This window comes from Nostoc sp. GT001 (assembly GCF_030382115.1).
Classification (GTDB): Bacteria; Cyanobacteriota; Cyanobacteriia; order Cyanobacteriales; family Nostocaceae; genus Nostoc.
The window spans coordinates 4710278-4767948 of the sequence record NZ_JAUDRJ010000003.1 but is presented as its reverse complement, the minus strand read 5'-3'; the positions used below and the strand labels follow the sequence as shown (position 1 = coordinate 4767948).

Annotated in this window: 56 protein-coding genes and 2 pseudogenes (2 of these 58 running past the window's edge); 26 read left to right on the top strand and 32 right to left on the bottom strand. The window is 41.2% G+C overall.

Annotation, left to right across the window (positions count from 1 at the left end):
• The 11 genes and pseudogenes from QUD05_RS23175 to QUD05_RS23135 all read right to left on the bottom strand — a co-directional run.
• Positions 1–75 carry the 5' portion of an AtzE family amidohydrolase gene (locus QUD05_RS23175; protein ID WP_289798152.1) on the bottom strand. It extends 1329 nt beyond the left edge of the window, so only the first 75 of its 1404 coding nucleotides appear in the window; the start codon lies at positions 73–75; its stop codon lies beyond the left edge, outside the window.
• Positions 76–331: 256 nt separating this feature from the next.
• Positions 332–520, bottom strand: coding sequence for a DUF4089 domain-containing protein (locus tag QUD05_RS23170; RefSeq protein WP_289798151.1), 189 nt, complete (start codon positions 518–520; stop codon positions 332–334).
• 127 nt (positions 521–647) lie between these two features.
• Positions 648–908: a beta propeller repeat protein gene (locus QUD05_RS23165; protein ID WP_289798150.1), complete on the bottom strand. Its 261-nt coding sequence runs from the start codon at positions 906–908 to the stop codon at positions 648–650.
• A gap of 5 nt (positions 909–913) precedes the next feature.
• Positions 914–2773, bottom strand: coding sequence for a hypothetical protein (locus QUD05_RS23160; RefSeq protein ID WP_289798149.1), 1860 nt, complete (start codon positions 2771–2773; stop codon positions 914–916).
• An 821-nt stretch (positions 2774–3594) separates the two neighbouring features.
• Entirely contained in the window at positions 3595–4230 is a 636-nt protein-coding gene (locus tag QUD05_RS23155) for a nucleotidyltransferase family protein (protein ID WP_289798148.1), read from the bottom strand.
• A 5-nt stretch (positions 4231–4235) separates the two neighbouring features.
• Positions 4236–5393, bottom strand: coding sequence for an XdhC family protein (locus QUD05_RS23150; protein ID WP_289798147.1), 1158 nt, complete (start codon positions 5391–5393; stop codon positions 4236–4238).
• Between the two features lie 404 nt (positions 5394–5797).
• On the bottom strand, positions 5798–6187 hold the full coding sequence (locus tag QUD05_RS23145) for a hypothetical protein (protein ID WP_289798146.1): 390 nt from the start codon (positions 6185–6187) through the stop codon (positions 5798–5800).
• Between the two features lie 20 nt (positions 6188–6207).
• Positions 6208–6437 (bottom strand): annotated as a pseudogene (locus tag QUD05_RS34155) (hypothetical protein).
• A gap of 300 nt (positions 6438–6737) precedes the next feature.
• A complete protein-coding gene (locus QUD05_RS23140; RefSeq protein ID WP_289798145.1) occupies positions 6738–7556 on the bottom strand; it encodes a peptidase associated/transthyretin-like domain-containing protein in 819 nt (272 codons plus the stop codon).
• 82 nt (positions 7557–7638) lie between these two features.
• Positions 7639–8121, bottom strand: coding sequence for a membrane protein insertion efficiency factor YidD (gene yidD, locus QUD05_RS34150; RefSeq protein WP_354666150.1), 483 nt, complete (start codon positions 8119–8121; stop codon positions 7639–7641).
• Positions 8122–8647: 526 nt separating this feature from the next.
• Complete coding sequence (locus QUD05_RS23135) at positions 8648–9406, bottom strand: hypothetical protein (RefSeq protein WP_289798144.1); 759 nt, start codon at positions 9404–9406, stop codon at positions 8648–8650.
• Positions 9407–10424: 1018 nt separating this feature from the next.
• Here QUD05_RS23135 and QUD05_RS23130 point away from each other — a divergent pair.
• From QUD05_RS23130 to QUD05_RS23105, 6 genes are all read left to right on the top strand, one after another.
• Positions 10425–10724, top strand: coding sequence for an ArsR/SmtB family transcription factor (locus QUD05_RS23130; protein WP_289798143.1), 300 nt, complete (start codon positions 10425–10427; stop codon positions 10722–10724).
• Positions 10725–10753: 29 nt separating this feature from the next.
• Entirely contained in the window at positions 10754–11605 is an 852-nt protein-coding gene (locus QUD05_RS23125; RefSeq protein WP_289798142.1) for a phosphate ABC transporter substrate-binding protein, read from the top strand.
• 74 nt (positions 11606–11679) lie between these two features.
• Positions 11680–12441 (top strand): phosphate ABC transporter permease subunit PstC, encoded by a 762-nt coding sequence (gene pstC / locus QUD05_RS23120; RefSeq protein ID WP_289798141.1) that lies wholly within the window; start codon positions 11680–11682, stop codon positions 12439–12441.
• Positions 12434–13288 (top strand): phosphate ABC transporter permease PstA, encoded by an 855-nt coding sequence (pstA, locus tag QUD05_RS23115; protein WP_289798140.1) that lies wholly within the window; start codon positions 12434–12436, stop codon positions 13286–13288. The genes pstC and pstA overlap by 8 nt, the downstream gene beginning before the upstream one ends.
• Entirely contained in the window at positions 13285–14079 is a 795-nt protein-coding gene (locus QUD05_RS23110; RefSeq protein WP_289798139.1) for a phosphate ABC transporter ATP-binding protein, read from the top strand. The genes pstA and QUD05_RS23110 overlap by 4 nt, the downstream gene beginning before the upstream one ends.
• A 973-nt stretch (positions 14080–15052) precedes the next feature.
• The gene (locus tag QUD05_RS23105; RefSeq protein ID WP_289798138.1) at positions 15053–15424 is read left to right on the top strand and encodes a hypothetical protein; all 372 of its coding nucleotides are present in this window, start codon (positions 15053–15055) and stop codon (positions 15422–15424) included.
• Between the two features lie 71 nt (positions 15425–15495).
• Here QUD05_RS23105 and QUD05_RS23100 read toward each other — a convergent pair whose 3' ends face one another.
• The 9 genes from QUD05_RS23100 to QUD05_RS23060 all read right to left on the bottom strand — a co-directional run bounded on the left by QUD05_RS23100 (position 15496) and on the right by QUD05_RS23060 (position 24359).
• A complete protein-coding gene (locus QUD05_RS23100) occupies positions 15496–17709 on the bottom strand; it encodes a xanthine dehydrogenase family protein molybdopterin-binding subunit (RefSeq protein ID WP_289798137.1) in 2214 nt (737 codons plus the stop codon).
• Complete coding sequence (locus QUD05_RS23095; RefSeq protein ID WP_289798136.1) at positions 17706–18689, bottom strand: FAD binding domain-containing protein; 984 nt, start codon at positions 18687–18689, stop codon at positions 17706–17708. Before QUD05_RS23095 ends, QUD05_RS23100 begins: the two co-directional genes overlap by 4 nt.
• Entirely contained in the window at positions 18676–19299 is a 624-nt protein-coding gene (locus QUD05_RS23090) for a (2Fe-2S)-binding protein (RefSeq protein ID WP_289798135.1), read from the bottom strand. The genes QUD05_RS23095 and QUD05_RS23090 overlap by 14 nt, the downstream gene beginning before the upstream one ends.
• A 468-nt stretch (positions 19300–19767) precedes the next feature.
• The gene (locus QUD05_RS23085) at positions 19768–20109 is read right to left on the bottom strand and encodes a cupin domain-containing protein (RefSeq protein WP_289798134.1); all 342 of its coding nucleotides are present in this window, start codon (positions 20107–20109) and stop codon (positions 19768–19770) included.
• A 212-nt stretch (positions 20110–20321) separates the two neighbouring features.
• The gene (locus tag QUD05_RS23080) at positions 20322–21491 is read right to left on the bottom strand and encodes a zinc-dependent alcohol dehydrogenase (RefSeq protein WP_289798133.1); all 1170 of its coding nucleotides are present in this window, start codon (positions 21489–21491) and stop codon (positions 20322–20324) included.
• A gap of 182 nt (positions 21492–21673) precedes the next feature.
• Entirely contained in the window at positions 21674–22063 is a 390-nt protein-coding gene (locus tag QUD05_RS23075; RefSeq protein ID WP_289798132.1) for a hypothetical protein, read from the bottom strand.
• Between the two features lie 55 nt (positions 22064–22118).
• Positions 22119–22247 (bottom strand): hypothetical protein, encoded by a 129-nt coding sequence (locus tag QUD05_RS23070; RefSeq protein ID WP_289798127.1) that lies wholly within the window; start codon positions 22245–22247, stop codon positions 22119–22121.
• A gap of 120 nt (positions 22248–22367) precedes the next feature.
• Entirely contained in the window at positions 22368–23066 is a 699-nt protein-coding gene (locus QUD05_RS23065) for an SRPBCC family protein (RefSeq protein WP_289798126.1), read from the bottom strand.
• 195 nt (positions 23067–23261) lie between these two features.
• Positions 23262–24359: a DJ-1/PfpI/YhbO family deglycase/protease gene (locus QUD05_RS23060; RefSeq protein WP_289798125.1), complete on the bottom strand. Its 1098-nt coding sequence runs from the start codon at positions 24357–24359 to the stop codon at positions 23262–23264.
• 485 nt (positions 24360–24844) lie between these two features.
• Here QUD05_RS23060 and QUD05_RS23055 point away from each other — a divergent pair, with 485 nt between their 5' ends.
• Complete coding sequence (locus QUD05_RS23055) at positions 24845–25237, top strand: DUF6335 family protein (protein ID WP_289798123.1); 393 nt, start codon at positions 24845–24847, stop codon at positions 25235–25237.
• 6 nt (positions 25238–25243) lie between these two features.
• Here the strand turns inward: QUD05_RS23055 and QUD05_RS23050 are convergent, their stop codons facing one another.
• Positions 25244–25660, bottom strand: coding sequence for a response regulator (locus tag QUD05_RS23050; RefSeq protein WP_289798122.1), 417 nt, complete (start codon positions 25658–25660; stop codon positions 25244–25246).
• A gap of 776 nt (positions 25661–26436) precedes the next feature.
• Positions 26437–27234, bottom strand: a complete 798-nt coding sequence (locus tag QUD05_RS23045; RefSeq protein WP_289798120.1) for a peroxiredoxin-like family protein — start codon at positions 27232–27234, stop codon at positions 26437–26439.
• 264 nt (positions 27235–27498) lie between these two features.
• On the opposite strand from QUD05_RS23045, the gene QUD05_RS23040 reads away from it, so the two are divergent.
• From QUD05_RS23040 to QUD05_RS22985, 12 genes and pseudogenes are all read left to right on the top strand, one after another.
• A complete protein-coding gene (locus QUD05_RS23040) occupies positions 27499–27696 on the top strand; it encodes an NblA/ycf18 family protein (RefSeq protein ID WP_194041722.1) in 198 nt (65 codons plus the stop codon).
• Between the two features lie 640 nt (positions 27697–28336).
• Positions 28337–28765, top strand: coding sequence for a hypothetical protein (locus QUD05_RS23035; protein WP_289798118.1), 429 nt, complete (start codon positions 28337–28339; stop codon positions 28763–28765).
• A gap of 599 nt (positions 28766–29364) precedes the next feature.
• A complete protein-coding gene (locus tag QUD05_RS23030) occupies positions 29365–30723 on the top strand; it encodes an APC family permease (protein ID WP_289798117.1) in 1359 nt (452 codons plus the stop codon).
• 100 nt (positions 30724–30823) lie between these two features.
• Positions 30824–31478, top strand: a pseudogene (locus QUD05_RS23025) (class I SAM-dependent methyltransferase).
• 249 nt (positions 31479–31727) lie between these two features.
• A complete protein-coding gene (locus QUD05_RS23020; RefSeq protein ID WP_289798115.1) occupies positions 31728–32537 on the top strand; it encodes a glucose 1-dehydrogenase in 810 nt (269 codons plus the stop codon).
• A gap of 351 nt (positions 32538–32888) precedes the next feature.
• Positions 32889–34292 (top strand): glycoside hydrolase 100 family protein, encoded by a 1404-nt coding sequence (locus tag QUD05_RS23015; RefSeq protein WP_289798113.1) that lies wholly within the window; start codon positions 32889–32891, stop codon positions 34290–34292.
• Positions 34293–34808: 516 nt separating this feature from the next.
• Positions 34809–35111, top strand: coding sequence for a hypothetical protein (locus QUD05_RS23010; protein WP_099102090.1), 303 nt, complete (start codon positions 34809–34811; stop codon positions 35109–35111).
• 103 nt (positions 35112–35214) lie between these two features.
• Positions 35215–35682: a hypothetical protein gene (locus tag QUD05_RS23005; RefSeq protein ID WP_289798111.1), complete on the top strand. Its 468-nt coding sequence runs from the start codon at positions 35215–35217 to the stop codon at positions 35680–35682.
• A 508-nt stretch (positions 35683–36190) separates the two neighbouring features.
• Positions 36191–36832, top strand: coding sequence for a DUF938 domain-containing protein (locus tag QUD05_RS23000; protein ID WP_289798110.1), 642 nt, complete (start codon positions 36191–36193; stop codon positions 36830–36832).
• Between the two features lie 207 nt (positions 36833–37039).
• Positions 37040–37447, top strand: a complete 408-nt coding sequence (locus QUD05_RS22995) for a transposase family protein (RefSeq protein WP_289795575.1) — start codon at positions 37040–37042, stop codon at positions 37445–37447.
• 129 nt (positions 37448–37576) lie between these two features.
• The gene (locus QUD05_RS22990) at positions 37577–37849 is read left to right on the top strand and encodes a hypothetical protein (protein ID WP_289794483.1); all 273 of its coding nucleotides are present in this window, start codon (positions 37577–37579) and stop codon (positions 37847–37849) included.
• A 195-nt stretch (positions 37850–38044) separates the two neighbouring features.
• Positions 38045–38206: a hypothetical protein gene (locus QUD05_RS22985; protein WP_289794484.1), complete on the top strand. Its 162-nt coding sequence runs from the start codon at positions 38045–38047 to the stop codon at positions 38204–38206.
• A gap of 256 nt (positions 38207–38462) precedes the next feature.
• Here QUD05_RS22985 and QUD05_RS22980 read toward each other — a convergent pair whose 3' ends face one another.
• Positions 38463–40718, bottom strand: a complete 2256-nt coding sequence (locus tag QUD05_RS22980; protein ID WP_289798109.1) for a family 10 glycosylhydrolase — start codon at positions 40716–40718, stop codon at positions 38463–38465.
• Positions 40719–40924: 206 nt separating this feature from the next.
• Here QUD05_RS22980 and QUD05_RS22975 point away from each other — a divergent pair, with 206 nt between their 5' ends.
• Entirely contained in the window at positions 40925–41386 is a 462-nt protein-coding gene (locus QUD05_RS22975) for a DUF3592 domain-containing protein (RefSeq protein ID WP_289798107.1), read from the top strand.
• Positions 41387–41392: 6 nt separating this feature from the next.
• Here QUD05_RS22975 and QUD05_RS22970 read toward each other — a convergent pair whose 3' ends face one another.
• Together QUD05_RS22970 and QUD05_RS22965 are read right to left on the bottom strand one after the other, a co-directional pair.
• Positions 41393–41665 (bottom strand): Precorrin-3B methylase, encoded by a 273-nt coding sequence (locus tag QUD05_RS22970; RefSeq protein ID WP_289798106.1) that lies wholly within the window; start codon positions 41663–41665, stop codon positions 41393–41395.
• Positions 41666–42030: 365 nt separating this feature from the next.
• Positions 42031–43314, bottom strand: a complete 1284-nt coding sequence (locus QUD05_RS22965) for an MFS transporter (RefSeq protein WP_289798105.1) — start codon at positions 43312–43314, stop codon at positions 42031–42033.
• 788 nt (positions 43315–44102) lie between these two features.
• Here QUD05_RS22965 and QUD05_RS22960 point away from each other — a divergent pair.
• A complete protein-coding gene (locus tag QUD05_RS22960) occupies positions 44103–44684 on the top strand; it encodes an NADPH-dependent FMN reductase (RefSeq protein ID WP_289798104.1) in 582 nt (193 codons plus the stop codon).
• 174 nt (positions 44685–44858) lie between these two features.
• A complete protein-coding gene (locus tag QUD05_RS22955; protein WP_289798103.1) occupies positions 44859–45047 on the top strand; it encodes a hypothetical protein in 189 nt (62 codons plus the stop codon).
• Between the two features lie 84 nt (positions 45048–45131).
• On the opposite strand, the gene QUD05_RS22950 is transcribed toward QUD05_RS22955, so the two are convergent.
• Positions 45132–45314: a hypothetical protein gene (locus QUD05_RS22950; RefSeq protein ID WP_289798102.1), complete on the bottom strand. Its 183-nt coding sequence runs from the start codon at positions 45312–45314 to the stop codon at positions 45132–45134.
• Between the two features lie 589 nt (positions 45315–45903).
• On the opposite strand from QUD05_RS22950, the gene QUD05_RS22945 reads away from it, so the two are divergent.
• Positions 45904–46863: an aldo/keto reductase gene (locus QUD05_RS22945; protein WP_354666149.1), complete on the top strand. Its 960-nt coding sequence runs from the start codon at positions 45904–45906 to the stop codon at positions 46861–46863.
• A 195-nt stretch (positions 46864–47058) separates the two neighbouring features.
• Here the strand turns inward: QUD05_RS22945 and QUD05_RS22940 are convergent, their stop codons facing one another.
• On the bottom strand, positions 47059–47256 hold the full coding sequence (locus QUD05_RS22940) for a hypothetical protein (RefSeq protein WP_289798100.1): 198 nt from the start codon (positions 47254–47256) through the stop codon (positions 47059–47061).
• A 55-nt stretch (positions 47257–47311) separates the two neighbouring features.
• Between QUD05_RS22940 and QUD05_RS22935 the strand changes: the two genes are divergently transcribed.
• The 3 genes from QUD05_RS22935 (at position 47312) to QUD05_RS22925 (ending at position 50484) form a co-directional block, all read left to right on the top strand.
• The gene (locus tag QUD05_RS22935; RefSeq protein WP_289798099.1) at positions 47312–47791 is read left to right on the top strand and encodes a DUF4174 domain-containing protein; all 480 of its coding nucleotides are present in this window, start codon (positions 47312–47314) and stop codon (positions 47789–47791) included.
• A 555-nt stretch (positions 47792–48346) separates the two neighbouring features.
• Complete coding sequence (locus tag QUD05_RS22930; RefSeq protein ID WP_289798098.1) at positions 48347–48619, top strand: GlsB/YeaQ/YmgE family stress response membrane protein; 273 nt, start codon at positions 48347–48349, stop codon at positions 48617–48619.
• A 1166-nt stretch (positions 48620–49785) separates the two neighbouring features.
• Complete coding sequence (locus tag QUD05_RS22925; RefSeq protein WP_289798097.1) at positions 49786–50484, top strand: hypothetical protein; 699 nt, start codon at positions 49786–49788, stop codon at positions 50482–50484.
• Between the two features lie 1835 nt (positions 50485–52319).
• Here QUD05_RS22925 and QUD05_RS22915 read toward each other — a convergent pair.
• The 5 genes from QUD05_RS22915 to QUD05_RS22895 all read right to left on the bottom strand — a co-directional run.
• Positions 52320–53129, bottom strand: coding sequence for a superoxide dismutase (locus QUD05_RS22915; protein ID WP_289798095.1), 810 nt, complete (start codon positions 53127–53129; stop codon positions 52320–52322).
• A gap of 338 nt (positions 53130–53467) precedes the next feature.
• Positions 53468–54031: a 3'-5' exonuclease gene (locus tag QUD05_RS22910; protein ID WP_289798093.1), complete on the bottom strand. Its 564-nt coding sequence runs from the start codon at positions 54029–54031 to the stop codon at positions 53468–53470.
• A 189-nt stretch (positions 54032–54220) separates the two neighbouring features.
• Positions 54221–54655 (bottom strand): hypothetical protein, encoded by a 435-nt coding sequence (locus QUD05_RS22905; RefSeq protein WP_289798092.1) that lies wholly within the window; start codon positions 54653–54655, stop codon positions 54221–54223.
• 149 nt (positions 54656–54804) lie between these two features.
• Positions 54805–56067, bottom strand: a complete 1263-nt coding sequence (locus tag QUD05_RS22900) for a sensor histidine kinase (protein ID WP_289798091.1) — start codon at positions 56065–56067, stop codon at positions 54805–54807.
• 281 nt (positions 56068–56348) lie between these two features.
• Positions 56349–57671: the 3' portion of an ATP-binding protein gene (locus QUD05_RS22895; RefSeq protein WP_289798090.1), read on the bottom strand. 588 nt of this gene lie beyond the right edge of the window; 1323 of the gene's 1911 nt are visible here — the last part of the coding sequence; the start codon falls outside the window, past its right edge; its stop codon occupies positions 56349–56351.

Genomic DNA, 57671 nt, shown 5'->3' with positions numbered 1-57671 from the left:
AACCTCCACTGCGCTAACTTTACCTTCGCGTACAGCAGTTGATATTGTTATGGCATCGGCTGAATCAAAGTTCATGCTGAAATATTAAAAGATAGCGCGTTTAGCTTTTTGAGTAATAGCAGTCAGCAATAGTTTTTGCTTCACTAAAACATCAAGATAGCTATTCTGAGTTTTCACGGGATCTGGAAAAGCCAACGGAAAACCTAACCCCCCAGCCCCCTTCCCTTGTAGGGAAGGGGAAGAAATCAAAGCCTCTCTCCTTGTAGGGGAGAGGTTTGGAGAGGGGTTTTCCAGATCCCGTGAAAAGTCAGGATAGCTATTCTTGAAACAATTATGGTTCAAAAACTGGTGCAACTTCGATTTCCTCTGGTAAAGGGAAAGAATTTACCAGATTAGCGATCGTCATAATTCTCTCAAAATTTGCCACCACACCATCTCGATACTCATCTGTTAACTGCAAATCCAACAACAACCCCATCAGATCGACATACTCACCCACATCAAACCCTTCTCTTCTCATCTTTCTTCCTTTGCGGTAGCTTGCGGCAAGCCGTTTGCGTAGCGTCTCGTAGAGAAGCGTCTACGTTATCTTAAACTTTAGCGAACCACAGAGGAGCGGAGGATGCAGAGAGGAGTGAGAAATTATATTAATTTGGTTTTCCATAGTAGACTCCTTTGCCGTCGGTGCCAATGAAGACTAGCCCAAATTGCTGTTTGCTAGCTTCCATCACGTTCGGGACATTGCCAATGGGATTTAGAGGATTAGAGATATTTGTCCATGTTTGCCCTCGATCCAAAGAACGGAAAATTCCTTTTCCCATACCAATGACTTTGCCATATAAATATAGTGCTGGAATTTTACTTCCTGTTTGTGGCTTGCCAAAAGCAAATAAATTAGCTTTCTCCACATTAGCTATTTTGGCAAACTTCGCACCACCGTTTGTTGAACGATAAGCCCATTAGAATCAAGACTTATCCAAACTTCGTTACTCACTCCCGGAACTGTTTTGAGCATAGACCAATCTTCGCTAGGAAGTGTTGAGTTGACAACACTGAAGTATGCGGCTCCATCCTTACTGCGGTAGACTTTGCCATCGTTATAGTAGTAAAAAATATTGCCATTTACTTTGTCTGATGCCAATGGTTGACCCCAGTACCACGGCCCTTTAGAACCATTGGGTAAACCTAATACTCCACTCCAAGAAGCTCCACCGTTAGTTGTACGTATAGGTTGTTTCTCGCTGGCGATCGCTACAAACAAACTTGGATTAGTTGCAGACATAGCTACCCGGAGTGGCATAATGTTCTGTGGAAATGAGGAAAAGTTCTTCCAGGTATGTCCGCCATCTGTGGAAGTTCCTCCTGTAAAGGTATTGAACCCTCGATGTCCGCCAACGCGTACCATACGTAAAGGATCTTTTTCACTGTACGCAATGCTGTATGTTTCTTGATACCAAGGGCCGTTACTACCGCCTAATTGAGTAGATGGGTAAGTATTTAATTTCTGGCCATGGTTAAAGCCTTCTACATCAGCCACACCGCTTAACAATAGTGAGCCTTTTGGAGGTGAGATCAGTTCAAAAGCAACTGTTTCCTCATGTCCTTTTTCATAGTTAGACCAGGTAGGCTTGTTAGCATTGATATTGTCTGCCTGCCAGGTTCCGAACCAGTCTGTTAACCAAATTTTGCCCGCAATATTTGGGTCAAATTCAATCGCTGAGGCCGCAGAAGCAAAATACCAGTTTGGCCACCAAGGTACTTGAGGATTCAATGAATGGGTTTTCTGTTGCCATGTACTTCCACCATCGGTAGATTGAAAGACTCTAGAGTAATTAGTACTTTCATGGTATTGGTCATAAGTAACTAAAACGTGATTAGAGTTCTTGGGATCTACAGAAAGCCCATTAAATGAAATAGTTTTGATGTTAGTCGGCGTAATATTCCTCCAAGCCCCATTGGCATATTTGCTAACTCCTGAAGTGTGCGTTACATACAGTACTCCATTGCTATTAAGCGCCATTCGATTTGCTTTTGATGGGCTTCCGGCTATTCTGCTCCAGGTAACACCTGTATCGGTAGACTGATATATCCCGTCTCCATAGGCATTTGCATAAACCAAGCCAGAATTCTTTTTGCTAAACAAAATTCCTGTAATACCAATGTATGCATTGGGTTTTCCAGAAAAAGAACTTACTTTTTTCCATGTTTGACCAGCATTTACCGACTTCCATAGCCCATCCAAACGTGAACCAAAGAAGATGATATTAGTATTAAATGGATTAACTCCCAGCCTTTCCCCCGTCCATCGCTTAGTTTCGTTGCCACCCATTGGCAAATCTATGTTCAGTTTGTTCCAGGTTTGACCTTTATTGGTCGATTTGAAGATTGTTCCTAAGCCAGCCTTAGTATATTTGCCTGCTGCAATATAGACAACATTTGGATTGTTAGGGTCAAGCGCTAATCCTTCTCCGCCGTAGTAGTTACTTTTATCAGAACCAAAGTGATCTGTTAATGGAATCCATCTCTTCTCTAGCGAATTCCAACGATAGAAGCCACCGATATCGGTTCTAATGTAGGCTAAATTCTTCTCTAAAGGATGCAGATAAATATTGGTAACATAGCCTCCTCCCCCGATGGAGACATGATTCCATTGATACCCAGATGTTGTGCTGCGACTAGGTTCAACGGTTGTAAGTGCTACGGTCGTAGCTAGAGTGAGCATAGAAAAGCGGATTATTTTCCTTAAAGGAATATGGAACAAGCGAATGCTCATAATAGTCTCATTTGTAAAGGAATGAAGACAGAGATAATACTTAGCAAATAAGACTAAGCAGTATAAAATTAAGTGAAAATGCGGTATGCATTCTCCCCTAAGTTGAAAGGTGACGTAATGTTTTCCAATAGATGATAGTTGATATAAATGTTTTGGCAAAATAAAAATACTTTGTCAATATTTTTTATAAAGTTTATGTATAATTTGTTATAACTACTTAAAAAAGCGTGCAACCAATTACAAGTAGTTTTATGGTTACTTATTAACAGATATTGTTACTAAAAGTTATATTTTTATACTGAGAGCGCAAGAAGAAGTTTCCTTGCTTGTTGCAGCACCGACATTGATTTGGGATGAAAATGGAGCTAGACGACTTGCATAAAAATATTTAGAAGTTTGTGTAAAACGGAGACGCTACGCAAACAGTACTGGACTCAATATAGTTCAGTTAAGCAAAGCGCAACCCAACAAAGTTCTGCAAATGTTGGGTTTCGTTAACCCAAGCGTATTGATATAGCAATCCTAAACGAGTTGTGAAAAATATAGATAAGGAAACGAACCGCGAAGAACGCATTTGCGTAGCGTCTCGTAAGAGTTGGACGCAAAGGGAAGAAAAAAGAAAGAGATATGTAATTTTCACAAATGATTTAGGACTGCTATAAATAATGTATGTTTCAGCATCCAAAAATTAAAGCATCAAATGAATAAGCACCAGGGTCAATTTTAATGATTAGATAATATCGGTAGGCAGAAAACTTCTGCGATTGCTTTGATTACCACACAGGATCTCCCACTAATTGATTATGAATTCTGTATCTTCTTCAAGATACTCCAGAAACTCTTCTATTAATTGATAGTAATTGTTCGTAATTCTTTGGTGTATCAATATCGATATCTCCTCGTGGAAACGGAATAGAAAAGACTTCATTGAGGTTATTAGTAATAACTTTCTTTGCTCCTGAAGTTTCTTTTAAAGCGGCAAGTTCTGAAAAAAATGTCTGATTAAATAGAGCAGGTACACCTAATGTATCGCCATATTCACAAGCAATAATCGATTTTTTTGTCGAATAATATGCATCAACAAGTTGATTGATAATTTCGGGAGAAACAAATGGCTGGTCGCAAAGTGTAATAACTACTGCTTCTATTTTTTGCGGAAGATTATTTAACAATTCAATACCACTCTTGATTGAAGTACTCATTCCACAAGCCCAATCCAAGTTTTTAACTACTTTAACGGGAAGTTGTTTAATTTGGGGATGGATCTGTTCTGCATTGGCTCCAAGTACTACTACCACAGGTTGACAAACTGAAGCGATCGCAATTTCTGTAATATATTGTAAAAAACTACGCCCTTGGTAAAGCAATAGTTGTTTCGGTGTACCCATGCGTGTAGATGCACCAGCAGCAAGAATCATAATGGCTATGGTTGATTTATCGTTGTCTATAGCAGTCATAAGAACTATGTGGTAAGTAGCAAGTTTGAATTGCTTTCATAACATTGGTGAATTGGTTGATTGCGATTTCTCAAAAAATTACCATTGCGGTTTGTTAGCACTGCTTGAATTTCTGCAATAATAGCGATCGCTATTTCTTCAGGTGTATCTGCTCCAATGTCAATCCCAACAGGGCCATGCAATCTTTTTAATTGTTCAGTAGTATACCTTATTCCTTGCAGAGATAAATCTTCAAGTAATTTTTCAGTACGAGCTTTGAGCCCTAAAACCCCTATGTAGGGTGCAGGAGATGGCAGCAGCATTTTCAAAATTTCCAAGTCGTCAAGGTAATTATGCGTCATGACCACAGCAACTGTGTGGGCATCTATAAATACCTGTTTTTGTACAATTTCTCGCCGAGTCAAAATCACATCACAAGCTATTGGAAATCGCGCTTTAGTTGCCTCATTAGCTCGACAATCGACCACAGTAACGTCCCAACCTAATGCTTGAGCAAACTGTGCTACGGGTATAGCGTCATAACCTGCACCAAATATTACTAAAGGCGTGGGTGGTTGGATGACTTCAATAAAAACTTCTGCACTGCCTAAAGGTAACTGATAGTTTTTTACACTAGACTTTTGATTAGTAAAAGCTGTTTGAGTATCTAATTGCAGAGATTGAATTAAATTTGGATCTTTGATGTCAGCGATCATTTTACCATCAGGATACAGCAGTAAGCGCGACCCAAGTTTCACATCTACTTCGCCTTCAAAGGCAAAGACTGTAGCAATAATACCCAAATGTTTTTTATGAAAGCACTCTTGCATAAAAGCGATCGCATTTGGTGAACTTTCTTTTTCAAGACGTTCGATGAGAACTTGCACTGTCCCATTGCACCCCAAACCAAAGCCCCAAAGAATATCTTCTGAGGCGGTGTTATCGTAAGTAATAACAATTGGTTCGCCGTCCGACATTCGTTGTTGAGTATGCTCAAATACGTCATTTTCCAAGCAACCAGCGCTGATTGTTCCAATCATCCGACCTGTATCTGTCATCAACATTTTGGCACCCGGTCGGCGATAGGTTGAACCTTGAGTTTTGACTACAGTAGCAAGAAAAGTAATTTCACCATTTTTTTGACTTGATTGGAAGCCTTCTAAAATTGCTTGTAACTCGTTCATTTGATTGCTGATTTTTCTGTTTCTAGCAGTTTATAAACTTGAGTAGGCAGTGACTGTGCCATTGTCCATCGCTGCTAGTGTCAAACACTCCTTAGATTTGCTGCCCTTTAACGATTACAGTATATACGTTAGATTGAGGTGCGCTCGCGGTGTTCTGCTATCCAAGATAAGCGAAAATACCACTAAAATCATGCCCCACAGGATAGTTGTCAACTTTCGTCATTTATCTATCACAAGAGTTAGCACGGAATACTGATTTTCCCCATATCACAGTTTTGGCAGAGTACTTTAAACTTATTCCAAAAGTTTTAATTTGAGACTCTTTATTTTTATAAAAAGTCTATTGTGTTGGCAGTACTCACAACGATGGTTGGCACGCCCAGCGATCTCAGTATAGTACGGATTCATGAATTCTCTGGCTGCATCAACGCAGCAGTGCGGGCCGTCGCCGCTCTCAATTCAGCCTCAACCAAGTCATCCAGCTGTGCCTGTTGTTCTGGTAGCAATTCTTGTCCCCCATCCCGTGCCGATCGCCATAATCTCATCAACTCTGATAACCGTTCTTGTTGCTGGGCACTAAAGAATGCGTCAGGACGAAAGCTTTGAATGACTAGTAGCCCACTAAACTCAGTCTCACCCAACTGGGCAGTTAACGCATCTAAAGCTTGCCCCGCAGTTTTGCCAATCGAATGTTTATCTCCTGCGTAGACGCAAAGCGGCTTGTCGTCAGACATCGCACGATAGGATTTCTCACCGCTAGCGTCTCTTGTTGGTAAAATTGCTACAGTAGTCATACTTCTAGCCTATTGAATTTTTATTGCCCTCTTCCTGGCTTGCAATCTGCAAAACCCAATGCCTCTGTATCAAGGAAACTAGCGATTCTCTTTCAGACACACTACGTGAAGCCATTTCAATTACCGCTTCAACTGGATACTCAATTTCAGTAGCACGAGCAATCAAAGCTTCTCAAGTTCGCTCAGGTAAACGCCCTAAGATGACTTCACCATCAGCACTCGTAAATTGCTCTTGAAGTTTAGCTTGCATAGGTTCACCTCTCGGATGGAATTTGGACGTTGTAGGAGGTTCGGTAGCTCTTAGAATAATTGCTTGTAATTCCAATAGTAGCGCAGCGTTTTACCAGTAATAAATTGGCTGCATCGCAATAGAAACGTCTTCATAGCTATATTTATCAAGCCACGCCCATAAAAAAGCCTTGTGTCCAATACTGAAGCGACCCTGCAAACTCTTAGTTTTACTGGTATAAAGCAACCCATAAGTTATTCAGAATACACTGATCCCGTCGAAAGTGTCATCCGTCTTGGAACTAAGCCCAATAGATATGTCTTAGCTGTGCTTTCTACTTAGATTAATAGTCTTGCAACTATAGTGATCCATTGTCCCGGAAAACTTTTCTAAGTTTTCATTGAATTCGCCGTGAAACCCGAAGGCTTTCCAGGAAGAACCAGGTCTATTTATCCATGTTCCTTCTGGGAAAATCATAACCCGAGAGGTAGAGTTGAAACCTCCCACATATCGTGACATCCCACGCGGAACGTTCGGATTTTCTGGAATAGGATAGAGAGAAAAGTCAGCAATAACTTGATCTCCAGTTTGATCTATAGCGACAGTCACACCAGTAATTCCTAGTGAGCAGGTATACGTACCAACCCACTGCCCTGAAATCATGCTAGATTCCTTTAGTGTCGGTGTCGGCGTTGATGTCAAAGGCTTTTCTGTTTCTATGGGTTGCTTTGGAATAGAGCTAACTTTAGCTTGACCTGATTTAGTAAGCCGAATAATCCTAACTTGATTTCGATCTATCGACAAGTTAATTTTAAAGCTCTGAGTTGGATAACCTAACTTGCTTAAGGTAACAAGAACATCTTCTTGACCAAGGATCTTAATTTTGGCGTAACCATTGATATCAGTGAATTCAGGCTCAGGCGGTCCTTTTTTCGCAATAACCTCAACTTTAACACCCTCTAGGGCTTCTCCTGTTTCTGTTTTTGTAATAAGTTCAACGTCTTGCTGTGGTAGGACGCAATTATCTGATGGTAGCCCTATCCTACATCTAATGTCTGGTACAGTAAGGACTGTACCAATAGAGCCAACCAAAGTTGCAATAAAACCCCACTTAACATAGTTAAATTTTTTAGCACTCATAAAAATGGCTGAAACATCAATTCTACCGTCACACTCACTGATTTTTCTGTTCTAAATTGTCCTATTTCGCAGCCTCTTCAGATTAGGATCTTCTTTCACTACAGATTTGAAAAATACCAAGAAGAGCGCAGCATGCACCAACCATTTGTGGATCGCAGTCAAATGTCGGTCCAATAACTGGGACTTTAGACCCAACAACTCGGTTTTTAGAAGATATGTATGCAATGTTACATTCTCTAAATCTTTGCCTAGCAAGAAGAGTAGACTCAAACAGACTCTTGTCTGCAAGAACATTCTTTACGTACTCCGAACAAGAGTCACCGCCATGTACAATTCGATGCGCGCAGGAATAGCCTTTCCTTGGTGAGAGATGGCGTTGATAAACACCGATAATCCTTATCGCAACTGAACGTAGTGAACTGTCAAGAAGTGATAGCAATCTAAAAGGCAAACCTTTTTTGATAAAGCCAAAGCCAGTCTTTGTTGGTCTAAAACGCAGAATACTTTTACCGCGTCTCTTTGTAGCGTAGTGTGAATTATCAATAAATCGCGTTACATCTCTCATACTTTAAATCAATACTCCGGCCATTTTTTGTAAAGAAAAAAGAATCGCTATCACAAATGTCTCTGGGCAACCAATGCTGAACTCCGATATGTAACTTTCCAATGTATTCATCGACGACTAAGCAGCAAAACGGTACTAGTCACTGGCATGAACAGAAGCTAAAAAAGAAAGCACTAGCAGTGTTTGCCGAGCCTCCGGTACACTGAGTAGTTAGACACAAAACGACAAACGATGAAGACTTTCGCTGTAGCTAAAGTTAGTTCGCAGAGACTACAACTTCAGATTGCAGATTTGTAGGACTTGTATGCTAGATACCAGAATAAAGGGAGAGTAATGGGCTAGAAAGGTAGTATCACACCCAATATCATAAATACAAGGGTTCTAAACTTTACCGTATCTCTCCTATCCTTCGCCATAAGCTAATTTCTGCTCCAAGAAATTAAGTGAAATTTAAGCAAAATCGAGTCTATATCAAAGCTTTTAGCTAAAATATGTTGAGCTAATATTATTAGGAATCTAGGAAAGCTCAGAGTGAATTAAACCAGTTCCAGCCTTTCTTTACTACATTTCCAATATCTTCAGCGACACTCTTGATATCATCGGCAGTGCCCTTTAAGTTAGTCTCAACACCATCACCCACTTCTTCAGCAGTACTCTTTAGTGTGTACTCAACTGAATCCTTAAAATCAATAGCTTTCTCCGCCTGTGTTTTCTCGCGCCTCAAGATTACATAATCGTATGCATTTCTTACTAACCTAAAGTTAGCCTTAAACATCAAATCGCACTCTGAAGCAAAAGGCAAAGCTTTGTATTCGTTTTCTCCATGATCGGACAAAGTTGCAACGTCTGCTGCTAGAGTTGTAGTCGCAGTAAACAAAGGTGCGTTGTCTTGTATATTCTTAGTCCATTGAGGTAGCTTTACCCCATTCTGTCGAGGCAATGCCTTATTAGCAACTACTGTAGCCAACCCAACTGCTGCGGCTTTGGAGATTGCAACTGCGCCTTTTGAAACTTGACTTTTCCATTTGCCTGCCAGCTTGGCTCTTGCATTAAAGGCCTTGCTGACTTGCTGACTTAGATCCCCCTCAATCAATGCATAGGTGTACAAGGGAGCATCTTTTGCTTTCTTAGCGTAAACATATAAATCTTTATTTGATCTAATAACCCACACTTGATCACTCTTCTCAAGTTTCTCATCCGTAAAGTTCTTTTCCCAGCAACTAGTACAAAATGGTGGATCGTCCCATAAGAGTCGTTCACATACCTTACAATTTTTTTGCGACATGATCTCAAGTGTTGATACAAGATGAGCTAATTACAAATAGCTGTATTAAACACGAGCCATACAACTATTTAAAAATATACTGAGTGATGTAAGCCAGTCTAACGTTATGGTTGAGCGGCTGCAAATAACTTTTATTACAGCACCGAACAATCCTGTCAGTTTGCTCTAACCAGTTTGTTAGACAGCGATCACTACTGGAACACTCAAAATAATACCAGAAATAATATAATAGACTTCATAAATACTTCGTAAAGAATACTGACAAAATTTTTCCCAACTTCACGATTATTTAAACCTGATACTTTACTAGATTTTTGAAGTTAGGCTGTAAACGTGTCAAACATTTCCTATTTCTGTTAGTATCTGTACGTCATAGCAATTGTAATACTTTAATTATCAGTACGGAAATCTTAACTGTAGGTTGGGTTGAATGCAGTAAAACCCAACAGAAGCAGAAATGTTGGGTTTTGTTCCTCAACCCAACCTACAACTGAAAGCTATACTATACAATGATTTCAAACCTCTGCCTCCTGCCTCACCCCAACAAAAAGCTTTTCTTAGTGCCATTCAACGAGGAACCTTAGATCCCCGACTTTTTTAAAAAGTCGGGGATTGTGAACACCGAGGTAAAAACTATTTTAGTCAAGTTGTTGAGCTGATAAGCAATGCATTATTCAGTATAAATTGATTTATTACAAATATATTGAATGCCTTTATGTAAATTCTTGGTAGTTGCCCAAATTCAATCAACGACTGCCCGAACTCAATCAACGGTCGAAATTATACCCAAATACTAAGTTTATACCAATGAAAACTCAGTAAATCTCAGCAAGAAAGGTTAAAAATTTAATTTTAATTGTAGAGCTTGACACTTTCTACTTTAAAATATGAATCAAATTTCATATGAATTGCTATTTATTTGCGATCGCAGCAGTTGTTAATCTTCGCTAAACACGAGATCGTTCGCTGCAAAGTAACTTCGGAAACAAGAAAAATCTATTCCTTTAAAGGCAATGAAATGAAAAATAGCAGCAAGAAGCAGGTTGACTGCGTAGAAAAGCTGAAGGTACTGGCAGATGAAACTCGTCTAGCAGTATTAGAACTTCTGATCGACAGTCCCAAACACGTCGGAGAAATGAATGCAATTTTGGGCTTGGAACAAAGCTTGCTCTCCCATCATTTACAAGTTCTGCGTCGCTCCCAGTTGGTTGTGCAATCGCGTAATGGCAAAGCAATTCTCTACCGCCTGGCTCCAGAGGTGGAAGTAACTACTGGCAAAGCTTTGAACCTTGGCTGTTGTGTCCTCTGTTTTAACTAAAAACCCAATTTCGGGTTGAAAAGTAACTAATGAAAAATTCTCAAATTTTACCTCTGGCGATTGGGTTGGCTACCTGTATTTGGTTACAAGGCTGTTCATCAGCGAATCGAGATGCAAATAATCCAAATCAGCTTCAGGGAAAACTAGTACTTACTGGCTCCAGTACAATTGCACCGTTAGCGGCTGAAATTGGCAAGCGTTTTGAATCTCAGCATCCAGGTGCGCGAGTTGATGTGCAATCAGGAGGGTCTTCGCGTGGGGTTTCTGATGCTCGTCAAGGTGTCGCTAATGTTGGCATGGTTTCCCGTGCCTTGTTGAAGCCAGAAGAAAACGATTTAAAAGCATTTTCTATCGCTCGTGATGGAGTGACGGTAATTCTTTACAAAGACAATCCAGTAAAATCGCTCAACGACAAGCAAGTTGTAGATATTTACACAGGCAAGGTGACGAACTGGAAACAAGTGGGAGGTACAGATGGAGCGATTACAGTTGTTAACAAAGCCGAAGGACGTTCCACTTTAGAATTATTTACCCATTATTTCAAACTGAAAAATACAGATATCAAAGCCCAAGTAGTAATTGGTGACAATCAGCAGGGAATTAAGACAGTTGCAGGAAACCCCAATGCCATTGGTTATGTATCTATCGGGTCAGCAGAAAATAGTGCAGCCAATGGAGTAGCTATTAAGCTGCTACCTGTAAATGAGATAGCTGCAACAACAGCCAACGTCCAGAATGGGACTTTTCCGATTTCTCGTCCACTTAACTTAGTAACCAAAACCCAACCTCAAGGATTGACAAAAGCATTTCTTGATTTCGCGCAATCACAACAGGTAAATGACATTGTTCAAAAGCAAAACTTTGTCGTCGTCTCTAAATGACTTTTGGTTAATTTGGATACTGCGTTTTTTAGCGGCGATCGCCGGAGCGATCGCGACTTTTAATTATCGGCTTTTTGATTCTGGAGTCTCTACCAGTCCTCAATCATGTTGGAATAACACGTTTTTTTACAGACTCTTCCTGGAACCCAACCGCCGGATTATATAATCTCTTACCGATGTTATTGGGTACATTTTTGGCAATGGTTGGCTCAGTAGCGATCGCGACACCTGTAGGAATTCTATCTGCGGTTTTTTGTCAATTCTACGCCCCACCAGTAATGGCGCGGTTATACCGTCGCTTAATTGAACTATTAGCAGGAATTCCTTCTGTAGTTTATGGTTTTTGGGGATTGGTGGTGCTGGTTCCCATGATTGGTAGGATACATCCACCTGGGCCAAGTTTACTCGCGGGTATTGCCATTCTCACGGTGATGATTTTGCCAACAATAGCCCTTGTAGCCGATGCTAGTTTCGCGAAAGTCCCAACTTCTTACCTTCAAGGAGCAGCAGCTTTAGGATTATCCCGTTGGGCAACTATCTCTAGAGTCGTGCTTCCTGCTGCCAAATCTGGATTATTCACAGGCTTAATTTTAGAAACAGGTCGAGCAGTTGGCGAAACAATGGCTATTTTGATGGTGTGTGGCAATGTAGTCCAAATGCCAAAAAGTATATTTGACCCCATCCGCACGTTGACGGCTAATATTGCTCTGGAAATGGCTTATGCCACAGGAGATCACCGTTCGGCGTTGTTTGTTAGCGGTTTAGTCTTGATGGGAATGATTGTGCTGTTAGTTGCGGTTGCGGAAGTCATCAGCCAAGGAAAAATATATGGGTGAACCTGTTGTAAGTCCTAAAGATTGGTTGCTAACAATCATTGTTTGGACAACTGCTGCCCTAGTTACTGGTATCTTCCTTTGGATACTCAGTGATATCCTTTGGCATGGGATAGGACACTTGACGTGGAAATTTCTGACAACTGAGCCAGAAAATGCTGGCAGAGAAGGGGGAATTACCAGCATTCTTGTTTCCACTTTTCTGATTATGGCAGTGTGTATGGCAGTTTCTATCCCCATTGGTGTTGGTACAGCCGTTTTACTGGCAGAATTCACCCCCGTGGATAGTTGGTTTGCTGGGTTGGTGCGGCGTAGTTTAGATGTACTGGCAGGAGTTCCCTCTATAGTCTTTGGGTTGTTTGGCAACGTTTTCTTTTGTCAAGTTTTGGGGCTGGGATTTTCTATTTTGTCGGGAGGATTGACTTTGGGGTGTATGGTGCTACCAATTTTAATTCGCTCTACAGAAGAAGGATTTCGCGCTGTTCCCAATGAGTATAGATTAGGAGCCGCAGCCCTTGGTTTTTCCCGTACGACAACGTTATTTCAACTGTTGTTACCTGCTGCTGTCCCTGGTTTGGTTGTGGGATTGGTGCTGGGTATTGGTCGAGCGATCGCAGAGACGGCAGCTTTAATTTTTACTAGTGGTTACGTAGATAGAATGCCAGAATCACTGCTAGATTCCGGGCGTGCCCTCTCGATTCATATTTTTGATTTATCAATGAACGTCTCTGGCGGAGATGCCAATGCTTACGCCTCAGCATTAGTCTTGCTGGTATCACTGCTGGTGATTAATGGTACAGCAGCATGGATTGCAGATAATTGGTTGCACAGGAGAATTTTTTCTGGATGAAATCAGCAAATATCGCTACTGGAATTGTTGCACCGTTGATTGAAACGGAGAACTTAACTCTGCAATACGGTCAAAAAACCGCATTTGCTAATGTCAATTTGAGTGTGAATCTGGGGGAAATTTTAGCATTGGTGGGGCCTTCTGGTTGTGGAAAAACTAGCTTTTTGAGTTGCTTAAATCGGTTGACAGACATGATTCCTCAGTGTCGAGTCAAAGGGCGAATTCGCATAGGTAGTTTAGAAGTGCTAAATGCCAAAACGAATGCGAACGCGCTGCGGCGGCAAGTTGGGATGATTTTCCAAAAGCCTAATCCTTTTCCTTTATCAATTTGGAAAAATCTGGAATTACCTTTGCGAGAACATGGTATCCGTAAAGAACAAATCGATGCGATCGTCGAGACAAGCCTGAAAGATGTTGGACTTTGGGATGAAGTCAAAGACCGATTGCAAACCTCTGCCTTAGCACTTTCTGGCGGACAACAGCAAAGGTTGTGCATAGCTAGAGCCTTGGCTTTGCAACCAGAAATCCTGTTATTGGATGAACCTTGTAGCGCCCTCGATCCAATTGCCAGTGGAATAGTTGAAGACTTAATTACTAGTTTGCGTCAGCGTTATACCTTGCTGATTGTGACGCATAACTTAGCGCAAGCCAAGCGCATCGCGGATCGAGTTGCTCTGTTTTGGGTGCAGTCAGGTGTTGGGCAATTGATTGAGTCAGGTTCAGTAGAGCAAATTTTTGAGTACCCCCAACATCCCTTAACAGCAGCTTATGTCACGGGTGCAAGGGGTTGATTTGAAAAATATAGAAATAGACAAACGAATGAAATCATTGCCCCTCCGCTTCTTGGTGAGAGAAGTTATGAACCAAGCTATCTCTGTTGTAAGGGACTTGCGTGAAAATAAAGTACCAATAAACCGAGTTTCGACACTATTAACCCGCATATCCCTAACTTCAAATGGCGATCGCAATTGCGCTACTTGCTAATTAGTATCGTCTTACGGTTTTGTAATTGCATCGGTCTGTTATGTTAATACATCTGTCTGTTATGCCAATACATTGACCTGTTATGTTAATACATCGGTCTGTTATGTTAATACATCTGTCTGTTATGCCAATACATCGGTCTGTTATGCCAATACATTGACCTGTTATGTTAATACATCTGTCTGTTATGCCAATACATCGGTCTGTTATGGGACTCCCAAATAAAAAAATATACAACTATTTATTGTGGGGTGGGCGTCTTTCCATTGGTGTCAACTTAACGCGAAACATCACGTCCGCCAGGGATTGTAAATCCCTGTCTCATAGCTAAAGTCCTCTGAAGAGGACTAAAGAGCGCGAAAACTTTCAGTCTACTTGAGTAGACTTGAGCAATTAGTCTCTTAATTAGGGACTTCCAGAAAATAAATTATCCAATTTACTCAGATAATATTTTTCTTTCTCCCCCTGCCCCCTGCCCCCTGCTCCCCTGCCTAGACAGCGATGGGATTTTTTTATTTGGAAGTCCCTTATATTCCCTGGCGGGTGAACAACACCTAATCAGTACGCTATTTTTGGCTTAAGTTGACACCAATGGCGACACGATAGCCCATAGTTCAAGGCGCTCATGTTGCCCACTCCACAAGATTAGATAATTTATTTCTTGGAAGTCCCTATCTTAAACTATCCTTTTTAACCTTGCCCGATCTAAAAATTTTATCTTACTGATATTTTTTTGTTGTAATGGGTACATTAAATATACAACTTACTAAGTATGCATGTATGCCTCCCCAAAATACAACAAACCGTTTGCGCCCTCAACTGATTAGTCAAGATATTGACTCATTCCACGGTTTACAAACCGTCAGCACCTACAACACAACTCGTGCTGATGCCTCAACTGCTAATTTACAGGAAGCTTATCAGGCAATGTTGATTTTTCAGCAAACTGAAACCGAGAAACTAGCTTTATACCGTGCGGCTGCTGATGCTGCCCGATTAGCAGAGTGGGAATTTCATAATGCTGTATTAGCGATGAAAGAAGTTGTGCGCGGGCAATATGGCTCAGATAGCGATCAAGCCCAAGCTGTGGGATTNGAAAAAAAATCAGACCGCAAGCGTCCTTCGCGGAAAAAGACAGTTGCGATGGCGTAACCGCCCGCTGGAAGCGATCGCAAGTTAATCAACTTGTTTAAGTTTAAAAATTAGCGATCGCCTCGCCATATCTACAGCAGTTTGTCTAAAGTAATTGGCAAATCGCGGACGCGCTTACCGGTGGCATGATAGACTGCATTAGCGATCGCTGCCGCAGCGCCGGTAATGCCAATTTCACCAATTCCTTTGACACCAAGCGGGTTGATATGTGGATCGTCTTCATCCACAAACAACACCTCAATATCAGGAACGTCTGCATTCACTGGTACGTGATATTCACCTAAATCATGGTTGACAACGCGTCCTCGGTTCGGGTCTGTTAGCGTGTGTTCCATTAACGCCATGCCGATGCCATAAATAATCCCACCGATCATTTGACTGTTGGCTGTTTTAGCGTTGAGGATGCGTCCCACGCCAAAAGTTCCTACCCACCGGGTTACTCGCACTTCACCCAAATCAGGCTCAACGCGCACTTCGGCAAACTGCGCTCCAAATGAGTGCATTGAGAACTTCTTTTGTTCCTCTCCAGGCTTGGCATCTGCACGCGCTTCGAGCATTTTCTTTCCATGTCGTGCCAAGATTGCCTGATATGTTTCGCTTGCAGACGATTTATTTTTTAAGAAAAAGCTGCCATCTCGCGCAATCACATCCTCAGCCTTTGAACCATAAAGCGGCGATTTTTGATCGGCAAGTGCTAGTTGTAAAAGCTGACTGCGTGCTTGATTTCCCGCTAAATGTACGGCTGAACTCACACTGGCGGCGGTTTGGGAACCACCAGAAATAGGGGTTTGTGGCATCTTGGTATCGCCTAGTTCAAACCGGACTTTGTTAACTGGTAGACCGAGTGCATCAGCTGCGACTTGAGTCATGACAGTATAAGTTCCCGTACCAATATCTTGCGAACCGCTCAGGACAACGGCTGTACCATCTGCCATAATTTGAGCGATCGCTGATGCTGGGGAACGGTTGGTAGGATAAGTAGCTGTCGCCATACCCCAACCAATTAAATAATTACCATCTCGCATTGAGCGAGGCTGAGGATTGCGCTTTTGCCAGCCAAATTTTTCTGATCCCAATTTGTAACACTCTCTCAATGACTTGCTCGACCAAGGGAGTTTTTTACTAGGATCGACTTCAGCATAGTTACGCAGACGCAGTTCCACCGGATCGATATTCAGCGCATAAGCCAGTTCGTCCATTGCCGATTCTAAGGCAAACGACCCAGAAGCTTCGCCTGGGGCGCGCATATAAGTTGGTGTTCCTTGATCGAGTTTAACTAGATGGTGGCTAGTCTCGATATTCGGGCTTGCGTAAAGCATCCGGGCGCTTTTACCAACAGGTTCGATAAATTCATCGAAAGTTGAAGTCTGGGAAGTGCCGGCGTGTCGCAAAGCAGTCAATTTGCCATCGCGGGTTGCACCGAGAGAAACCTGTTGAATTGTCTCCGGTCGAAAGCCCACAGGCCCATACATCTGTATCCGTCCCAAAACTAATTTCACGGGGCGATTAACTTGCTTTGCGGCGATCGCCGCTAGCGGCACGTGCGACCAAGCCGACCCTTTGCAACCGAAGCCACCGCCCACATAGTAAGACATAATGCGGACTTTCTCAGGCTCAATTCCTAATACCTCCGCAACTTTTTTTTGAGTCGAAAAAATTCCCTGAGTTGCGTCATACAGCAGCAGTTCATCGCCTTGCCAAACTGCTGTTGTGGCATGAGGCTCCATTGGATTATGATTTTCCACTGGGGTAGTATAAGTTTGCTCGACGCGGACAGCCGCCGCCGCTAGTCCCTGGTTGACATTGCCATGTGATGAATCGGGCGGCTCGTCTCCAGGGATTTTACCTTTAGGCAAGTATGCTTTAGTGAGATTCTCCCGCATATTAATAGTTGGTTTCTCTTCGTCATAGCGAACTTGTACGAGTGAGGCAGCATACATCGCTCGTTCAAAAGTATCGGCAACGACGACACCAATATGCTGACCGCTATACAGCACAATGTTATCTTGCAGGACTTGCACCTTATGACCGCCGCCCTTTTCTCCAAAAGCTTTGGGCGCGTTAAGGTGGGTAATTACTGCTAGCACACCCGGTACTTTTTCCGCCGCCTTGGTATCGATTTGAGCAATCTTCCCTTTAGCGATCGCACTTTGAATTGTCACGCCATAAGTCATTTTTGCGACCGGAAACTCAGCCGCGTAACGTGCGCCACCAGTCACCTTAAGCCGTCCATCAACTCGATTGAGCGGTTTGCCGACAACTATATTTTTATCCCCAGTATTCATGCCATCCCTCCCACCGTTGTCAGCGCCTTAACAATTGTGCGTTTAGCGAGTTCGATCTTAAAGCCGTTGTATTTTTGAGGTTTAGCACCGGCGATCGCCGCCAACGCTGCTGCTTGAAATGTTGCTTGGTTTGCAGGCTTGTTCAGAAGCACTTTTTCCGCTTCAAAGGCGCGCCAAGGCTTTGTACCAACGCCACCAAGGGCAATGCGTGCCGAGCGAATAATCCCATTTTGAATATCTAATGCCGCCGCAACCGATGTCATTGCAAAAGCATAGGAGGCGCGATCGCGGACTTTTAAATAGTGCGATCGCTTTGCGAAGTTTAAAGCAGGTAAATCAACAGCAACAATTAACTCTCCGTGTTCTAGAACCGTCTCCCTTTCTGGCGTATTACCCGGTACGAGATGAAAATCTACCAGCGGAATACTGCGCTCTCCCTTCGGCCCGCGTGTTTGCACAACGGCATCGAGTGCAATCATTGCCACCGCCATATCAGAAGGATGGGTGGCAATACAGCGATCGCTACCACCAAAAATCGCATGAATGCGGTTATAACCCTCGATTGCCGGACAACCTGAACCAGGAACGCGCTTATTGCAGGGGAAGGCGGTGTCGCGGAAGTAGTAACAACGGGTACGTTGCAGTAAATTGCCGCCCACACTTGCCATATTTCGCAGTTGCGGCGATGCCCCAGACAGCAACGCCTCCGACAGCACCGGGTAACGCTCTTGAATTATCGGATTATAAGCAACATCGCTATTGCTTGCCATTGCTCCAATCCGCACGCCGTTACCCTGTACTTCTATCTTGGTTAGCGGTAGTGGGTTAATGTCAACTAACTGTTTTGGCGTTTGTACATTCAGCTTCATCAAATCAATTAAGCTTGTACCCCCTGCCAAGTAAGCAGCTTGCACCTCTGGAGTCACCAAAGCCACGGCATTCTCTGCTTGTCCGGCTTTTTTATAGCTAAATGGCTGCATCTTTTTTTCCCTCTAAGACATCGCGGACAGCAGCCACGATATTTGGATAAGCCCCACAACGGCAGATATTGCCGCTCATCAGTTCGCGAATATCGGCATCCGACTTGGCGTGTCCCTCATTCACCAAACCCACCGCCGAACAAATCTGCCCTGGTGTGCAGTAGCCGCACTGAAACGCATCACGGGACAGAAACGCGGCTTGCATCGGGTGCAGATTGTTTCCCTGCTCCAACCCTTCAATAGTTGTGATTTTTGCATCGGTGTGCATAATTGCAAATGTCAGGCACGAATTAATCCGTTGCCCATCAACCAGCACCGTGCAAGCACCACACTGACCATGATCGCAACCTTTTTTAGTACCAATTAGTCCGAGATATTCTCGAAGTGCATCAAGTAAGGTAACACGCGGTTCAATTTGCAAATTATGTGGTGTTCCGTTCACTTGCAGCGTCACCTTCACAGTTTCAGAAGTGGAAGTTGCCAGCATTGGAGTAGTTTTTTTGACTTGAGTTTCTGCTACAGCTTTCTCTACAAAATTAGCGATCGTTGCCGCTACTGTACTGAAGACCATCAATTGACCCAACTTGCGGCGTCTTAAGACAAACCTCATTTGTTCGCTCCATTCTGTTTTTGTTAAAAATATTGAGTAATTATCTCTACTAAAATAATTGATAAAAAACCATACTTTCTTCCAAGTATTTTCTCTAAAAAGACATTGTTAATAGAATACAATTTCATTTTGTTATGTCTCTCTATCAGAAGGTTTATACCATAAGTATTATCTATAATTCTTAAAATAGAATTAAGGCATCAGTCGTCAGAATAAAGCCATGAGTTTTAGTTCGACTAATAATACAGTGAAACACCGTACTCAATATGCTTTATTTAGTGTGGTGTTTCTTGCTACCGCCCAATAAGTCACCAGAAAAATTTATTGCAATGCTTTCTCAGTTGCAAAGCACAGTAAAAAGGAGAACAAGAATATTGTTCCCCTATGAACGCTTTATAGTCTATGTTATTGAAAGCGGCTATAACGTTTTTAGCTTTTAGCGATCGCCAAATTTCAAATAACAGCAAATCAGTTTTCATCTCGCCCGTGAACTTGAGCAGGTGGACTGGTTGCTTCAACAGCAGTAAATGGTTCTAGAATTTTATAGGTGTGGCTAGCTCCTTTTGGTACTATCCAAGAACTCCCAGGTTCTAGTAAAATCGTTTGCCCTTCAATATGTAATTCAGCACGACCATTGATTACATAACCAACAGTTTCATATTCGCGTGCTGTTGGCTCCTTAGATTCGTTCGGTTGTTCATTTTCCCACAGACGCATGGAAATATTTTTGCCAGATGCAAGATATTTTTGACCAAGTTGGCCTTTTGGAGAATGACTAGAGTCTACTTTGCTAACAGTTGTATCAGACATATTTTTTGCCTCTTTATAGTTTTAACTTTGGTCATGGGGAATGGAACATTAAGCATTAGACCTCTTGCAAAAATATATTTTTGCACTCTTAGGGAAAAGGGAAAAGGTTAAAGGGAAAGTATTTTGAGTTTTTTTACCCTTTTCCCCTTCCCCTTTACCCCGACTTTTGCAAGAAGTCTATTGATTACTATCCTCTGATCCCCTGCTTCCCATTACGGTTTGAGTACAACTTTGATACAGTTATCTTTTTTGTCCTTAAAAATTTCGTAGCCGTGGGGCGCTTGTTCTAAAGGTAAACTGTGAGTGATGATAAATGTTGGATCGATATCACCGTTTTGGATGTGTTCTAGCAAAGGTTTTAGATACTTGTGGACGTGTGTTTGTCCCATTTTCAAGGTTAGGCCCTTGTTCATCGCAGCACCCATCGGCACTTTATCTACAAAGCCACCATATACACCCGGAATTGATACGTGACCACCTTTGCGACAAGAGACAATTACTTGTCGTAATGCCGTTGGACGGTCTGTTTCTAGACGTACTGCTTGCTTTACCTGATCGTACATCGCCATAAAATCTGTGCCATGTGCTTCCATTCCCACTGCATCAATGCAAGCATCGGGGCCACGACCACCAGTCATTTCTTTGAGTGCTTCGCCTACATCTACTTCTTCGTAGTTGAGAACTTCAGCTTTGCCGTATTCTTTAGCCATTTGCAGACGTTCGGGAATGCGATCAAAGGCGATTACCCGTTCAGCACCTAGCATATATGCGCTTCTGATGGCGAATTGCCCGACAGGGCCACAACCCCAAACGGCAACAATATCACCGGGTTGGATGTTGCAGTTCTCAGCTGCCATATAGCCTGTGGGGAAAATGTCTGTTAAAAATAGTACTTGCTCATCCGTTAAACCATCAGGAATCTTGAACAAGCCGACATCAGCAAAGGGCACTCGTGCATACTCTGCTTGACCACCAGCGTAACCGCCGAATAAATGAGAGTAGCCAAATAGACCGGATGGTGAATAGCCCATTTGCTTTTCTACTAACCAAGCATTGGGGTTAGAGTTATCGCACAACGACCATAAATCCCGATTGCAAAAAAAGCAGTTACCGCAGGAGATGGTGAAGGGAACAACGACGCGATCGCCTATATTCACATTTTTAACTGCACTTCCAAGTTCTACAACTTCCCCCATGAATTCATGACCAAGGATATCACCCTTTTCCATTGAGGGGATGTAGCCATTGTAAATATGCAAATCAGAACCACAAATTGCCGTGGAAGTAATTTTAATAATGGCATCACGCGGATTAAGAATTGTGGGGTCAGGAACCGTTTCTACCCGCACATCATTTGCTCCATGCCAGCAAACTGCTTTCATAATTATTTAGTCCTTAGTTATAATTTCTAAAGCATTCATATCAAGATGAATACTAAACTTAACTTGATTTTGAGACGCGATAGTTATCGCGTCTCAGTAACCGCTAAAAAGTTATTCAACAATATATGAGTCAACAATCTCGACCCAAATTTTGTTAACTGCGTCTAGCTGCTAACTCTCAGTTAGTTGCTAGAAGGAGTGCGATAATAACCTTCTCTACTTTTAGTAAGTGATGAAGCTTCATCTCCGGCTCTGTTTGTAGTAGGATCAAAAAACTCTTTTGTCGCTTCAGGAGTTTTTTCATCCAAGTTTAACTTGTCGCGGATATTATCAACAGCATTTTTGATTGGGTTTTGTGATTTTTGGGTATTATTAATTTGGGTATCGTTTCTAATTTCACGTTGCTCATTTGGTGCTCCTTTGTAATAAGTACCCTCTGGAGTTTTAACGTCAGCCAGTGCTATGTTAGTGTAACTAAAAGCCTGACCCAATAAGAACATAAATCCTACGAGGAAAACTACAACGATTTGAGAAATGCGAATATTCCGCAGCCATGAAATTACTCGATTCATAAAAAACCTCAATTGCATTATGTTGGGTGTACAATTCAAAACCTTAAATGACTATTCACCATTCAGGTTCAAGAATAACTTTGATAGAGTTATCCTTTTTTTGTTGAAAAATGTGATGGTCTTCTATACCAACAGCATCGATGCAAGCATCGGAGCCATAGCCACCAGTTATCTGTTTCAACACTTCGCCAGCATTAACTTCTTTGTAAGTTAATCACTTTTGCTTTGGCAAACTTTTTCGCCATTTTCAGGCATTTGGCAAAGCGATCGCTATTAATCGCTTTTGCGGCGCTAATCATCGCAACTACTTGCGTCCACTTGATTGACCTTCGGTGGTGGCAATTTCACCTGCTTCCATTAGCATCTTGAAGCGACGCAATTCATCACCAATCTGCTGTTCTGGTTCTTCACCAAAAAGTTTAGCTACGGTAGCTGCTAATGCTCCACCTGGTGGGTTATACTCCAAGACAATCTTTACTTCTGTGCCGCGACCGCCTGGTGCTTCTTTAAAGCGGACAAAACCAGAATTATCAACGTCTGCACCTTCTACAGAAGCCCAAGAAATAAACTCATTTTCCCGGTCTTCGAGAATATCTGCATCCCATTCCACGCTGTTACCCAAGGGTGCATTGGCAATCCAATGAGAACGTTTTTCGTTATACACCTTTACTGACTTGAGATGCTTCATAAAGGTGGGCAAATTCTCAAAGTTATGCCAAAAACGATACAATTCTTCTGCTGATTTATTAATTGTTACCGTCTTTTCAACTTTAATGGGTTGGTTTATCCCGATTGCTTCCTGTGCTTGCTGGATTGTGCTTTGTTTCGTTGCACCTTGATAAATCAAACCACCACCAGCCAAAGCCGTCAGCGCTCCCCGCAAAGAACCTTGTTTTAAACCCATCAGCACCATAGCACCGCCACCGATGAGAGATGCCCAACGCTCTACTTCACTAGCTTCACCCTGACTATTAGTAAGTTTATCGCCTGATGTCGAAGTCACTTTTTTCTCTCCATTACATACACTAGATAACTCCAAAAATTAAATATGCGTTATCCAGAAACCTTGTAGAGACGTAGTACTACTACCTCTTTAATTCTTTTTCATCAGATGTCTAGTAAAATAACCAAAACGCAAATACTTACGAGACATTAAGCATGGCTTGGTTCTCCATAGAGTATGCACCTCTGCGATTGGTTACATTGATATAGCTGCGCCTGTAGTCGGCTTAGGAGGCTGAACCTGAGCGGTTATCCGCGCTCGATACAACTCTACTAATTGCTGTTCGGATTTCAATAAATCTTGGTAAATTTCTTTGAAAATAGCAGTTGTTACTGGGTCGGTAAACATCACAGACAAATTGCCAATATCGCCGATACCAGTTTGTACATCACCTAAAGCAGAACGTAACTGATATATGTCATCACTTCCAGTTAAGGCAGTTTTCACCTTGGCATACTGATTCGCAATATTTGCACCTAAAGAAGGTTTTTCGCCCAATAACTGAAGATAGGTTTCCAGTTTGTCAATATGGCGCTGTTTATTAGAAATTATTTCTTGAAAAACTGAGTTTACTTCGCTATCTGATGCCTTGTGCAAGTACTTCATAAATGCTTCTTGCGAATAAACTTCACCAGCAAGAGCAGTATTTAAACCTCTGCTAATATCGCCTTTAGTTGAACCACCCCAAGCATCAGCTAGTTTCCACCATTCAGCACTTGTGTCTTTTTCATTTGGCAATGCAGCATCTTTGCCACCATAACCCAAACGGCTCAAAATAGCTGTGGTGAAAATTGCCAAGTCTCCAGGTTCGCGAGATGTAATCAAATTCCCGTCAACTACCAATGGCTGATCTAAATAATTTGCACCAGCGTTAGTTATATCCTTGGCAATAGCGCTAAACCCAGTGACTTGTTTGCCTTCGAGCAAGTCGCCTTCAATCAAAACTTGTGGCCCGTGACAAACAGCAGCGACTAATTTTCCTTGTTGGATAGCCTCTTGTACGAAACGTACTGTATTAAGGTTCCGTCGCATTTTGTCAGGAGCCATACCGCCGGGAATCACGACTGCATCAAATTCGGCTGCGATCGCCTCTGTTGTAGTACCATCGGCTTGTATGCTAACTTTGCCTTGTTTACCCTTATATTTTTCATTCATTCGGGAACCAAGGACTACTACCTCCATTCCTGCTTGTTTGAATCCATTATATGGAACTGTAAATTCTGCATCCTCTACTGCTTGTTCAATGAGGATAGCAACTTTTTTCTTACCAGAGTGATTGTTATGTTCAGTCATAAATGGTGTTACGTTTTTATTTCTCTAGTCTTTAACTAGTTACAACAATATTTGTCGGTGAAGACAGTTAAACAGTCAAACTTTTAACTAGATAAATTATTTTGAATTACTTATCCGCATTATCTGCCTCCGTTACTCAAATAATTTTGATTGTTCCATTGTTTAGCATTTAGGCAATTAGAAATTATGAATACTAATCTAAAATACTAAACTTAACAAATTGTTAGTGTTTGCTTATTTTTGCCGGACAAAAAATAGTTATGAGTTAAAAGTTCGCTAATCAATAATTTCGGTTGGATAACTTCTAACTCATAACTTCAACTACAAGTTCCTTGACCATGAATTCATAGCTACAATCTTATGGCGCGATCGCTAGTTTAGCGTCGTACCCAGGGGATAGATTATTTTATAAGTTATACACCTCTAGTTAGACAAATTGCTGACAAGAAAACGTTATTGTGAAAATGCAGAAAAGGGCTAGTATCATGGCAGAAAAAAATCATAATGACAAAGTTAAAAGTAATGATTTGCCACAAGAGATTACCGAATCCTACGGTACTGGTGTAAAAGACTTGCCAGGATACAATATTGGCGGACGCTCCATGCAGGATGAAAGAGACGAGTACACAGAAACTAGTCCGAAACTGACTGGTGGGGATGTTGATGCTTATTGGCAAGATGCAGATGCAGTTGGAGATGAAGCTGTTGGTGGTAGTACTTCCACTCCCGATCAAAATGTCACAGAGGACTTAGAAGCCGCAGTAGGGCTAAAAATGGCTGATTCTGAGTTTCTGCATACCAACGATATTTTAGAGGATCGTGATGGCGATCGCTGGGAGTTAGATCCAAAGTCTTCTGAAGATTATCAAGACCGATGAGAATAATTACCAATGACAAGAAGCAACCAAATTAGCCACTATCTCAACTAGTTCTTCTGGAGCGACCGGTTTAGATATATGAGTGTCAAAGCCAGCTTCCAAGGCACGGATACGAGCCTCACTATCAGCAAAGGCTGTTAAAGCAATAGCCGGGACTCGTCCACAATTATTTGGTTTAAGCGCCCGGAATTTGGAGATGAAAGTGTAGCCATCCTCCCCAGGCAACCCAATATCACTAATTAAAACATCGGGTTGCAATTCAGACAATACATTACGTGCATCTGCTGCTGATATCACTGCTATAACTGTTGCTCCATCCATTTCCAAGACAGTAGTGATAAAAAAGCGAGTATCATCATCATCCTCAACTACCAAGATATCTAAACCAGTAAGAGTTCCAGAAGTTTGCATAATAAATGACATTTTATTTATCCTTACTTGCTATATTTGTAATTCGTAATTAAGAGTAGAGAGCAAGCAGTGATTACAACTACGAATTACGTTAGCGAGTCAGCAAGCGTCATTATCAATTACGAATTATTATGACTTTTACACCCATTAGAGCTTCTTTTAGAGCAGATTTTAGATTTCCAAAAGTAGATTGATGTGCTCGGAGTGTTGATGAGATACCGAAGCAGCCTTTTTTAACAAGAAATGATTTAACACCATAATTTCAAACATATAGCTTGATGGTTACTACTCCTTTATCTATTTTCCTACTGGAAGACCACTTCGCACAAATGAAATTCAAGCGTCGTTAGAAAAGTCCTTACTTATCTCGATTTTCAGCATAATTCAGAATTCAGGTGGTCGCCGAGCCTGTCCTGAGCGTAGCCGTTGGCGTGGTCACTGAGCGTAGCCGTTGGCGTGGTCACTGAGCGTAGCCGTTGGCGTGGTCACTGAGCGTAGCCGTTGGCGTGGTCACTGAGCGTAGTCGAAGTGCAGCGTCTCGTAGAGAAGGGCGTAGTTGAGGTGAGTCAGAATTCAGTTGGGTATTCTGTACGACTGGCGGATAGCCTAGCGTGTCGCAGACAAAGCTCTCGAACGCGAGTCTGCGTACTATCATAGAGAAGCAAGCTATGCAAAGCGTCTTAATTCTGACTCACCTCGACTACGCTCGGCGACCACCTGAATTCTGAATTCTGAATTCTTCTTCAAACTTTTGTTGTGTTAGATATTATTGAAATAGCAATTAAGAATTAATGAGTTGAAGTAAACCTATCCGTTGCGATCGAGGATAAAAATGATAGGGGCTGACTCATATTAGCAGCAAAGCCCAGAATTCCTGGATCTCGATGTTCGTAAAGTAACTGGCCTTTGGTATCAAACAGAAAAGTTCCACCACGCTGAGTCAAGTAGGCAGAATTAGGTACATAAGTATGCCAATTGCTGAGAACTTCCACCATATTCCGTAGCCGTAAAGTAGCTAATTCAAACGGACGTTGAAACCCACTTCCGCCAGCTAATTTGAAAAACGAGCCTTGAAAAGCAGGTAGAGGAGTACCTTGAATAATTTCATCATCTTCAATGAGTTGAGGGGCTTGACGATCTCCCCTGTATCCCCGAAAAACTTCTCGTAGCGTTCCAGGACTTCCAAACCCTGCACACATTAACACTAGATTTAGCCAAGCTTTCTGAGCAGGGGAAATTCTAGGGACAGGAAGATTCAGACCTGAATAAAGTTTGAGTTGGTGATGTAGTTCTCCATTAGGTTCAACAAATAAATTTTCAGGTGGAAATCCTGTATATTCACAGAATCTTGTTCCAGAGGCGCGATTACCAATTCCCACCGCACGAATAGCGAATTTTTCATCTGACAATTTCTTAGCTTCGCGCTGTAACCACCAAGCATATTCAAGACTATCAAAATCCCCAAGCTGGGGCCAGACTAAAACAAGGATATATGAGGCAGTCTCGCAATTTTCTAGTAGGGGGCGGATCATGCCATCACTAACACGCTGAAGTCCGGTCTGATTAAGGATAGTGTAAGGATTCATGACAAATGATTACTCGGATATTTGGGGTATCAGTGACACAGGATTTACTAAAGCATTAATATGCCATCATCTCAGGTTTGTAAATATTTTGTTATCCTAGTTAACAGAAGTTCATATTTAGGTTTGACACCGCTAAGTAAGGGAATACCCAGTAGGCGCTTGATGAGTGTATTACTGCTAACGCCAGCTAGATATGAACGCTTCTTCTCAAGATTGCCAACATTGACCCTTTAGTTTTCGCCTAGTTGGGCGATTTACCCTGCGATGAATCAACCCATTACATTATCTTTAGAACAAGAATTTAGCCTTAGAACTTTTGCTGACCAAGTGCAGCAGATGTCCCGTGAACAAGCTCAAGAGTTTTTGCTTATGCTCTATAAGCAGATGATAATTCGGGAAACGACTTACCAAGAATTGCTCAAACATCAGTGGGAACTTGATTCAGACTCAATTTTGGGTTAAAGCATACAAGTAAATAAATGTTTTGAATTTTTAGCAGCGACAAAGAAATATTGGTAGAAACTTGTGGGAGAGAGGAGCAGCCATTGATTGCTCCTCTCTCCCGTGTTTTTAATTGATTATTCTATTTATTGCTGATTTTACTAGTATCGCGGTGGGAAAACAGGCATTAATTGAACGCAACATTTAACTATAGCAGTCCTAAATCATTTGTGAAATTTATATATCTCTCTCTTTTTTCTTCCCTTTGCGCCCTTCTCTGACGAGACGCTGCGCGAAAGCGTACTTTGCGGTTCGTTTTCTTATTTATAATTTTTCATGAATCAAATAGGATTGCTATAGGCTAGAAGTTATCAAAACAGAATTCAGGGGTCACGAGTCAGAATACAAGATTTTCTAATTGTCGAGAAACAAGACGTTTTTCAAGTTGTTGAAGTACACAAGCTAAGTCTGTTACCCAAGTATAAGCGTATTTTACTCCTGAATTCTGCTGTATATTGTCATGATGAAAGAGTATCTGCTTCAATTGGATCTATAGATAGAGAAATATCCTGAGCGAAGCTGGTATATTTAAAAGTTTTAGTAGTAAGATTCTTGAATAGAATTAAGAGATTAACCTGGTATTTTTACAAGCCTTGGCAGTATGAATATGGAATTTTTTAACAGGATTCCTTTGATGGCTTTAGTATTACTCTTATTGGCTTACATTCTCCTGGGATGGTATCTTGCTGCTAATCATATTATTTGGTTAGTAGGAGCTTTTGTTGTTGCTATGGTTATAGCTGTAGTACGAAAGAGCTTTTCTTGGTTCGAGCGTTTAGTTGAGTTTGGTTCAAAAACTTTAGTTGTCATCTTGTTTTTAAGTATATCAATTGCTTTAGTAGCAACTTGGTCGATATTATTAAGGCTCTTTATTATCCCCTTAGCCACTACGCTGTTAGCTGATTTGGAAATGCGCTTTTCTGGCTGCAATAAACTAGATTCATTTTGGGTTATAACTGTCCTGGCTGTATTGGGTTTGGTAGTAGGTGAAGCAATAGATATTCTACTTTTTCCCAGTAGTAGATACTAAAGAATTAGGGATAAAAATCCGATATATTATTTATTAATTAACAGCGTACAGATATGCATTTATACTTAATCGAAACTATGGAGCGATCGCTGTCTGTAGTACAGCAGGGTGTAAATCAAGCAATCATAGATGATAAATCAATAAAACGTTTCTGCTATCAAAATTATGCATAGCGATAATAGCTTTTTTATCAAAAAATGCACGATTATGCTGCATTAGTCAATCATTCTTTAGATTATTATAAATCTCACTATGGGAAGACGTTTTACCAATTAAAATTTCCTATGGTACTTGGGGAGTAATGTTGTCTAGCAAGAGAAGGTAGAGCGATTGCACAGAGATTAATCTTAATGTGGATTGATGGAGATTACAGTTTGAAGACATATCATTGGCGACTGTCACTTTCTCGTCATATTTATTGTTAATCATAAAAGTATAGGTACTTTCTCAAGAGTTAAATTTTGGTCTGGTATCCCCAATCTCAAAGGTTTTATTGAATCATGAGTTCCCAAATCTGGAGTACATAGATGATTCCTCTGTTGAACAAAGACTATAAAACAAAGCCAAAAGTCCCAACTCAACACTAATAAGGAAGTAATGTGAGTAGACGTAAAAACTACAATTTGCTCGATCGGACAACATCAATTGAAGTCGCAACACCTAAAGCATCCCTGACACTACCAGATGCAGTGTCTTTAATTGTCGGTATTGTCATCGGAGCGGGGATTTTTCAAACTCCGGCTCTAGTGGCAAGTCAAGCAGGCAGTGATCTTGCTGTAATGTTTCTTTGGCTAATGGGTGGTGTCGTGTCTCTGGTAGGAGCCTTGTGCTATGCAGAGTTGGCGACTGTCTATCCCGACGTCGGCGGTGTCTACTACTATTTGAAACGTGCATTCGGACGGGGAGTCGCCTTTTTATTTGCCTGGGCGCGGATGACAGTGATTCAAACAGGTTCCATTGCTCTATTGGCATTTGTTTTTGGTGATTATGTTTCTCAGATATGGCAGCTAGGAACGTTTTCGTCTTCTATATATGCAGCCATAGCGATCGCACTTTTAACTGCTTTGAACATCGTTGGCTTGCAACAGGGTAAGTGGACACAAAACTTGCTGAGTGCTGCGAAAGTTCTAGGTTTGTTACTGGTAGTGATTCTTGGGCTTACCGCCATTCCTAATTCTGCCGCCCCTATAGAATCTGCATCATCGGGAACCTGGGGATTGGCAATGGTGTTTGTGTTGCTATCTTACGGTGGTTGGAATGAGGCAGCTTACATCTCCGCAGAAATCCAAGATGGACGACGTAATATTGTGCGATCGCTAATGTGGAGTATTGGTATTATCACTGCCATTTACCTACTAATCAATCTGGCTTACCTGCGGGGACTGGGATTAGCAAACATGGCACAGTCAGAAGCAGTAGCCGCAGATTTAATGCGCTCTCTTTGGGGCCAACCGGGAGCTTTGTTTATCAGTGTGCTGATTGCGATCGCTACTTTGGGAGCAACCAACGCCACAATCTTTACTGGAGCGCGTACCAATTACGCACTGGGACAGGATTTTTCGCTATTTGGTTTTATGGGACGCTGGCAACAACGTCCGAGCAGTCCTACCTATGCCTTATTCTTGCAAGCAGCGATCTCCTTAGCACTGGTTCTTTTAGGCACGCTCACCCGCAAAGGCTTTCAAACAATGGTGGATTACACTGCCCCGATATTTTGGTTCTTTTTCCTGCTTTCCGGCATATCACTGCTGGTATTGCGCATCCGCGAACCCCACATAGTTCGCCCTTTCCGTGTGCCATTTTATCCTTTAACACCATTACTCTTTTGTGCAGTCTGCGCTTACTTGCTGTACTCTAGCTTGGTTTATACAGGTGTGGGAGCGATCGCAGGTGTTTTAGTGGTGGCAGCAGGTATTCCCCTGTTGTTCTGGAATAACTACCGTCAAGGTAGGACTTAATACAATTTTGGATTGTGCAACCTAAACCTCACACAATAAGCAATTCAAAATTTTCTGACTATCAGTTGTTCTACTAACTACTCAATCAAGGAGAAAATTCATGAACTTCAAAAAAATTCTGTTTTTACTGGTTACAGGCGTTAGTGTTACCAGTTTAGGAATTGCTGGGTGTACGCCGCAACAACAAGATTTGGAAGCCGGTACACAACAACCTTCTACTTTAACTAGGTCAGACCGAAACTGAAACACCATCAGCGACAACTCAAGTCCAAGAACGTCCTGGAGATGTTCCTTATGTACCTACACCACAACCAGTGGTAGATGCAATGTTACAAGTGGCAAAAGTGGGTAAAAATGATGTGTTGTACGACCTTGGTAGTGGTGATGGCAGAATTGTTAATACTGCGGCACAAAAGTTTGGTACGCGCGGCATCGGTATAGATATTGACCCCGATCGCATCAAAGAAGCTAATGCTAATGCCCAAAAAGCAGGAGTAAGCGATCGCGTCAAGTTTGTCCAACAAGATTTGTTCAACACTGATTTTAGTGAAGCAACAGTAGTTACACTTTATTTACTGCCAGAGATTAATGCCAAACTCCGTCCCAAGCTGTTGAAAGAACTTAAACCTGGGACTCGCATTGTCTCCCACGCCTTCGATATGGGCGATTGGAAACCACAGCAGACTCTCAATGTAGAGGGCAAAACTGTTTACTATTGGGTAGTTCCTGAACAAGTGCCAGCGAATTTGCGATAGGGACTAACTAATTCGTAATTCGTAATTAAGAGGCATCAGATTCAAGTTGAGTTTTCATCTCTTGAATCTGTAGCCTGATTTTTGGGAATTGATTTTAGAAATTCAAAATTATCAAATATTTATTTTTTAAATTTAAATTCACTCCAATGGGGGTTGACAGTACAAGTCTTAAACGTGAAAAAGAGTAATCTAAAATCCAAAATTGTTTGACTAGTGCAAATTCAAATCAGGGCAGCTTAGGGAGGAAATATGATAGGCTTAAAAGGAAAGAATGCTTTAATTACAGGTGCAACTTCAGGTATCGGTCAGGCGATCGCTATCAGACTCGCCGAAGAAGGGTGCAACATCGCCATCAATTACCGCAAAGACCCTGATGCCGCGGCAGATACGGAAGAGATGGCATTGCAAAAATCCTGCGGAAATATCGAAAATTGTGGTGTGAAGTCGCTGCTGGTTCAAGGAGATGTCTCCCAAGAATCAGACATTATTGAGATGGTCAACACCGTAGTAAAGGAATTTGGCAGTTTAGATATTCTAGTTAATAATGCTGGCATTCAAACAGAAAGTCCATCCCACGAAGTTACCACAGCAGACTTTGATCGGGTAATTGCAGTCAATCTCCGGGGTGCTTATCTCTGCGCGCGTGAAACTATTAAACACCTCCTGTCTGTTAATCGTCCAGGAGCGATTATTAATATTTCCAGCGTTCACGAAATTATTCCGCGACCGATGTATATCAGTTATTCCATTAGCAAAGGCGGGATGGAAAACCTCACCAAAACCTTAGCTTTGGAATATGCTAACCGAGGTATTCGTGTCAATGCCATTGGCCCTGGAGCAACAATCACGCCAATGAACCAAGCCTGGATAAACGATCCTGAAAAAAAGGCGATCGTGGAAAGTCACATCCCAATGGGGCGTGCTGGCTCCTCTGAGGAGATGGCAGCCGCAGTAGCTTTTTTAGCTTCGGATGAAGCCGCCTACATCACTGGACAAACGCTATTTGTAGATGGTGGATTGACTCTATATGCTGACTTCCGGGAATCTTGGTCAGCTTGAAAAAGAGGCAAGGGAGCAGGGAGCAGGGAGCAAGGGGGATAGANACAGAAAGAGGATTCGACAGTNNNACCAACTCTTGGAGAGGCTGCGCCCTAAGCGTAGCTATGCCGCAGGCTTTACGGCAGAGCNNNCTGACCACTCCGCTTGTTGCATTAGCTTTCCGCTCTTACGATAACCACGCTTGGTTGTTGCGGGAGACTCAGACCCATGTTCTGCTCTGCTCCACAGCAGTTACTGATGAGGTTATTTCCCCNCTGCCCCCTGCCCCTGCCCCCTGCCTCTCCGTTGAGATAAGGCTGGCGTACTTTCCACAATTAAGCCGATACATACCATTAGTGGAATTAAACGCCCATGACTAGCGCAATCGATAAGAACAGTCAGATGGAAACAGAAGCTTGGGAATTATTGGAAAATTCCGTAATTTATTACCAAGGAAAACCCATTGGGACTGTAGCCGCCAAAGATGCGGAGGCCGATGCACTCAATTATGACCAGTGCTTCCTCCGCGATTTTGTCCCTTCTGCCTTGGTGTTTCTCATGTATGGGAAACCAGAGATTGTGCGTAACTTCTTAGTAGAAACACTGAAATTACAAAGTCATGAAAAGCAGATAGACTGCTTTGAACCAGGAGCGGGATTAATGCCTGCCAGTTTTAAAGTACATTCTAAGGGGAATGAGGAATTTTTGGTCGCTGATTTTGGTGAACTAGCGATCGCTCGTGTTCCCCCGATTGATTCTTGTATGTGGTGGATTCTCTTGCTACGCGCTTATGAAAAAACTACAGGCGATTTGTCACTAGCGCGTCAGCCAGATTTTCAAGCCGGAATCAAACTAATTTTGGATCTTTGCTTAGTACATCGGTTTTCCATGTACCCAACAATGTTAGTTCCCGATGGCGCGTTTATGATTGACCGTCGCATGGGAGTTTACGAACATCCTTTAGAAATTCAGGTGTTATTCTACGCATCTTTGAGGGCTGCTGGTGAATTGCTGTTACCAGATGGCGATGGCGATAACTACCTTAGCAAAGTCAATAAGCGATTGGGATCTTTGAAATATCATATCCGCAACTATTATTGGCTAGACCTGAAGCGATTGGGAGAAATCTATCGTTATAAAGATAACGAATTTGGTAAAGAAATTGTTAATAAATTCAACATCAACTCAGAATCAATTCCTAGTTGGTTGACCGAGTGGTTGCCCGAAACTGGAGGATATTTAGCGGGAAATTTGGGGCTGGGACGGATAGATTTTCGCTTTTTTGCGCTGGGAAATCTGATGGCAATTTTAACTTCCTTAGCTGGTGAAAAAGAATCTCAAAGCATTATGAATTTATTTGCCCAACGTTGGCAAGACTTAATCGGCTATATGCCTGTTAAAATTTGCTTTCCCGCAATGGATGGTTTAGAGTGGAGAATTGTGACAGGATGTGACTCTAAAAACAGGGCTTGGTCTTATCACAACGGCGGTAACTGGCCGGTTTTGCTGTGGTTATTTACTGGTGCGGCACTAAAAGCAGGTCGAACAGAACTTGCTCAAGCAGCGATCGCTATTGCCGAAAGGCGTTTATTTAAAGATAAATTCCCTGAATACTACGATGGCAATAATGGTCGTTTAATTGGCAAAGAAGCCCGAATTTATCAAACTTGGAGTATTGCCGGATTGCTAGCTGCTAAAAGGCTGGTGGAAAATCCAGAGTACTTAGAATTAATCAGTTTTGCAGAGGGTCTCGAAGTCCCAGGCTGTAGCCTGTAGATAGATTGTAGAGACCGAGCGATTTATCCCGTCTCTTGCCTTAATCGAATAGTATTGAGTAGTCAATACCTGGCAAAGTTTGACTCCAAAAATGATTTAGTGGTGTAATTATACAGGGTGTTTCTACTAACCAGTACAACTTGGTGTAAATCCAGTTACCATCTCAATTCACCAGACAATAGGCAGACAAGTTGTTTTGAGTAACTGGTTAAAGGTAGACAAACTTTCGGCTGTACTAGCTATACTGACATAACATTACAAGCGGGCAAACTTTTGGTAAGTATAAGTTAGTAAATAGTATGTTTGTACCACAAAAATCCTGATTAAAAGGTTCCAGCGATCGCACAGCCTACTTCTCTATGAGAGTTTACACCAACGAGTTAACCTGCCTCTGAATACCCTTCTCAAATACCCGATAACTGATACACTAGGTTATAAGAGGTATCTGAAGTGTCATACTTAGTAATATCACCAGATAGTCTTTGCATAATTAGCACGTTTTGACGTGTATTAACCATGAAAACTACTTCAGATTTAATTCTAGAATTTGAAAAACTATTCCGACAAAAATTACAACTAAATAATTGTAAACTTAGAAAGAAAAGACAAGAGAATAATTATGAAATTATTACTCCAGCTAAAGACATCTTTTTGATGTATTGGTCTGAGTTCCCGGAAGTTAACTTAATATATCAGGCTGTAGGGGTACGCACTCAGCAGACTAGTGTTTATGAACGAGCTATCCGCTCCCACATTAGTTCTAGTTTGAGTAGTATTCAGGAGAATCCTCACTCTGAATCACCATTATTGGTGAAATAGCTGACGCTCAGATAACACAAACAATATTTACCAAGCTCTCGCCAGTTTTGTTATATAACTGACGAGACTTGATCGCCGAAAATGTGTTGATCGAGAGATAAAAATGCAATCCGAAAAAAATCAAGATCAGCTAGATTATAAAGCCTTGTTAGCCAATGCAAAGCAAGCCTTAAAAGTTGAATATCAAAAATCAGCCGCTTTAGCATCCCAACTGAAAGCCATCAAAACTCAGTTAGAACAAGTTCTGGCTGAAAACAAAACTCTCAGAGACAGTACCTATGAAGATGTAGTTAAGCATTTTGAGGCGCGTACTCAAGCAGCAGAAGCACTGGCACTAAAAACAGAAGTACGCCAAAGATTCCTGGAAGCCAATGGTTGTAAGGATGATGAGAGCTTCGATGCTCTATGGGATATTATTAAAAATAAGATTCAGATCCAAGATAGTGAAGTGAGAATCGTTGCTCAAAATGGCACTCCTAAGTTCACCTTAACAGGCAGCATGATGACTTTGAGAGATTTTATTCAATCCCTCAAACAAGATCCAATCTCTGGAAAATTTTTCTTGAGCTAGAGAGCCAAATTCATGAAAACCTCTCGCTAAAAGCGGACTAACGATTGTAGTCAAAAGTTATTTATCTTCGTCTCCTGGCGACCGTTAGCTCTGACTTTGTTGGGCATTCCAGTCCAAAGCAATGCACTCCCAATAAGTAGGTAGACATAATTAAATATAAAATAAACTCCTAGTTTGTAGTGAGCGATTTATCGCTCAGAGCAAGGATTATCAAAACTAAAGTCCTTACTACAAACTTGAAATTTATTTATGCCTAGATACTTACTTCTTCGGTTAAGGGGAAAAGGTAAAGAAAAAACCTTTAACCCTTTTCCTTTTGCCTTTTCCCAAAACCCGATTCCGAATCAAAAATGCACAAAGCGAGAAGTTACCCTGAGGATTGAATAAAATGGTTGTATGGCGGTGAGCCTGCAAAAAGTGACTTGCTCAAACTTGTGCAAATATTTTATAAAAATTTGTCGAGTTCTTAGTTTGATATTTGAGATTAATTATAAATATAACGATCCAGATGACACCACAAGACGCACGAAAATACGCACCAGCAACCGAGCGTAACCGCGAACCAATTCTAGAAGTACTTTTACAAGTGTTGCCGGAGAGCGGCACTATTTTAGAAATAGCAAGTGGTACTGGTGAACACGCAGTCTTTTTTGCATCCAGGCTCAGAGATTATCTGTGGCTCCCAACCGATGTAAATCCACAATCAAGAGCTAGCATTATTTCATGGACTGAACACAATGTATGTGATAACGTTTATGCACCGCTTGAACTAGATGCAAAAGAACCAGTTTGGGCTGTGGAAAATGGTGGATTTGATTGGCTAAATACGAAGCCAATTGTCGCCATTGTCAACATCAATATGATTCACATTTCACCTTGGTCAGCCTGTCTGGGGTTAATGGCAGGAGCAGGTCGTATCCTAAAAGCAGGAGGTATCCTCTATTTATATGGCCCCTTCAAACAAGGTGGAGAACATACAGCTGCGAGTAATGCGGCTTTTGACGAATATTTACGCACTGAAAACCCAGAGTGGGGTGTGCGTAACTTGGATGATGTTGTAGCAGTAGCTAGCGCCCAAAATCTAATCTTGCAACAGATTTACCAAATGCCAGCTAATAATCTTTCAGTAGTGTTTCAACGTTCTACCTAGTGATTGACTTTTGTTGGGCTAAAAGCCAATACGCTTGGGTTAAGGGTTATATCATGTCCGCATAATTAATTAGTTATGCTAACTACAGTCGTTACACCCCACCCCCTCCCCGCTTGCGGCAGGGTGGATTAATTGTCGAGAGAGAAAATATAACATAGAAGGATGATTCCTTAAGAAAAACACGGTTCTCCCAGAGGAAAGTTAGGAATGAATTTAATCGAAGCAATCCAAGGGGTTCCCGATTATCGACATGCTAGAGGTATTAGACATAGACTTTGGATAATACTAACTATAGTTTTGTTAGGTAGTTGTACAGGATATTGGGGGTATAAACCTTTAGCTGAGTTCACAAAAAATCATCGATTATCTCTAATCAAATTATTAGATTTATCTCCAGATATTCAATTTCCGTCAGCATCAACATTCAGAAATATTATGATGTCAATTGATTTTCAGATATTAGCTGAACTGTTTAACGTCTGGGCAGAAAAGAGTTTGCCAATTAATTTCAAAGAATTATTTGCCATCGATGGGAAATGTATTAAAAGTACTGTAACCGGGGGAAATCAATCCTATCAAAACTTTGTGAGTATCGTTTCAGTTTTCAGTTTATAGTCATCAGCAAGGATGGGTAATCAGACATCAAGCTATGGAAAATAACAAAAACAGTGAGATTAGTGTGGTAGAAGAGCTAATTAAAAAGCTTTATGGGCATCATATCGTGATTACAGCCGATGCACTACATTGCCAAAAAAAACTGTTGAGCTGATTATCGAGGGAGAAAATGACTACATTATTACTATTAAAAGAAACCAGCCAAATCTCCTGAAAGTAGCTACTGAGCTAGCTGAATCCTCAATCGCTATCGATACCAATTACCATGATGAAAATTTACATGGACGAAAGACTACTCGTCAAGTCAAAGTCTATCCAATTCCATTTGAGTCACTACCTGATTGGGTTGGCGCTAAAAGTTTAATTGAGGTTAACAGATATGGAACTCGACCTCAAGGATAGAATTGTCGTCGCCAGATTGTTGACTATCATGAACAACACTTTTATTTAAGTAGCTGAAATTATTCAGCTTCAGAATTCGCGGAGATTATTCGTGGTCATTGGTCAATTGAAAATCAACTTCATTGGGTCAAGGATGTAACTTTAAATGAAGATAACTGTATTCATACTGGCGGTTTTTCACCAGCTAATTGGGCGATGGTCAGACAGTTTTTAGTTTCCCTGGCTCGTCAGTTAAATTGTCGGACTCTTCCCGAAGCGTTAAGGCTGATGGCTAACCAACTTCAAATGATTTTTGATGCGCTATTTGACCACTCCGACTCCTTTTGCCCAATGCCTGTGAGTCCAATGGTCGAGTGAGAAAACTTTTTCTCTCCCGACAATTAATCCACCCTGACCCCCTCCCCGCTTGCGGGGAGGGGAGACAAAGCGTAGCTTTGGCGGGGTGGGGTTCTTTGGGTTTAATAAGCAATCAAGCGCACATGATATTATTGGTGTAAATAATTGGTTTTTCAAGACGCGATAAATCGCGTCTCTACATCAGGGTTTCGGCTATATTTGCGTAAATCCTGGGTTAATTGAACGCTATCTGAGTAAGCAAGTCTTTACTTTCTTCTCACCGACGACTGCGAAAACCCTGTTTACCATTAACTTGGTCAAAAAGTACATCGTATTTATCAAACAAAGCGATTCCAGGATTTACAAATATAGTCAGTTCTGATTGTGGCGAGATACTCAAATTCCAGCGATTAAAGCCGTCGCGCTTTCCTGGCGTCAAACTATAATCAAAAATGCCATTAATTCCTACTTTCACAGCATTTGCTGACCCTAATACTCCGGGTTTGAGTTTACCTGCTGTAGAAGCTGACTTGAATTCAGTCAAACCATTAATAGTTCCAGTATCAGCGATCGCTCTGCTATTACACAAATTTTTTGCAGAACTCCCAGCAAGAGTTAAACAAACTTTGCTCAATCGAGAATCCCATCTTTTACCGGGTACATCATTAATTTCGGGTTGTGGACTCCAAGAAGCCATTTTGAAACCTGCTTGATTCTCAGCAGTTAAACCGAGAATAAGGCTGCCATTTTTGTTACTACCACCATTACCAACGACAATAAATCCGTTACTCAGATTGCCTGATAGTTTTCTTAACGGGTTATAGGGAAGTGATTTTTCAAAATAGTTAACACCGATAATTCCCGAAAATGGTACACCACTCTTAGCTGAACACTTAGGTTTGTCGGCGCTACATTGGCGACTAGTAACAACTTGTACAGGAACAGGTTCGGCGGTGGGAATCAAACCAAACCGGACATTAGCGTAAACTAATTCTCCTTCCAGGATAGTACCATCACTTAATACTTCCTTGATATTTTGACCTGTTCTTTGGATCGGAGAATTACCTAAAAACTCTTTGGGAACTCTTAGCCCTGCTGACCCTGTATCTAATAAAATACGTTTTGGTTGACCATTTGCGATCGCAACTTCTAAAAAATAGCCGCGAACACGTTGCCCAAGGGAAGGTTTTGGATATAAAGGTAAGCTGACGGTGTTAAAAGTTGTCTTGCGGGGTGTATTTTGCGAGATATCGCGCAATGCTGAATTTGGGAAAAGAGCCGCAAATGCCGACTGGCGTTGCGCTGCTGGTTCAGGGGCAATATCCCAAAGGCTTTCGTAGTAGAAAAAGCCGATACCTAAACCGCGTTGTTGCGCTGCTTCTACCTGGGATTTGATTTGTGGGATGGCAACTGGACGATTTCGTAAACCCGCCATAATCCCGATACCAGTTGGAATGATTTGTTGGGTTTCTAAAATTTCTGGGCGGGTAATTTGAGCGATAAAACTTTCCAAATCATTACGATACACCTGCATGACCAACTCATCAACAATACCCAACCGTACCCAGTTTAGCCAATCTTGCAGTTGCATTTTATAGGCGAAATTATAGTAATTAGGAGCAACTGAAAAAATAGCATTCGGTTTTCTGGCTTTCACTGTTTGGTAAAGGTCTACCATGAATGCAGTCATTTTATCTGCCCGCCATTTTATCCATGCTTGGGCTTGGGGATTGGGTGGTGGAGGATTCCCAGTTTCTTGAGTATATAGACTAATTGTGTACTTATCGTAACCAAAATCTACAGGTAAACTCATGTGGTCGTCAAATTGAACGCCATCAGCATCGTATTTAGCTATCACTTCCATCACGAGTTCGCGGATAAGCTGTTGCACTTCGGGGTGAAAGGGATTCAACCACGCTACTTCACCCGCAGCGCTAATTGAAGTTTGAGTCCCATCCCCTTTTTGTGTTAGCCAATCTGGATGCTGCGATGCAAGTTCCGAAGTTAGAGGAACCATAAAACCAAATTCAAACCAGGGTATTGCTAGTAACCCTTGGCTGCGGGCTTGAGTAATAATGTCTGCAATTACATCTTGTCCATCTGCTCCCTTGAAGAAAAACGGGATACCCTTTTTCTGCATGATGGCACTGGGGTATTGTGTATAACCATCATTCCAAACTACGGGATAAACAGTATTAAAGTTTAACTGCCGCAGTTGACTCATAGCTGCTTGCACCTGTGAACGATTTCTAAAAACGCTAAAATCGTTACCACTTAGCCATACTCCCCGAATTTCTTGACGAGGTTGAGGAGGTAGTTGGGCAACAGCAGGGGCAAAGCTGTTTAGTAGCAATACTAGAAAGAATGATATCAGACATAATAATGGCAGCAGACGCTTTTTCAAAAGCCACGGCGATGTCTTTTGACTCGCTTTGCTTAGACCTAGTAGTACCCGTCTGTGTATAGGCTTAAATAGTAAGTTAGTTAGAGTTGCATTAATTTCTCTACTTTTTTTCCAAAACTGAGTTGTCATTACTTCTGCTGACTAAATGAGGTTAATTGGTTATATTTAATACCATATAAATGTTAAATTACTACATCAGTTTTTATGATGTAGTAATTTAGCTGCAAGATAGTTGACGCAGTTATGAAGGTTGTGGTGCCAAATAGAAATGTTTCAAATGTAAGCTTTAATCGAGATGCTGTAATGAAATTGATTGTTGTGCCATCCTCAAACCCATGAATTTCCAACCTCACCAAAATACTTTTGATGACAAACTAAGCGCAAGTATTGGACTGGCCATTGGATTGGTGTTTCTTGGGGGCGGTTTTTGGGTACGTAACATAATCGCCCACGAAGGTGCAACACTAAATGAAACACGTGGTACGGTGGTAGACAGCATCAGTCGTCGCGATCGCAGCAGTACGAACAACAATGAGCAAAAAGAAACCTATGCGCCAGTTATCGAGTTTTTAGCCAACGGTAAACGCACTCGCTTTACAGGCAATTATGAATCCTACCGTTCCAGCAACGGCCAGATGGTGGTGATACGTTACAATCCTCAACAACCCATAAGTACTGCGCGTGTCGTGAATCCGCTGGAAGGTTTAGTACCTTGGGGAATGTTTGGTATGGGTGGGTTAGCTGTGGTTTTTAGCGTGGGCACACTGTTGCCTATACGCTGGTCTTCAGGTGGGTAATATAAATTAGATATGTTTTGATTTTCGTGCTGACTTTGGCGGCGTTCGGTGTGCGCCAAAATATTTCTCACTGCGGTAACGCAACCACACCCGCAACACTTGCGGAATCCGGTCTTTTTGTTCCTTAGTCAGAGTGTTGTAAAGAGCTAAAGCGCGATCGCGTTCGCCCCGACAAGCAGCATTATTGTGAGCATCCCAATAGCTGCGAGCTACTCGAATCCGCCGACAGACTTCTTTAATCAGTGCGTCTCCTGTCAGTGGAGTATCTTCCTTGGTCATACTCAAATACTAGAAATTTCTAATGCCATCCTAGCGAATCAGATTCATCTTGACACTTCAAATTTCAAGCTGACTGATTTCCTGAGTTAATTCATTGCTGTTTCTTATAGTTATCCAACCAGATGAGGGGTAGAGCAATAATGCTAGGCAATGACTGAATCAGATGTGAATAGCACTAAGATAAATCCAAAGTCTTGTGTTGCCTCGTTCCCAGCCTGGAGGCTGGGAAACCATTGTGGGAGGCTCTGCTTCCTCCTTCTTGAAAAGAGACAGAGCCTCTTGGAACTCGTTCCCAATCTGAAGACTGGGAACAAGGTTACACAAGCCTTTCGGCTTTTCTTAGTGCCATTCATATCAGATGCTTACTACTCAGGCAAAACATTAACTGAATCGTTACTAAAATTTTCTTCAAGATAGCGTGGATCGCTTACTCCTACGTGCAAAAGCAGTGTTGTAACTAATGCACCGATAGCTGCTACTAAGAAGGTAGTTCTATAGTCAATATTCTCCACTATCCATCCACCTAGTAGGGGAGCAAGGATGGTGGCAGGGGCAACAAGGGTATTACCAAGACCAATATAGGCTGGTCGTTGGTATTGGTTGCCAAACTCTAAAGTCATTACCGCAGCAATGTTTTGCAGAGCCATCATACCTATTCCCGCTCCTATAAATACCAAGTAAAACCAGTTTGCATTGGGTGCTAGACAAGCTAAAACCGAACTGAATGCACAAGCAATACAACCAGTTTCCAAGACTAACTTACGACCCGTGCGATCGCCTAACCACCCCAAAACTAATCCAGCAATAGTTTGTGTAACCATCAATAAAGTAGTAATTAACCCAACAGATGCTTCTCCCATCCCATATTGATGTACGGCATAGAGTGTATAGAAGGGAAGTGGCATCAATGCTAACTGTGAGATCATACGTGCGATCACAAAGCAACGAAAATTCTCATCGCACCGGAGAATTACACCCACACTGTCCCAAAATTCACGTCTAGTTTCAAAGGCTGATGATGTGGTGTTTACTGGCTCTCGCGTCCTAGACATAAAAAACCAAGATAGAGCCATTGCCAAACTGGCACACAAAAAACATAGAGCAAAGTTAAATGGTTGAGCGATTTCCTTAAGTAGTAAACCAGCGATCGCAGCACCACAAATACTCATAAAATTACCAGATGCTGCTAAAGTACCGTAAAAAATACCAAGCTTTCTGGAGGGAACAATTTTAGCAATCATGCTTTGCCAAGCAGTGGCGCTAACCCCACCACCTAGCCCTTGCCAAATGAGTATGGCAAATGTCAACAGTAAGATAGTTTGGTGATTGAGTTCTAGTTGTAATAAAGCCACCAGTGCTAATCCCAAAAAAGGAAGCTTCTGATGAATTGTCAACAACATTACAGTTGGTTTGTAACACTGTAGACGAGCTACTTTATTAGCTGTTAATAGCTGAGGTAATTGCCAGCCTAAGCGTGGAATAGCCGGGATCAGACCGATGAGCAATGCAGAATCGGTAAGAGTGCTAACAAATAGCGGAAGAATCGTGAAAAATGAAGCAAAACCACTCCCAAAACCAAAAAATCCACTTTCAATAACACTGACAGTAAAGTTATGGCGAAGGTCTTTTTGAATTTCAGAATTAAGCATTTTTATAGATATTACAAGTTTGGTGATTTATTCCCTTTTGGGGAAACTCAGGCTGTATTTTGAACAGGTTTATCTTCTTTTTGTAGGTACTTAGAAATCATCTAAGTACCTACAAAAACCTGAGTTCCATAAATTGTTCCCAAATGCTGTACTTAAATCACCCTTGAAAAATATTTTTGTAAAATCTCCCAATTTTTGATGGTGAGCCTTACTGCAATGGAGTTTGGGTCAGTGGTCGGTATAGGTTAACCTTGAAGTGGTGCGTGATTGGCAAACGGTGTAGATTATGCGCTCACAAAGCTCACACCTATTAATCACAGAGATTGACTTGGCAATAAAATAGCTAAAGCATAGACGTAGATCGTTGTAGACATAGCCCAAAAGTTATTGATAAAGTTTGAGTTTGAAGCTGAACTCTTTGGGTTGGGTCGAAATAAAACCGGAAGTGTGTCTATTGGTTTGTTGACCTACACGATTGTCGTGAGTTAATTTTGGGGCAGTGGGTAAATCAGTTATCACTGGAGAGTCACAGCTTGAGACTTTGTGGTGAGTGTAAACTTTTTACTGTTCGCTGATTTGGTGTCAGTCACCGATAATAATATAGATGTATATACACCAGTCACTGACACCACGACATAAGACATTCTCCAAAAATTGCAACAGGTTGTGAAAACTGGTGCTACCCAAGGCTGGAAAAGATTGGGGGCGGGTGCGAATCTGTGGTGTGTGATTGCTTGCTGGTGGTATCCCTAAACTTAAAACTATTTAGTTATTAAAAATCATCGATCGTGAAATTCAAAACAATAGTCTTCTATGGTTCCTACAGGAGCGATCGCCAGGGCATTAAAGCTGCTAGATTCATGATTGACCAGCTTAAGCAAAGAAACCATGAGGTGATTTTTGCGGATGCAAAGGAGTATGACTTTGGTCTTTTAGACCGGATGTATAAAGAATATGGCAAAGGTCAGGCTCCTGCAAAGATGGAAGAACTGGCAGAACATATCCGAACCGCAGACGGTTTTGTAGTTGTTGCAGGAGAGTACAACCATTCCATTCAACCAGGGTTGAGCAATCTGATGGATCACTATCTAGAAGAATATTTTTTCCGTCCTGCTGGTATTGTTTGTTACTCAGCTGGTAGCTTTGGAGGAGTACGGGCAGCCATTCAGTTACGCGCTTTTCTGTCAGAGATGGGAATGCCTACTATTTCAAGCATTTTTGCTATTTCTAAAATTGGAAACTCTCTGGATGAAGCAGGTACTTCACAGGAAACTGCTTTGCCCAAAAGAGTCGGTCAATTTTTAGATGAATTAGAGTGGTACGAAGAAGCATTACAACGACAAAAAAAAGAAAAAGGAACTCCCTTCTAATCAAGTCAGCTTTACCTGCTTTGTATACCAATTAGCTTGGGGATATTGTGTTTTTTTTAATACTGGGAGCCAAACGCAACCTTTAGTCACCCTTTAAGAGAAACTTGTGTGAAGCTGTAAGAGAGTGAAGAATCAAACTCTCTACTAATCAGTTCTGACTTACCCTTTGTAAATATGCCTTCAATTAGCTACAATCGCACCGACAGCCAGCAGCCACAAAGCATTACCATTGAAGGTTATGTTGTCCGGCCAGGATTACACATTCTCAGTTACGAGCAACTCAAGTTGCTACGAGAGCAAACACAGCATCATTCTCAGCTTGAATCTTTCGTGAGCCAAGGTGTCATTAAGTTGACTGGTTAATAGTAGTCGTCAATTCACTTGCAATTCATCTCATCACCTGCTTATTGGGTAGATGATGAGATGAATTGCTATATCAGCTAAGTTCTAAGTAGATGAGTCTGAACGTTCTATTTGCTGACGAATGGTATCAATAGAAGCATTAATACCAGCCAGTTTGGACTCTAAATCATCTCGCAGCCAAATTAAGAATTTTAATTTCCGCTCTAAGCTAGCTTTGTGCGAAATGGGTTCGCTTCCATAACATGGATTACCCCAAAAAGGAAACATAGTTTACCTCTGAATTTAGCTTTTGTAAGAGTGCAATAGATTGCACCACTACATTCTGACGAATAACAATCAGACTGGTGTATGTAACAACCGACCATTATTGTGCGTGCTTAACGAACTTTTACTAAAAGTTGTCTCTTAAATTGGTAGAGGTATTTGACCAAACTGCCATCAACTCTTTCCATTTCTCCTCTAAGAACAAGTTGAAGTGACGATACCATATTCAAAGGTTCTGGCAATTTGGCATTACAACTCTGTATTTTGCAGTTTAAATAAGAATCAACAGAACAGAACAACCACAAATCGCCAGTTGTTGACCCAACGCTGTAAAAGAACTCAGCAGCCAATCTACAGCGTTTGGTCATCGCTTCTCTACAACTGGCTAGTAATTCACTAGAAAACCCATAGTAAAAGTGCGTAGGCTAGAAAGCTGTCTTAACACGGCTGGTAAAATAAATGTGAAGTACCTGCAAATCAACGTACTTGTATCAGTAAATACTTCTAATAATAGATGACTTGGTGAAAGGGAAAGGGATAATGCTGAAAGGTGTCATATTCTAAGACCAATTACTGAGTAGGAAATTATTTTATGAGAACCAGAAAGCTAGGCAAACAAGGCTTAGAAGTTTCAACTATCGGACTTGGTTGTATGGGAATGTCTGAGTTCTATAGCGGTCGTGATGAAATTGAGGCGATAGCGACAATTCATCGAGCCTTAGAACTTGGAGTTAATTTTCTTGATACTGCTGATATGTATGGGCCGTTTACCAACGAGCAACTTGTAGGCAGAGCAATTAAAGATCGCCGAGATCGAGTAGTTTTAGCAACTAAATTTGGCAATGTCCGTACTGAAGATGGTGGTTTTAAAGGGGTTGATGGTAGACCAGAATATGTCCATCAAGCTTGTGATGCCTCGTTAAAACGTCTGGGAGTGGAGGTGATTGACCTCTATTATCAACATCGAGTAGATCCAACTGTCCCCATTGAAGATACTGTCGGGGCAATGGCAGAGTTAGTCAAGCTGGGAAAAGTGCGTTATTTGGGGCTTTCGGAAGCTGCCCCAGCGACGATTCGACGAGCTGTAGCAGTTCACCCCATTACTGCACTGCAAACAGAATACTCTCTTTGGAGTCGAGAGCCAGAGGATGAAATTTTACCTACCGTGCGGGAATTAGGAATTGGGTTTGTTCCCTATAGCCCATTAGGAAGAGGGTTTTTATCAGGTGCGATCGCTAGCCCTGACGATCTTGCACCTGATGACTATCGCAGAAATTCTCCTCGCTTTCAAGGTGAGAATTTTTATAAAAACCTGCAATTAGTAGAGCAAGTCAAAGCGATCGCCAGCGAAAAAGGAGTAACTTCTAGTCAGCTTGCTTTAGCATGGCTATTCGCTCAAGGAGAAGATATTGTCCCAATCCCTGGTACAAAACGCCGTACTTACTTGGAGGAGAATGTTGCAGCTACCGAAATTATCCTGACTGAACAAGATTTGAATCGACTGGAAACAGTTGCACCAAAAAATGTGGCAGCTAGGCGATCGCTATCCTGACATGAGTACTGTTAACCGTTGATCTATCTGAAAAACTGGAGTATTTTTTCAAATTCCGCTTTAGATGCCCAAGCAGACATTACCGCAGCTTAACAAAGTAATCACCCAGAATTTTCTAAGGAAATGTCAAAAGTAGCGTAGGCGCAGCCCGTCGTAGACATCGCTATTTTATCGCCTATATATCTGGATACTCATTCAATCATCTGGAAACTGCCAGCACGAGATATGTTCAATATCTTTGCTGCTGCATTTACTACAGACTGCATCAATCACAGAGTCCACCCATTCATAGCTGCAACTACGACAGTGACAGAAAATGTTATTGCGGTTAGCCATTTCAATACCTTGATGCCATTGTTGCAGTTGAGAAGAGTCTGGAAAAGCTTCTGACATTTCATCAAACCTTATTCATGTCATAGTCTACATTATGAGCCTAACAAACCCCAAAGTGAATAACTCAATATTAATCGCCCTGACTCTCACCGCGTCTATAGCCCTATCGCCCGTCAGCATTGCTGATACTGTCCAAGGTTCAACCCATACTATCAAAATGTCTTCATTTAACCTCAATTCTCAAAAATGGCAAAACCGGGTGCTGCTAATCTTTGCACCATCTGTTGATAACCATAACTATCAGCAACAGATGCAGGTATTTAACCAGCGCCAAAACGATTTTAAAGATCGGGATTTAGTTCTGGTTAAAGTCTTGGCAACAGATAAAAGCTATGCCAATGGACAGTTAATAGATGAGCCTTCTGCTGCCAATTTGCGAAATCGCTTTGGGGTTGATAAAGAAAATTTTCGCGTCATTTTGATTGGCAAAGATGGTGGTATTAAGCGCCAAGAAACTACACCAGTACAAGCTACAGCAATTTTTGAGCAAATTGACGCTATGCCCATGCGTCAGCAAGAAATACAAGAACGATAAATTGGCAAAGCAGTTGGTTTTATTGTTTAACACTAATGCAAGTACAGTCAATTGCCCTTTACTACGAATGCTACGCCAATCCCTAAGCGCAAACCTCTTACAGCACCAGAATTCTACAAGTTGAGTAAACTTAAGTGCGAACCTACAAGAGTATCTGCTTTCAAACCTGAGTTCAATGCTTCAAGTATATGAGAAAAATAGACCTCTTGCAAAAATATATTTTTGCACTTTTAGGGAAAAGGGAAAAGGTTAAAGGGAAAGGATTTTGGAATTTATTTACCCTTTTACCCTTCCCCTTTACCCCGACTTTTGCAAGAAGTCTAATCATGAAAAATGCATATACTGCAATTATCAAGCAATGAATTTATTAGCTCCTGGTTTTAGAATTACTAGGAGTTTTTTTTATTATCCATCTCAATAAAGGGGGTTCATCACGAGAAGTAATAGCCTTCATCCTCAAGGCTATTAGTAATTGCTTCTGTTGGTAGATTGAATGTCAATATTTGGATTGCTATTGTGTATTTGTCACTAAAAAACGTTTATCAGATAAAAACAATGAATATTCTTGCTTGGATTGTTTTAGGTCTAATTGCTGGTGCGATTGCAAAGGCTATCTACCCTGGTCATCAAGGCGGCGGAATTTTAGCAACAATTTTATTAGGAATCGTTGGTGCTTTTATTGGCGGTAGTTTGGGTGTCTTCTTCAGTACAGGAAGCTTTGCTCTTGCGGCTCCCTCTTTGAGTATTCCCGGTATTGCAGTGGCAGTTCTGGGTGCAATTGTTGCAGTCTTATTGTGGAACGCGTTAACTAGCCGCAGTGCTTTGTAATAAATTAAATTGAATTAATTAATTTGGAACTTACACACTTTTTGTCTTATCTGTCAATGTGTAAGTTCTATTTATCAACAATTATTGACATAATTTGCCGCTTGTTATGGTGATAGCCTCAACATTATTCAGGTTGATAATGTTGAGGCTATGATTTTATTTTGGATGCCCTATATGTCGCAAACGTTTTTTGAATTGGTATTAGAAAAGTCTTAAGTCTCTGCCTTACAGGCTTATAATAGCTGTGGCAACAACAGCTAATAGCGTGCTAAATCGCAAATTTGATACCTGTAATCTAACTTAACTTTGTTTGGTGCATAGGCGTAGCCCATCATAGACATGGCCTAACAGGATAATTAAAAACTTGGGTTAGCGATCGCAATCTATTATTTATACGTGTTTTATTTATATAAAAGTTATATTTAATACATATAATTACTGGGTTACTAACAATAGTATTAAGTTCTTAAATACTAGTAGTGTGTAAATATATTAAGCTTGCCTCTTACCTATTTACTATGAAATTTAATCAAGAGATAGTTACGATTCCCAGTGTACAACTTTGACAACTGTCCACAATACTGTTGCATGTCTCAAGCTCATGGTAATATTATTTTACTGNNNGGAGATATTATTTATACATCAATTTGTAACCATGCTGAAAGAGTTAGTNNNGTGCGCTACCTCCAAAAAACAAAAAATTATTCAACCTACCCAGGAAATCAACAAAAGCCCNNNCGTGCAAAGCACAGAGCTTTTTAAACTCTGCTTATATAAGGTACTAAAGAGCTAACTAAAGCTTTTTTTTAGGAATCATCATAGCCAGCGAGAAAGGTATAAAACCCTCTTAGGATGGCAAAAAATTAGACAAGAGTAAATAGAAAAGTTTTGACACAATGTCAATAGTTTTTTGTATATGTAAAAATATCAAAAAGCCTAATTTGTCTTGTCAAGAAGACATTAGCGTTGTGTGTTTTATTTAGATATTGATTCTCTTTGTGGTTGTTACCTATATATAAAAGTCCTATTTGATTAGTGAAAACTTAAGCTACCTCGATCAAGTCAGGCAAACACTTAAATTTAATAAATAATTTCGGACTGCTAGATAATCTCGATCTAGTAAAAATTCGATTATCCACAAAGTCAGTAAGAGTAACAGGAAAAACATGAGTATCATAGTTCGTTTGTTTGGAGCCATCGTTCTCCAAGTATCTGCATTGGCTGCAATGTCTAGCATGGCAATGTCTGATGACAAGCCCTTTCGCGTCAATACCCAACAGACTCCTGCTGTTTATCCACGAAAAACAACACAGCCCTTTCGCGTCAATACTCAGCAGACTCCTGCTGTTTATCCACAAAAAACAACACAGAGGATTTGCTCTTTAGATCCCATTGAAGATTTATTACCTCCACCACAAACTAAGACAAGTAATTCTTTGCTTTCTTACCTTGCTGAACAGGGTTTTACACAAAATAAAGAGGGTTCCTGGGTCTGTTATGCCAACGATCCTAAAAAAGAAGGACGTTACTTTACTTTATTTAAGGTCAAACAAGTTAATAGCAGGCTCATAGCAAGTTCTTTCCTAGATGAAGGCAGTCTGATTCAAGGGCAGGAAAATCGTAGCTTGGACTTCTTTATGATGCTGATTGAGCGTCATACGAATAGTACTAAAGAGAACCGTCAAGGTATACGTAGATATTTACAAGCCTTCGTTTCCTTAGTTAAGGAAGGGAAGATCAGACCTACACGTCGTGGGTATCTTTTTGACCAACCAAACCGGGCTATGGTCTTGTATCACACACTTTCATCAGGAAACCTTAAAGGTACGGGAATCACGATCAACATCTATTTACCTAAGAGTTGAATTGGGGAAGTCGGGGAGCAGAGGGGCAGGGTAGACAAGGGGACAAGGTGACTTAAGTCAGAACTTACAACAAATCTTTCCCCTTGTCCCCAAGTCCTCTTTCCCATGCCCAATCCCCAATTAAATTGCTGTCGTTTAGTGGAGGTGCATCTTGTCTAAATCAATTGTTCAAAGAATTGCGATGCCGAAGGTAGTTCGCTTTGCAGCGATCGCATTTTCATCTGTTGCAGTAGTACTCACTACGTGTCAGTCTGCTTTTGCACAGCTAAATGTTGGACGCTATGGCATCCAACAAGGACTGGAGTCTGAGTATCTCCAGTACCAAATTAATAACCAGAATTTGAGCAAGATGCGAGTCATTCCTGCATGTGATGTGGGATTTGGTCTGACCTGCAATAAGACTGGCTCGGTAATCCAACGATTAGTGGAGTTAAACAATGGGACTAGTTATCAAAACCTTCTAATCCGAGCAGCCGGTGGCGAGAGAAACTTCCAGAATTTCGCTAGCTTCTACGGCAATAATCCCAATCTCTCTGCCGTGCCTTACGCTTCATTTTGGAGAAATGCATCTCCCGCAATCATGGATGGATCTCAATACCTCCTTGGACAACCTTTTGGTCGCAATCCAGTAGAAGGACTCGGACTTGTAACCAAGCAGTTCTACTGGGCACCATACTCAGGAGTCAATGACTCTGTTAGCCTTCGTAGTGGGTTACTAGACCTGAAATTGTCATACGGACGACTGCTGTTTGAAGAGGCCTCAAAAATTTCCAATATTCAAGAGCAGATTCAGTCTCTAGGTCTGTCGCCAGAGATGACTAATTTTTATTTAGATAAAATCTCTACAGGCTTGGATGCGTTGAGTTCTGGAAATCAGAACCAACTCCAACAGAAGATTTTTGAAGTTCTATCCTTTCCATACTCCGAAGATGGTGGGGAACTCGGACGCCCCAATAATGCGATTCCAGCGGAATTTAATCAGCTCTTAGGAGAAGGTATCGCAGGAGATACTTTGCTGAGTGAAAATCCACTAGCGTTGGACGGAGAAACAATAGCTTTTGATGCTTTCCCTGGCTCTACGGGAGATGTCTTGGTACCAGACAGTTCTAATTCCTTTCCACTTTGGCCAATAATCGGCGTTGGGGGTCTTGGTTTAATTCTGCTTCTACTACTGAGTGGCGATAGTTCTTCAGACTCAACCATCGACACCTGTTTCTTCAGTTCNAACCACCCACACCTGTTTCTTCAGACTCAACCACCTACACCTGTTTCTCCAGAAAATACACCTTTGTCTCTTACCAGTAAAGGCGAATGCGATCTGACCCCTAGTGGTAATGGTTCCAATCACACACAGATCATTGAGATTCCGTGTAATGTTACTCCTCAAACCCCCACGGAAGCGAAGAAAGTAATGGAGCCATCAACGATCAAAGCGCTTGTATTGTTAATTGTTCTACTATGGATAGTCCGTAACAAACACCGAACTTTAAAAATCCTTAATTCGTAATTATGTTACATAAGGGGATTTAGCGAAAAGTTAGAGCGCTAGTTTCCAGCGATGTCTACGACAATCAATGTCTACGAGCATAGGCTTACAAAGAAATAATTAACCACTTAGGTTAGCACAGCCAGCTGTGCTAACCTACCCGTGTAATATCATGTCCGCTTGATTACTTACTAAACCCCAAGAACCCCACCCCGCCAAAGCTGCGCTTTGTCTCCCCTCCCGAAGAGCGGGGAGGGGCTGGGGGTGGGGTGCAATGACTCTGGGAATCATAACTAATTATGCGGACATGATATAACTCATTCAAATGAGAACGGCGAATACGTTTCTATTATGGGAATGCCTGGTTCGGGGAACGTCCCGTAGAGAAGGAAAGGTATCGCCTGTTAATCTGCGGCCAATTCACCACATTCCACCAATTATCCAAATACTCAGCCCGACGGTTGCGATATTTCAGGTAATAAGCGTGTTCCCATAGATCGTTACCCATGATCGGATATGAACCCTCCATAATTGGATTATCCTGATTTGCTGTGGTGACAATCTGGAGTTGCTTTTGAGGATTGCGTACTAGCCACACCCAACCACTACCGAAACGAGCTGCACCCGCTGCATTAAACTGTTTTTTAAAGGCATCAAAGCTGCCAAAAGTTTTGTTAATTTCTTGAGCGATCGCGCCTGATGGTTGTCCTCCACCTTGGGGACTCATCAGTTGCCAAAAAATCGTGTGGTTGAGATGACCACCAGCGTTATTACGTACCTTTGTGCGAATATCTTCAGGTACGCTGTTCAAATTCACTAGTAAACCTTCAACACTTCTTTTTTGCAACTCTGGATATTGCTTCAATGCATCATTTAAGTTCTTGACGTAACTAGCATGATGTGCGCCATGATGCAATTTCATCGTTTCAGCATCAATAGCTTTTCCTAGTGCCCCATAAGCATAAGGCAATGGTGGTAGCTGTGCAGGAGAAGCACTTAATGACCTATTAGGATAAGCTACTGTGGCAAACAATCTAGCAGGTATTGGTGTAGAAGTTTGTGCCTCAGCTATTGGTACTAGTTCATGAGAAATTAGCAGAATGGTCAACACAATTGTTGTGAAGAAAAAAACTATTGTTTTTCGCCAAAATCTAATCATAAATTGTAGCCTCAAAAACAATGTTATTGGCTTATAACCCGCTTATAAACTGTTAGTTCGCAGTTCAGTTTAGCAAAATCTTATATATATTACCTTAGTTGTTAGTTAATTCAAGCAAAATATAGATATAGCTGAAATTTTATTGTTTTAAGCTTATAACTAAAACGTTGTCAATAAGAAAATTTTTAGGCTAAGAATAATAAATTATTAATAGGAGTCTTGATTCTACTATGCTATAGAAGTCTGAATTCGCTTATGCAAACATCTTGATTACAGCATAATAGCTAGATTCTATCCACTATTTTAGCCAGGCTATGCTACTAAAACTTTTCTATTATTCAGCTTAGTTTTTTGTTTTTGATCCGTCTGTAAATAGCTGCAATATTGCGGGCATCATCAATGCCGCGATGGTGTGTACCTTTTAATTCTATCCCCAACTCATTAAGAGCCTGTGCCATACCAAATTTTTTAGACACGCCAAGATATTCCGAAAACTCCTCTTTGATATTTATGTGTTCTGAAGTAAAAGGATAAGGAAAATTATGAAACGCGCAATCTTGAATAAATTGCTTTTTGTCGTAATTACCCCAAGAACAAAAAATATAGTTGGGAAATAAATTAATCCAGTCTTTGAAGCGAGAAATTGCTTCTAAAAATTTGGGTGCTTCGTCAACATCTTGCTGCCGAATACTAGTCAATTCTGTGCAAAAGCCTGTCAGTTGGGGATGTCTCACAGGTTGGATGAATTGCTGAAACTCCGAATCAATTTCCCACGTTGTTCGATTGAGCATCACTGCACCGATTTCAATGATTTCCATTTGGTGACGTGGAATCGTTTTACTGTTACAGCATGTAGCTTCCAAATCGACTATCAGATAATAGTGGGATATTTTAGTATTCATATTATGTAATAGAGTATGGTTAATTAATATTAGTAATTATTTATACGTCTTTTTGATAAATTACACAATTCAAACTGTAAGTTGATTGTATTTATTATACTACATAATTTTGATACTTACAGCCTTTTTGATTTATTTGAACTACAGCTAGCTGTAAGATCACAACTTCACAACTTAGGTAAAGGGAATTTAGATTGATGAAAAAGGTTTAACCCAACGCAATTGGATAGCGATATCCAGAGCGAACGCAGCGATCGCAAACCATAACAAACTTTCTGCCGCCAACACCAAAAAAGGCCAAATTGTGCTGTGAGAATTCCATCCAAGTTCTATCTGAGTTAATCCGCGCACCAAGCCAAAGGCTAATACACCACCAGCTTTGAGTTGAGGATTTCGATCGGAGCGGATGATATAGCGGTAGGTGACACCAAATAAAAAACCAGTAAAAGTTGCGATCGCACCACTCACCAACAAAGGCCAGTTAACATCACTGTGCAGACATACAAGTGTCTGAAAATACTTTGCTAGTACTAGAGTATTCAACAGACTAGCGATCGCGAAGCTAAAACACACACATAATCCCCCAACTATTCCAGCCTTGAGGGATTCTATGCGTTCTGTCATTAATTGAGGATCTAAAATTGAGTTCACTCTATATAGAAGTTAAGGATTGGGTACTTGTACTGAGCGTTGCCGAAGTATTAAGAAAATTTTTTCTTACTCTCCAGTATGATAAATGCTTGAGCAGCTTTGTCATTAATGAAATACCGCTCTCAAGTGGGAATTTTGATAATAAACTCGGTTCCCATACCAGGTTGAGAATTCACTTCTAATACACCTTTGTGTTTTTCTACAACTATTTGATATGCAATAGACAAACCAAGTCCAGTACCTTTGCCAACAGTTTTTGTCGTAAACAACGGCTCAAACAAGCGTTTTTTAAGCCGTTCAGGAATACCAATCCCATTGTCAGCAATCCGAATTATAACCAATTGTTCAGAATCTATTTCGGTGGCAATTTTAATCTGAGGAATTAGATTGCTCATTTTGCCTTCCATTATAGCTTCATCAAGAGCATCAATTGCATTTGCGAGAATGTTCATAAATACTTGATTCATCTGCCCTAGATAGCAATTTACCTCTGGTAATATTCCATAACTTTTAATAACTTCAATACCGGGACGATCGCCATTAGCCTTGAGGCGGTGTTGCAAAATCATTAGTGTACTATCTATTCCTTGGTGCAAATCAGCAGATATTTTGGCATCACTATCCGAGCGAGAGAAGGTGCGGAGTGAATTAGAAAGGTTTTGAATTCGTTCGCTTCCTATGTGGAGTGAGTTCAAAATTTTTCCCATATCTTCGAGAACAAAGTTTAGATCCAAGTTCTCAATAGTATTGGTAATTTTGGCTGTTGGGTTGGGATACTCTTGTTCATATAGTCGAAGCAACTCGGTTACTGCTGTAATATGTTCTTCCAAGGGTGGAATATTGCTGGAAATAAAGTTGATCGGATTATTGATTTCATGGCCAATACCAGCGATTAGCTCTCCGAGTGTTGATAGTTTCTCTTGCTGTACTAGTTGGACTTGGGCTTTTTGCAAAGCCCTGGTGCGATCGCTAACTTGTTGTTCTAAAGATTCAGTCAATTGTTTGAGTTGTAAATGTACGCGTACTCTCGCAATCACTTCTTCTTGGGCAAATGGTTTCGGAATATAGTCTACTGCGCCAAGGGAAAATCCCTTCGTTTTGCTTTCCGTATCTGCTAAGGCAGTGGTAAAAATAATCGGAATGTTTTGGGTAACAGGATTAGCTTTGAGGCGGCGACAAGTTTCAAATCCGTCAATACCGGGCATTTGTACATCCAGCAAAATCAACTCTGGTTGATTGCGTTCGACTTGAGCGATCGCACTTTCCCCATCGACTGCAACCCGAAAACGAAAACCCTCACTATTGAGTGCTTCACACAGTAGAGATAAATTTGTTGGATTATCATCTACAATCAAAATAAATCCGGTATCTGAGGTCTTAAGCATGATAAATTAACAATTGAATTTTAACTCAAATTAATTGATATATTGTTGAATAAAAGAATTCAGTAACCAGAATTCAGAATTCAAAATGGAATCAGCATAGCTAGTTAGTAACTAGTCTTGAAATGCTTTTACCAAAAAAATGGGTAAAAGCCCCGTCGTTTTACGACGGATTTAAAGTAATGAGTAATGAGTGGATGAAAAATGGGTATTTACTTATTACTTATTACTTATTACTCCAGAATCACCGCGCCTTTAGGTCGGTGAGGATGTCAAAGTTCGTCTCATTTATTCTGACTCCTGAGTTCTGACTCTTGAATACTTACAATAAAAGTTTCCAAACGTTTGAGTTGAAAATTACTAGCAAGCTGGATGATTTGCTGGACAAAAATGCTTAAATGCTCATCAGATTTAGAAAGTTCCTCGGCCAATACCAAAACTTTTTGAATATCACCGTCTTGCGTTAGTTCGAGTAAATCTTGTAAAACCTCTTGCGCAGGATAAATCATCTCATTTGGTTGTTCCAAAGCATCTGTATTGGTTTTTTTGATTTCATCTACCTTCACGTCAAAAACCCATTCCAGTTGCAAAAACTGTCGTAGCATTTCCAGCAGCATTTCAGCTTCTACAGGCTTTGGTAGAAATGCATTTGCACCTACATCAATACTCTTGTATTGATCGGCTGCAAATACACTGGCTGAGGAAGCGATGACAGCAATCTCTTTAAATTGCTCAGACTGACGTAAACGTTCGATCAACTCAAATCCATTCAATATAGGCATCACTAAGTCAGTGATAATCAAGTCTGGTTTGTGGGTTAGAGTCTTTTCCCATCCTTCTTGACCCTGACTAGCTTCTACAACAGTAAACCCAACTGGCTCTAGTAAATTTACAATTACCGATCGATTTTCCCATTTGTCATCCGCAATCAAAATGGTGCGGCTTTGTCCTTGATAACCAATAATAGTTCCTTTCTCAACCACTCTAGAAACCTTTGCCCAGTCTTTAGATTCTGGGAATTCTGCCTCAAACCAGAAAGTACTTCCTTTACCAAATTCACTTTGTACTTGAATTTGACCACCCATCAACAAAACAATGTTTTGGCTGATTGCTAATCCCAAGCCTGTACCTTCAGATTGTCGTTTTTGATTTCCTACTTGTTCAAAGGGTTGGAAAATTTTCTGCGCTTGTTCAGGGATTATCCCTGCACCAGTATCTATTACCTCAAAACGAATTTTGTAGTTAGTTTGTCCATTAGTATTTAATTGTTGATTAATGACCTTAACTTTGAAGGTAACACTACCTTCATTAGTAAATTTAATTGCATTACTAAGCAAGTTAATCAGTACTTGCCGCAAGCGTTTTTCATCAGTATGAATGCCGATTGGTAAATCAGGATCGAGTTGGACGTAAAATTCAATGACCTTTTGTTCTGCTCGGATGCGGGAAATTTCAGTCACGCTATCTATAAAGGCAGGTAAATAGAAATCAACAGGATACAATTCTAGTTTCCTGGCTTCTATTTTAGACAGATCCAGAACATCATTAATTAGGGTTAAAAGATGAGAACCACATTGATAAATGATGCTGACTCCTTTGCGTCCTTT

Coding starts and splice junctions, on each gene's coding strand:
- QUD05_RS23170 (WP_289798151.1), bottom strand. CDS start 520: ATGAGAAGAGAAGGGTTTGATGTGGGTGAGTATGTCGATCTGATGGGG.
- QUD05_RS23160 (WP_289798149.1), bottom strand. CDS start 2,773: ATGAGCATTCGCTTGTTCCATATTCCTTTAAGGAAAATAATCCGCTTT.
- QUD05_RS23155 (WP_289798148.1), bottom strand. CDS start 4,230: ATGACTGCTATAGACAACGATAAATCAACCATAGCCATTATGATTCTT.
- QUD05_RS23150 (WP_289798147.1), bottom strand. CDS start 5,393: ATGAACGAGTTACAAGCAATTTTAGAAGGCTTCCAATCAAGTCAAAAA.
- QUD05_RS23145 (WP_289798146.1), bottom strand. CDS start 6,187: ATGACTACTGTAGCAATTTTACCAACAAGAGACGCTAGCGGTGAGAAA.
- QUD05_RS23140 (WP_289798145.1), bottom strand. CDS start 7,556: ATGAGTGCTAAAAAATTTAACTATGTTAAGTGGGGTTTTATTGCAACT.
- yidD (WP_354666150.1), bottom strand. CDS start 8,121: ATGAGAGATGTAACGCGATTTATTGATAATTCACACTACGCTACAAAG.
- QUD05_RS23135 (WP_289798144.1), bottom strand. CDS start 9,406: ATGTCGCAAAAAAATTGTAAGGTATGTGAACGACTCTTATGGGACGAT.
- QUD05_RS23130 (WP_289798143.1), top strand. CDS start 10,425: ATGAAAAATAGCAGCAAGAAGCAGGTTGACTGCGTAGAAAAGCTGAAG.
- QUD05_RS23125 (WP_289798142.1), top strand. CDS start 10,754: ATGAAAAATTCTCAAATTTTACCTCTGGCGATTGGGTTGGCTACCTGT.
- pstA (WP_289798140.1), top strand. CDS start 12,434: ATGGGTGAACCTGTTGTAAGTCCTAAAGATTGGTTGCTAACAATCATT.
- QUD05_RS23110 (WP_289798139.1), top strand. CDS start 13,285: ATGAAATCAGCAAATATCGCTACTGGAATTGTTGCACCGTTGATTGAA.
- QUD05_RS23100 (WP_289798137.1), bottom strand. CDS start 17,709: ATGAATACTGGGGATAAAAATATAGTTGTCGGCAAACCGCTCAATCGA.
- QUD05_RS23095 (WP_289798136.1), bottom strand. CDS start 18,689: ATGCAGCCATTTAGCTATAAAAAAGCCGGACAAGCAGAGAATGCCGTG.
- QUD05_RS23090 (WP_289798135.1), bottom strand. CDS start 19,299: ATGAGGTTTGTCTTAAGACGCCGCAAGTTGGGTCAATTGATGGTCTTC.
- QUD05_RS23085 (WP_289798134.1), bottom strand. CDS start 20,109: ATGTCTGATACAACTGTTAGCAAAGTAGACTCTAGTCATTCTCCAAAA.
- QUD05_RS23080 (WP_289798133.1), bottom strand. CDS start 21,491: ATGAAAGCAGTTTGCTGGCATGGAGCAAATGATGTGCGGGTAGAAACG.
- QUD05_RS23075 (WP_289798132.1), bottom strand. CDS start 22,063: ATGAATCGAGTAATTTCATGGCTGCGGAATATTCGCATTTCTCAAATC.
- QUD05_RS23060 (WP_289798125.1), bottom strand. CDS start 24,359: ATGACTGAACATAACAATCACTCTGGTAAGAAAAAAGTTGCTATCCTC.
- QUD05_RS23055 (WP_289798123.1), top strand. CDS start 24,845: ATGGCAGAAAAAAATCATAATGACAAAGTTAAAAGTAATGATTTGCCA.
- QUD05_RS23050 (WP_289798122.1), bottom strand. CDS start 25,660: ATGTCATTTATTATGCAAACTTCTGGAACTCTTACTGGTTTAGATATC.
- QUD05_RS23045 (WP_289798120.1), bottom strand. CDS start 27,234: ATGAATCCTTACACTATCCTTAATCAGACCGGACTTCAGCGTGTTAGT.
- QUD05_RS23040 (WP_194041722.1), top strand. CDS start 27,499: ATGAATCAACCCATTACATTATCTTTAGAACAAGAATTTAGCCTTAGA.
- QUD05_RS23035 (WP_289798118.1), top strand. CDS start 28,337: ATGAATATGGAATTTTTTAACAGGATTCCTTTGATGGCTTTAGTATTA.
- QUD05_RS23020 (WP_289798115.1), top strand. CDS start 31,728: ATGATAGGCTTAAAAGGAAAGAATGCTTTAATTACAGGTGCAACTTCA.
- QUD05_RS23015 (WP_289798113.1), top strand. CDS start 32,889: ATGACTAGCGCAATCGATAAGAACAGTCAGATGGAAACAGAAGCTTGG.
- QUD05_RS23010 (WP_099102090.1), top strand. CDS start 34,809: ATGAAAACTACTTCAGATTTAATTCTAGAATTTGAAAAACTATTCCGA.
- QUD05_RS23005 (WP_289798111.1), top strand. CDS start 35,215: ATGCAATCCGAAAAAAATCAAGATCAGCTAGATTATAAAGCCTTGTTA.
- QUD05_RS23000 (WP_289798110.1), top strand. CDS start 36,191: ATGACACCACAAGACGCACGAAAATACGCACCAGCAACCGAGCGTAAC.
- QUD05_RS22995 (WP_289795575.1), top strand. CDS start 37,040: ATGAATTTAATCGAAGCAATCCAAGGGGTTCCCGATTATCGACATGCT.
- QUD05_RS22985 (WP_289794484.1), top strand. CDS start 38,045: ATGGTCAGACAGTTTTTAGTTTCCCTGGCTCGTCAGTTAAATTGTCGG.
- QUD05_RS22980 (WP_289798109.1), bottom strand. CDS start 40,718: ATGACAACTCAGTTTTGGAAAAAAAGTAGAGAAATTAATGCAACTCTA.
- QUD05_RS22975 (WP_289798107.1), top strand. CDS start 40,925: ATGAATTTCCAACCTCACCAAAATACTTTTGATGACAAACTAAGCGCA.
- QUD05_RS22970 (WP_289798106.1), bottom strand. CDS start 41,665: ATGACCAAGGAAGATACTCCACTGACAGGAGACGCACTGATTAAAGAA.
- QUD05_RS22965 (WP_289798105.1), bottom strand. CDS start 43,314: ATGCTTAATTCTGAAATTCAAAAAGACCTTCGCCATAACTTTACTGTC.
- QUD05_RS22955 (WP_289798103.1), top strand. CDS start 44,859: ATGCCTTCAATTAGCTACAATCGCACCGACAGCCAGCAGCCACAAAGC.
- QUD05_RS22950 (WP_289798102.1), bottom strand. CDS start 45,314: ATGTTTCCTTTTTGGGGTAATCCATGTTATGGAAGCGAACCCATTTCG.
- QUD05_RS22945 (WP_354666149.1), top strand. CDS start 45,904: ATGAGAACCAGAAAGCTAGGCAAACAAGGCTTAGAAGTTTCAACTATC.
- QUD05_RS22940 (WP_289798100.1), bottom strand. CDS start 47,256: ATGTCAGAAGCTTTTCCAGACTCTTCTCAACTGCAACAATGGCATCAA.
- QUD05_RS22930 (WP_289798098.1), top strand. CDS start 48,347: ATGAATATTCTTGCTTGGATTGTTTTAGGTCTAATTGCTGGTGCGATT.
- QUD05_RS22925 (WP_289798097.1), top strand. CDS start 49,786: ATGAGTATCATAGTTCGTTTGTTTGGAGCCATCGTTCTCCAAGTATCT.
- QUD05_RS22915 (WP_289798095.1), bottom strand. CDS start 53,129: ATGATTAGATTTTGGCGAAAAACAATAGTTTTTTTCTTCACAACAATT.
- QUD05_RS22910 (WP_289798093.1), bottom strand. CDS start 54,031: ATGAATACTAAAATATCCCACTATTATCTGATAGTCGATTTGGAAGCT.
- QUD05_RS22905 (WP_289798092.1), bottom strand. CDS start 54,655: ATGACAGAACGCATAGAATCCCTCAAGGCTGGAATAGTTGGGGGATTA.
- QUD05_RS22900 (WP_289798091.1), bottom strand. CDS start 56,067: ATGCTTAAGACCTCAGATACCGGATTTATTTTGATTGTAGATGATAAT.